Source organism: Citrobacter sp. CK195 (genome assembly GCF_030333365.1).
In the GTDB taxonomy this organism is placed as follows: Bacteria; Pseudomonadota; Gammaproteobacteria; order Enterobacterales; family Enterobacteriaceae; genus Citrobacter_B; species Citrobacter_B koseri.
In genome coordinates this window covers 346,029-402,942 of sequence record NZ_JAOWGB010000025.1, presented here as the reverse complement: position 1 = coordinate 402,942, position 56,914 = coordinate 346,029, and the positions used below count along the sequence as shown (strand labels likewise).

At 53.4% G+C, this 56,914-nt stretch carries 57 protein-coding genes, 1 tRNA gene and 1 other RNA gene (2 of these 59 only partly in view); 21 read left to right on the top strand and 38 right to left on the bottom strand.

Going from position 1 to position 56,914, the window contains the following annotated elements:
- Positions 1–1,079, bottom strand: the 5' portion of a protein-coding gene (locus OGX93_RS16145; RefSeq protein WP_060815925.1) for an acetyl-CoA C-acetyltransferase. Its footprint begins 100 nt before the window's first position; 1,079 of the gene's 1,179 nt are visible here — the first part of the coding sequence; its start codon is at positions 1,077–1,079; its stop codon lies off the left edge, out of view.
- Between the two features lie 107 nt (positions 1,080–1,186).
- Positions 1,187–2,065, bottom strand: coding sequence for a LysR family transcriptional regulator (locus tag OGX93_RS16140; protein ID WP_047461486.1), 879 nt, complete (start codon positions 2,063–2,065; stop codon positions 1,187–1,189).
- A gap of 104 nt (positions 2,066–2,169) precedes the next feature.
- On the opposite strand from OGX93_RS16140, the gene OGX93_RS16135 reads away from it, so the two are divergent.
- Complete coding sequence (locus tag OGX93_RS16135) at positions 2,170–2,625, top strand: multidrug/biocide efflux PACE transporter (RefSeq protein WP_024130912.1); 456 nt, start codon at positions 2,170–2,172, stop codon at positions 2,623–2,625.
- A 141-nt stretch (positions 2,626–2,766) separates the two neighbouring features.
- A complete protein-coding gene (locus tag OGX93_RS16130; protein WP_047461483.1) occupies positions 2,767–3,996 on the top strand; it encodes an amino acid permease in 1,230 nt (409 codons plus the stop codon).
- Positions 3,997–4,057: 61 nt separating this feature from the next.
- Here the strand turns inward: OGX93_RS16130 and OGX93_RS16125 are convergent, their stop codons facing one another.
- A complete protein-coding gene (locus OGX93_RS16125) occupies positions 4,058–4,519 on the bottom strand; it encodes a YqeJ family protein (protein WP_071257892.1) in 462 nt (153 codons plus the stop codon).
- A complete protein-coding gene (locus tag OGX93_RS16120; protein ID WP_071257891.1) occupies positions 4,506–5,207 on the bottom strand; it encodes a winged helix-turn-helix domain-containing protein in 702 nt (233 codons plus the stop codon). The genes OGX93_RS16125 and OGX93_RS16120 overlap by 14 nt, the downstream gene beginning before the upstream one ends.
- Positions 5,208–5,896: 689 nt before the next feature.
- Between OGX93_RS16120 and OGX93_RS16115 the strand changes: the two genes are divergently transcribed.
- Positions 5,897–6,598: a helix-turn-helix transcriptional regulator gene (locus OGX93_RS16115; protein WP_024130913.1), complete on the top strand. Its 702-nt coding sequence runs from the start codon at positions 5,897–5,899 to the stop codon at positions 6,596–6,598.
- A 32-nt stretch (positions 6,599–6,630) separates the two neighbouring features.
- On the opposite strand, the gene rcnR is transcribed toward OGX93_RS16115, so the two are convergent.
- Positions 6,631–6,903, bottom strand: coding sequence for a Ni(II)/Co(II)-binding transcriptional repressor RcnR (rcnR, locus tag OGX93_RS16110; protein ID WP_012134972.1), 273 nt, complete (start codon positions 6,901–6,903; stop codon positions 6,631–6,633).
- Between the two features lie 120 nt (positions 6,904–7,023).
- Here rcnR and OGX93_RS16105 point away from each other — a divergent pair, with 120 nt between their 5' ends.
- The 6 genes from OGX93_RS16105 (at position 7,024) to OGX93_RS16080 (ending at position 14,839) form a co-directional block, all read left to right on the top strand.
- Positions 7,024–7,884 (top strand): nickel/cobalt efflux protein RcnA, encoded by an 861-nt coding sequence (locus OGX93_RS16105; RefSeq protein WP_200028791.1) that lies wholly within the window; start codon positions 7,024–7,026, stop codon positions 7,882–7,884.
- A gap of 982 nt (positions 7,885–8,866) precedes the next feature.
- A complete protein-coding gene (locus OGX93_RS16100; RefSeq protein ID WP_115608890.1) occupies positions 8,867–9,400 on the top strand; it encodes a fimbrial protein in 534 nt (177 codons plus the stop codon).
- 52 nt (positions 9,401–9,452) lie between these two features.
- A complete protein-coding gene (locus tag OGX93_RS16095) occupies positions 9,453–10,202 on the top strand; it encodes a fimbria/pilus periplasmic chaperone (protein WP_286449004.1) in 750 nt (249 codons plus the stop codon).
- Positions 10,183–12,750, top strand: a complete 2,568-nt coding sequence (locus tag OGX93_RS16090) for a fimbrial outer membrane usher protein (protein ID WP_286449006.1) — start codon at positions 10,183–10,185, stop codon at positions 12,748–12,750. Before OGX93_RS16095 ends, OGX93_RS16090 begins: the two co-directional genes overlap by 20 nt.
- A 3-nt stretch (positions 12,751–12,753) precedes the next feature.
- On the top strand, positions 12,754–14,091 hold the full coding sequence (gene stbD, locus OGX93_RS16085) for a fimbrial usher protein StbD (protein ID WP_286449008.1): 1,338 nt from the start codon (positions 12,754–12,756) through the stop codon (positions 14,089–14,091).
- Positions 14,057–14,839, top strand: a complete 783-nt coding sequence (locus OGX93_RS16080) for a fimbria/pilus periplasmic chaperone (protein WP_286449010.1) — start codon at positions 14,057–14,059, stop codon at positions 14,837–14,839. The genes stbD and OGX93_RS16080 overlap by 35 nt, the downstream gene beginning before the upstream one ends.
- A 13-nt stretch (positions 14,840–14,852) precedes the next feature.
- On the opposite strand, the gene OGX93_RS16075 is transcribed toward OGX93_RS16080, so the two are convergent.
- The 3 genes from OGX93_RS16075 to OGX93_RS16065 all read right to left on the bottom strand — a co-directional run bounded on the left by OGX93_RS16075 (position 14,853) and on the right by OGX93_RS16065 (position 17,042).
- Positions 14,853–15,125 (bottom strand): GNAT family N-acetyltransferase, encoded by a 273-nt coding sequence (locus OGX93_RS16075; protein WP_047463941.1) that lies wholly within the window; start codon positions 15,123–15,125, stop codon positions 14,853–14,855.
- An 11-nt stretch (positions 15,126–15,136) separates the two neighbouring features.
- The gene (gene yjdI / locus OGX93_RS16070) at positions 15,137–15,367 is read right to left on the bottom strand and encodes a 4Fe-4S mono-cluster protein YjdI (protein ID WP_071257888.1); all 231 of its coding nucleotides are present in this window, start codon (positions 15,365–15,367) and stop codon (positions 15,137–15,139) included.
- A 121-nt stretch (positions 15,368–15,488) separates the two neighbouring features.
- Complete coding sequence (locus tag OGX93_RS16065) at positions 15,489–17,042, bottom strand: L-lactate permease (RefSeq protein WP_024130918.1); 1,554 nt, start codon at positions 17,040–17,042, stop codon at positions 15,489–15,491.
- 492 nt (positions 17,043–17,534) lie between these two features.
- Here OGX93_RS16065 and OGX93_RS16060 point away from each other — a divergent pair, with 492 nt between their 5' ends.
- Genes OGX93_RS16060 through OGX93_RS16050 form a run of 3 tightly spaced genes read left to right on the top strand, consistent with a single transcriptional unit; the run spans position 17,535 to position 20,380 of the window.
- Positions 17,535–18,254: a (Fe-S)-binding protein gene (locus OGX93_RS16060; RefSeq protein WP_024130919.1), complete on the top strand. Its 720-nt coding sequence runs from the start codon at positions 17,535–17,537 to the stop codon at positions 18,252–18,254.
- Between the two features lie 10 nt (positions 18,255–18,264).
- Entirely contained in the window at positions 18,265–19,692 is a 1,428-nt protein-coding gene (locus OGX93_RS16055; RefSeq protein ID WP_012134989.1) for a LutB/LldF family L-lactate oxidation iron-sulfur protein, read from the top strand.
- Positions 19,685–20,380, top strand: a complete 696-nt coding sequence (locus OGX93_RS16050) for a LutC/YkgG family protein (RefSeq protein WP_047461449.1) — start codon at positions 19,685–19,687, stop codon at positions 20,378–20,380. Before OGX93_RS16055 ends, OGX93_RS16050 begins: the two co-directional genes overlap by 8 nt.
- 174 nt (positions 20,381–20,554) lie before the next feature.
- On the opposite strand, the gene OGX93_RS16045 is transcribed toward OGX93_RS16050, so the two are convergent.
- The 5 genes from OGX93_RS16045 to actS form a co-directional block, all read right to left on the bottom strand.
- Positions 20,555–21,040, bottom strand: coding sequence for an Hcp family type VI secretion system effector (locus OGX93_RS16045; protein ID WP_064910234.1), 486 nt, complete (start codon positions 21,038–21,040; stop codon positions 20,555–20,557).
- Position 21,041: 1 nt separating this feature from the next.
- Positions 21,042–21,560, bottom strand: coding sequence for a hypothetical protein (locus OGX93_RS16040; protein ID WP_115608885.1), 519 nt, complete (start codon positions 21,558–21,560; stop codon positions 21,042–21,044).
- On the bottom strand, positions 21,541–22,056 hold the full coding sequence (locus OGX93_RS16035) for a DUF2778 domain-containing protein (protein ID WP_110493853.1): 516 nt from the start codon (positions 22,054–22,056) through the stop codon (positions 21,541–21,543). The genes OGX93_RS16040 and OGX93_RS16035 overlap by 20 nt, the downstream gene beginning before the upstream one ends.
- A 441-nt stretch (positions 22,057–22,497) precedes the next feature.
- Positions 22,498–22,571, bottom strand: a tRNA-Gly gene (locus tag OGX93_RS16030).
- Positions 22,572–22,650: 79 nt separating this feature from the next.
- Complete coding sequence (gene actS / locus OGX93_RS16025) at positions 22,651–23,397, bottom strand: amidase activator ActS (protein WP_058668057.1); 747 nt, start codon at positions 23,395–23,397, stop codon at positions 22,651–22,653.
- Between the two features lie 200 nt (positions 23,398–23,597).
- Here actS and idi point away from each other — a divergent pair, with 200 nt between their 5' ends.
- On the top strand, positions 23,598–24,143 hold the full coding sequence (gene idi, locus OGX93_RS16020; RefSeq protein ID WP_012134992.1) for an isopentenyl-diphosphate Delta-isomerase: 546 nt from the start codon (positions 23,598–23,600) through the stop codon (positions 24,141–24,143).
- A gap of 259 nt (positions 24,144–24,402) precedes the next feature.
- Here idi and lysS read toward each other — a convergent pair whose 3' ends face one another.
- The 5 genes from lysS to xerD all read right to left on the bottom strand — a co-directional run bounded on the left by lysS (position 24,403) and on the right by xerD (position 30,494).
- On the bottom strand, positions 24,403–25,920 hold the full coding sequence (lysS, locus tag OGX93_RS16015) for a lysine--tRNA ligase (RefSeq protein ID WP_012134993.1): 1,518 nt from the start codon (positions 25,918–25,920) through the stop codon (positions 24,403–24,405).
- A gap of 9 nt (positions 25,921–25,929) precedes the next feature.
- Positions 25,930–27,028, bottom strand: a protein-coding gene (gene prfB, locus OGX93_RS16010) for a peptide chain release factor 2 (RefSeq protein WP_096753903.1) whose coding sequence is annotated in 2 segments (ribosomal slippage) — positions 25,930–26,952 and positions 26,954–27,028 — 1,098 coding nt in all. Because the reading frame shifts where the segments join, the coding sequence is not laid out codon by codon here.
- Between the two features lie 93 nt (positions 27,029–27,121).
- Entirely contained in the window at positions 27,122–28,855 is a 1,734-nt protein-coding gene (recJ, locus tag OGX93_RS16005) for a single-stranded-DNA-specific exonuclease RecJ (RefSeq protein ID WP_286449011.1), read from the bottom strand.
- Between the two features lie 5 nt (positions 28,856–28,860).
- Positions 28,861–29,574 (bottom strand): bifunctional protein-disulfide isomerase/oxidoreductase DsbC, encoded by a 714-nt coding sequence (dsbC, locus tag OGX93_RS16000; protein ID WP_049008968.1) that lies wholly within the window; start codon positions 29,572–29,574, stop codon positions 28,861–28,863.
- A 23-nt stretch (positions 29,575–29,597) separates the two neighbouring features.
- Positions 29,598–30,494 carry a site-specific tyrosine recombinase XerD gene (xerD, locus tag OGX93_RS15995; protein ID WP_012134998.1) on the bottom strand — a complete coding sequence of 299 codons (897 nt, stop codon included), beginning with the start codon at positions 30,492–30,494 and terminating at the stop codon, positions 29,598–29,600.
- Positions 30,495–30,597: 103 nt separating this feature from the next.
- On the opposite strand from xerD, the gene fldB reads away from it, so the two are divergent.
- Entirely contained in the window at positions 30,598–31,122 is a 525-nt protein-coding gene (fldB, locus tag OGX93_RS15990; protein ID WP_012134999.1) for a flavodoxin FldB, read from the top strand.
- Positions 31,123–31,219: 97 nt separating this feature from the next.
- On the opposite strand, the gene OGX93_RS15985 is transcribed toward fldB, so the two are convergent.
- Positions 31,220–31,627, bottom strand: coding sequence for a protein YgfX (locus tag OGX93_RS15985; protein WP_024130921.1), 408 nt, complete (start codon positions 31,625–31,627; stop codon positions 31,220–31,222).
- Positions 31,608–31,874: an FAD assembly factor SdhE gene (gene sdhE, locus OGX93_RS15980; RefSeq protein ID WP_024130922.1), complete on the bottom strand. Its 267-nt coding sequence runs from the start codon at positions 31,872–31,874 to the stop codon at positions 31,608–31,610. Before sdhE ends, OGX93_RS15985 begins: the two co-directional genes overlap by 20 nt.
- A 256-nt stretch (positions 31,875–32,130) precedes the next feature.
- On the opposite strand from sdhE, the gene ygfZ reads away from it, so the two are divergent.
- Positions 32,131–33,111 carry a tRNA-modifying protein YgfZ gene (ygfZ, locus tag OGX93_RS15975; protein ID WP_286449013.1) on the top strand — a complete coding sequence of 327 codons (981 nt, stop codon included), beginning with the start codon at positions 32,131–32,133 and terminating at the stop codon, positions 33,109–33,111.
- Positions 33,112–33,265: 154 nt separating this feature from the next.
- On the opposite strand, the gene trhA is transcribed toward ygfZ, so the two are convergent.
- Positions 33,266–33,925: a PAQR family membrane homeostasis protein TrhA gene (gene trhA, locus OGX93_RS15970; RefSeq protein WP_012135004.1), complete on the bottom strand. Its 660-nt coding sequence runs from the start codon at positions 33,923–33,925 to the stop codon at positions 33,266–33,268.
- A gap of 161 nt (positions 33,926–34,086) precedes the next feature.
- The gene (gene yqfB, locus OGX93_RS15965; RefSeq protein ID WP_286449015.1) at positions 34,087–34,398 is read right to left on the bottom strand and encodes a N(4)-acetylcytidine aminohydrolase; all 312 of its coding nucleotides are present in this window, start codon (positions 34,396–34,398) and stop codon (positions 34,087–34,089) included.
- Positions 34,399–34,450: 52 nt separating this feature from the next.
- Between yqfB and OGX93_RS15960 the strand changes: the two genes are divergently transcribed.
- Together OGX93_RS15960 and bglA are read left to right on the top strand one after the other, a co-directional pair.
- Positions 34,451–35,179, top strand: coding sequence for a MurR/RpiR family transcriptional regulator (locus OGX93_RS15960; RefSeq protein WP_012135006.1), 729 nt, complete (start codon positions 34,451–34,453; stop codon positions 35,177–35,179).
- Between the two features lie 120 nt (positions 35,180–35,299).
- Positions 35,300–36,733: a 6-phospho-beta-glucosidase BglA gene (gene bglA, locus OGX93_RS15955; protein ID WP_115625884.1), complete on the top strand. Its 1,434-nt coding sequence runs from the start codon at positions 35,300–35,302 to the stop codon at positions 36,731–36,733.
- A 110-nt stretch (positions 36,734–36,843) separates the two neighbouring features.
- On the opposite strand, the gene gcvP is transcribed toward bglA, so the two are convergent.
- From gcvP to ygfB, 7 genes are all read right to left on the bottom strand, one after another.
- On the bottom strand, positions 36,844–39,717 hold the full coding sequence (gcvP, locus tag OGX93_RS15950) for an aminomethyl-transferring glycine dehydrogenase (protein ID WP_286449017.1): 2,874 nt from the start codon (positions 39,715–39,717) through the stop codon (positions 36,844–36,846).
- 221 nt (positions 39,718–39,938) lie between these two features.
- A complete protein-coding gene (gene gcvH / locus OGX93_RS15945; protein WP_104868219.1) occupies positions 39,939–40,328 on the bottom strand; it encodes a glycine cleavage system protein GcvH in 390 nt (129 codons plus the stop codon).
- A 25-nt stretch (positions 40,329–40,353) separates the two neighbouring features.
- Positions 40,354–41,448 (bottom strand): glycine cleavage system aminomethyltransferase GcvT, encoded by a 1,095-nt coding sequence (gcvT, locus tag OGX93_RS15940; protein ID WP_012135011.1) that lies wholly within the window; start codon positions 41,446–41,448, stop codon positions 40,354–40,356.
- A 451-nt stretch (positions 41,449–41,899) separates the two neighbouring features.
- Positions 41,900–43,102, bottom strand: coding sequence for an FAD-dependent 2-octaprenylphenol hydroxylase (gene ubiI / locus OGX93_RS15935; RefSeq protein ID WP_047461414.1), 1,203 nt, complete (start codon positions 43,100–43,102; stop codon positions 41,900–41,902).
- A 142-nt stretch (positions 43,103–43,244) separates the two neighbouring features.
- Positions 43,245–44,423: a 2-octaprenyl-6-methoxyphenyl hydroxylase gene (ubiH, locus tag OGX93_RS15930; protein ID WP_049008276.1), complete on the bottom strand. Its 1,179-nt coding sequence runs from the start codon at positions 44,421–44,423 to the stop codon at positions 43,245–43,247.
- Positions 44,420–45,745, bottom strand: coding sequence for a Xaa-Pro aminopeptidase (gene pepP / locus OGX93_RS15925; protein ID WP_286449019.1), 1,326 nt, complete (start codon positions 45,743–45,745; stop codon positions 44,420–44,422). Before pepP ends, ubiH begins: the two co-directional genes overlap by 4 nt.
- A 25-nt stretch (positions 45,746–45,770) precedes the next feature.
- On the bottom strand, positions 45,771–46,349 hold the full coding sequence (ygfB, locus tag OGX93_RS15920) for a UPF0149 family protein YgfB (RefSeq protein ID WP_123907426.1): 579 nt from the start codon (positions 46,347–46,349) through the stop codon (positions 45,771–45,773).
- Between the two features lie 166 nt (positions 46,350–46,515).
- Here ygfB and zapA point away from each other — a divergent pair, with 166 nt between their 5' ends.
- The 3 genes from zapA (at position 46,516) to OGX93_RS15905 (ending at position 47,693) form a co-directional block, all read left to right on the top strand.
- Positions 46,516–46,845: a cell division protein ZapA gene (gene zapA / locus OGX93_RS15915; RefSeq protein ID WP_006686880.1), complete on the top strand. Its 330-nt coding sequence runs from the start codon at positions 46,516–46,518 to the stop codon at positions 46,843–46,845.
- Between the two features lie 41 nt (positions 46,846–46,886).
- A non-coding RNA gene (ssrS, locus tag OGX93_RS15910) (6S RNA) lies at positions 46,887–47,070 on the top strand.
- A gap of 20 nt (positions 47,071–47,090) precedes the next feature.
- On the top strand, positions 47,091–47,693 hold the full coding sequence (locus tag OGX93_RS15905) for a 5-formyltetrahydrofolate cyclo-ligase (RefSeq protein WP_047461402.1): 603 nt from the start codon (positions 47,091–47,093) through the stop codon (positions 47,691–47,693).
- Between the two features lie 87 nt (positions 47,694–47,780).
- On the opposite strand, the gene serA is transcribed toward OGX93_RS15905, so the two are convergent.
- Positions 47,781–49,013, bottom strand: coding sequence for a phosphoglycerate dehydrogenase (serA, locus tag OGX93_RS15900; protein ID WP_286487815.1), 1,233 nt, complete (start codon positions 49,011–49,013; stop codon positions 47,781–47,783).
- A gap of 268 nt (positions 49,014–49,281) precedes the next feature.
- Entirely contained in the window at positions 49,282–49,941 is a 660-nt protein-coding gene (gene rpiA / locus OGX93_RS15895) for a ribose-5-phosphate isomerase RpiA (protein WP_024130929.1), read from the bottom strand.
- Positions 49,942–50,099: 158 nt separating this feature from the next.
- Between rpiA and argP the strand changes: the two genes are divergently transcribed.
- Positions 50,100–50,993: a DNA-binding transcriptional regulator ArgP gene (gene argP, locus OGX93_RS15890; RefSeq protein ID WP_012135021.1), complete on the top strand. Its 894-nt coding sequence runs from the start codon at positions 50,100–50,102 to the stop codon at positions 50,991–50,993.
- 154 nt (positions 50,994–51,147) lie between these two features.
- Here argP and OGX93_RS15885 read toward each other — a convergent pair whose 3' ends face one another.
- The 7 genes from OGX93_RS15885 to OGX93_RS15855 form a co-directional block, all read right to left on the bottom strand.
- A complete protein-coding gene (locus tag OGX93_RS15885; RefSeq protein WP_012135022.1) occupies positions 51,148–51,876 on the bottom strand; it encodes an oxidative stress defense protein in 729 nt (242 codons plus the stop codon).
- 93 nt (positions 51,877–51,969) lie between these two features.
- Positions 51,970–52,605 carry an arginine exporter ArgO gene (gene argO / locus OGX93_RS15880; RefSeq protein ID WP_283317547.1) on the bottom strand — a complete coding sequence of 212 codons (636 nt, stop codon included), beginning with the start codon at positions 52,603–52,605 and terminating at the stop codon, positions 51,970–51,972.
- A gap of 196 nt (positions 52,606–52,801) precedes the next feature.
- Positions 52,802–53,659 (bottom strand): small-conductance mechanosensitive channel MscS, encoded by an 858-nt coding sequence (locus OGX93_RS15875; RefSeq protein WP_012135025.1) that lies wholly within the window; start codon positions 53,657–53,659, stop codon positions 52,802–52,804.
- A 129-nt stretch (positions 53,660–53,788) separates the two neighbouring features.
- Positions 53,789–54,721, bottom strand: coding sequence for an HTH-type transcriptional activator AllS (allS, locus tag OGX93_RS15870; RefSeq protein WP_058668063.1), 933 nt, complete (start codon positions 54,719–54,721; stop codon positions 53,789–53,791).
- The gene (locus OGX93_RS15865) at positions 54,639–55,511 is read right to left on the bottom strand and encodes an oxamate carbamoyltransferase subunit AllH family protein (protein ID WP_286449021.1); all 873 of its coding nucleotides are present in this window, start codon (positions 55,509–55,511) and stop codon (positions 54,639–54,641) included. Before OGX93_RS15865 ends, allS begins: the two co-directional genes overlap by 83 nt.
- A gap of 94 nt (positions 55,512–55,605) precedes the next feature.
- Positions 55,606–56,868 carry a YlbE family protein gene (locus tag OGX93_RS15860; protein WP_283317544.1) on the bottom strand — a complete coding sequence of 421 codons (1,263 nt, stop codon included), beginning with the start codon at positions 56,866–56,868 and terminating at the stop codon, positions 55,606–55,608.
- Positions 56,869–56,884: 16 nt separating this feature from the next.
- Positions 56,885–56,914, bottom strand: partial view of an acyl-CoA synthetase FdrA gene (locus OGX93_RS15855; protein WP_286449023.1) — the 3' end only. The gene runs 1,632 nt beyond the window's last position; the window shows 30 of its 1,662 coding nt (coding positions 1,633–1,662); the start codon falls outside the window, past its right edge; its stop codon occupies positions 56,885–56,887.

Genomic DNA, 56,914 nt, shown 5'->3' with positions numbered 1-56,914 from the left:
GACACCAGAATCCGGCAGCCGGATGCGCCAATGGGATGACCGAGCGCAATCGCTCCGCCGTTAACGTTCACCCGGCGTTCGTCCCACTCCAGCATTTTGCCAACGGATAACGCCTGCGCAGCAAAAGCCTCGTTAGCCTCGATAAGATCCACGTCCGCCAGCTGCCAGCCTACCCGTTCAAGACAACGTCGGGTGGCGTAAACGGGCGCAATGCCCATCAGTGCGGGATCGACGCCGACGCTGGCAAAAGCGCGAATACGCGCCAGTATGGGTAAATCCAGTTCCTGCGCTTTGGCTTCGCTCATCATCATGACGGCAGCCGCGCCATCGTTAATTGACGAGGCATTGCCCGCCGTGACCGAGCCGAGGAGATCAAATGCCGGGTTCAACTGGGCCAATCCTTCCGCGCTGGCATCGGTTCTTGGCTGCTCATCAGTATCGACAACGACAGGCTGGCCGTTACGCTGGGTGACAACCGGGACAATCTCAGCTTTAAAACGCCCGGCATCAATGGCCGCCCGCGCTTTTTGCTGGGAGCTGAGGGCATAGGCGTCCTGCAATTCGCGGCTGATGCCGTATTCCCGCGCCAGATTTTCAGCGGTAACGCCCATGTGGTAATCGTTAAACGCATCCCACAAGCCGTCGTGAACCAGGCTGTCCACCAGTTGGCTGTTACCGAGCTGCGCCCCTGTGCGGCTGTCGGTAAGAACGTGCGGCGCCCGGCTCATGTTCTCCTGCCCGCCGGCAATGACAATATCCGCCTCGCCGCACTGAATTGCCTGCGTAGCCAGGTGCAGCGCTTTCAGGCCGGAGCCGCAGACATCGTTGATGGTGATAGCGGAAACGGTGTTGGGCAGCCCACCTTTGATGGCTGACTGCCGCGCCGGGTTTTGTCCTGCGCCCGCCGTGAGCACCTGACCGAGGATAACTTCATCGATAGCATGTACATCAACGCCGGTACGCTCCATCAACGCTTTTACCACCATGCTGCCCAGTTCAACGGCAGAATGGCGGGACAGCGTTCCCTGGAAGCATCCGATCGGCGTACGTAAAGCCCCAACTATCACAACCTCTTTCATCACCACCTCAGCGCAAAATAACACCGCAATAGTAGAGGATTGTTAAAGATAATTATCCTGCTTGTTTAAAAATGGTGAGTTTTATCACAAAGGAAATTGCAGCTATTTTAATCAGCCGGTATACGCCCCTGCTGTAAATGATCGCGGAGCCAGCTTCCCGCCGCGCCCGGCGGCGACTTCTTGTTCCAGAGAAGATCAATCGAGATCGCCTTCGGCCAGCCGGGCACATCCAGTTGCACCAGCGGTTTTTCAGCCGCGAACTCTTCCACCAGCGCGCAAGGCAATGCGCACCAGCCAAATCCCTGTACCGCCATACTCAGTAATAACAAATAGTTAGGTGCAGACCAGGCCGGGCCGCGCGCCACGCTGGCGCCACTTTCCAGATAGGTATTCAGCCGCAGTTCACGCCAGGTATGCAGCTGATCCCATTGCAGGGTTTTCTGCGCGGCCAGAGGATGCGAGGCCGCCACGTAGAGTCCCATCCAGGTCTGCATGGGCAGACGCGTCACCCCCATCTCGGTAGGGTAATGATTGCGCGCTTCAATCAGCCCGACCTGCGCGCGTCCCTTTTGCAGGAGATCGATGACATCTTCATCTTCGCCGATCAGACATTCAAATTCTGTATGGGGAAACTGGCGGTCGAACTGCACCATTAATTCTTCCAGAACGTCTGGATGCAGGGTGTCGGATAGCACGAATGTCAGACGGGTTTCCGTTTCGCCAGACAGGGATAACGCCACCTCATCCAGACGATCGCTTGCTGACAGAATAGCCTGCACATAGCTGAGCACCCGCTTGCCCTCTTCCGTCAGCACTGGCTGTCGTGAAGAGCGATCAAACAGTGAAAACCCCAGATCGGCTTCCAGGTGGGCAATCGCCGTACTGACGGTGGACTGACTTTTCCGTAACCGGCGCGCCGCAGCGGAAAACGAGCCGCAGGAGACCGTCTCAACAAATGCGATCAATGCTTCGGGAGAGTAGCGCATAAACTATCTACTTTATCGATGGATTCTATCTTTTAGATATCATATTAAACGATAAAATGCCTGACATTCCGTTTTCCCGGAGATGAAAAAAAAGGTTTGATCCTATGCAACATGATTTAGTCCAACGCCGTTCGCTACTCGAACGCATTTTCCATGCGGTCTGCTTCGAAGGCATTGCCACCGCCATTCTGGCCCCGACTACCGCCTGGCTGATGCAGCGCTCAGTGCTGGAAATGGGAGGCTTAACCATTCTGCTGGCAACCACGGCGATGATCTGGAATATCATCTATAACGCGCTGTTTGACCGCTTCTGGCCGTCACACGTAGTGACGCGCACCGCTAAAGTTCGCGCACTGCACGCGCTGGGATTTGAAAGCGGCTTTATCGTCATTGGTGTGAGTATTGTCGCCTGGGCGCTGAACGTCAGCCTGTTGCAGGCCTTCACGCTGGAAATCGGTTTCTTCCTTTTCTTCCTGCCATACACCATGTTCTACAACTGGGCCTATGACACGTTGCGTCTTCGCGTAGTAAGACGCCGCCAGCAGCGCGTTACTGCCTGATAATGCTCTGTTTAGCCGGAACATTCCCCGTTCCGGCGCTTCCTGCCTGCCCTCGCACACCGCTTTAGTTTCCCCAGCCCCATGCCATTTATGGTAAATTGCGCTTCTTTTTGTTTATTTTATAGTTGATACGTTCAAATAATGTCGAAAATTTGGTCAAAAGAAGAAACTCTCTGGAGTTTTGCACTATATGGGACTGCGGTCGGCGCAGGCACCCTTTTCCTCCCCATTCAGTTGGGTTCCGCGGGGGCCATCGTGCTGTTTATTACCGCACTGGTTGCCTGGCCTCTGACTTACTGGCCTCATAAAGCGCTGTGCCAGTTTATCCTCTCTTCGAAAACCTCCGCTGGCGAAGGGATCACCGGTGCGGTAACGCATTACTACGGCAAGAAGATCGGCAGTCTCATCACCTCGCTATACTTTATTGCGTTTTTCGTGGTGGTCCTGATTTACGCCGTGGCGATAACCAACTCCCTGACGGAACAGCTGGCAAAGCAGATGACGGTAGACCTGCGGGTGCGTGTTCTGGTCAGCCTGGGCGTCGTATTGATTCTGAATCTGATTTTCCTGATGGGACGACATGCGACTATCCGCGTGATGGGCTTTTTAGTGTTTCCGCTTATCGCCTATTTCTTATTTCTGTCGCTTTATTTGACCGGAAGCTGGCAGCCCGCGTTATTGACCAGCCAGATGTCTTTCGATCGGCACACACTTCATCAGGTATGGATATCCATTCCGGTGATGGTTTTCGCTTTTAGCCATACGCCCATTATCTCCACGTTTGCTATCGACAGACGTGAAAGATACGGCGAGCAGGCCATGGGTAAATGCAAAAAAATCATGAAGGTGGCTTATCTGATCATTTGCCTGAGCGTGCTGTTTTTCGTTTTCAGCTGTCTGCTCTCCATTCCGCCATCCTATATTGAAGCCGCGAAACATGAAGGCGTGACCATCCTGTCAGCGCTGTCTATGATGCCAGCCGCACCGGCATGGCTCTCCATTTCAGGGATTATTGTCGCCGTTGTCGCGATGTCAAAATCGTTTCTGGGCACCTATTTTGGAGTGATTGAAGGGGCAACAGAGATAGTACGAACGGCGTTACTTCAGACTGGCGTGAAGAAAAGCCGGGCATTTAATCGCGCCCTGTCTATCATGCTGGTCTCGCTGATTACCTTTGTCGTTTGCTGCATTAATCCCAACGCCATTTCGATGATTTATGCGATCAGCGGCCCGCTTATCGCCATGATTTTGTTTATCATGCCGACGCTGTCGACCTATCTGATCCCCGCGCTCAAACCATACCGCTCTCTGGGAAATCTGCTTACCCTGATTGTGGGTCTGCTTTGCGTGTCCGTGATGTTTTTTGGCTAATCTCAATACAAAACGGCTCATCCACCTGAAGAGGGGCGAGCCGTTTTACTCAGTCTTTAATCTATCGGCATAATAGTGAGGGCGACCCGACTGTCGTAAACGTCCAGCCTTCCCGCCAGGGTTGTATCAAAAACGAGAACGTCGCGTCCTTTGATAAATAAATAAGCGGCATGGCCTTGCGTTCATGGCTGCCCTGCAATTCGTCAGACGGATATCGGACCAGATTATGCGTCGTAATAATATAGTTTTGCTGCAACTTCTGGTACGTAAAATAAATAATCCGGCTAATTTTATAAGAATGAGCGTCAGGCGTATTCAACACGCCGGTTAATGTCACGATCCCCTGATGATTATGCATCTGGTAGGTAATATCACCAGCAAAAAGTTCATGATCAATATCCCAGACGGCATAACCACTGCAATCAATTTTCGGATTAATGCTGTGCGCATACCAGAATCCTCCGCCACCCACAATGAAGATCGTGATAATAATAGCCGCTGCCAGTATTTTAATTTTCATCATTTATCGAATAGTAGGTTATACACTTTACGGACGGATTTTCTCTGGCATCCTCCGGGCATATAATCGCCGTGATATTTTTTGCGCTGCTCATTCCTGAGAGAAACACATAGTTATTGTTATCGCAAATCTCGCGATGTTTGTGCATAAAGCGAATATAATTTAGCTCCAGCACATCATTCCCTTTTTGCAGGACGGTACAGGATGAAAAAGTCTCGGAGTCCAGAACCTCATAAGACGACAGCAGCGACTCTGGAGACATATAAAACAGGCTGGCGGCAATGCTTATCATCACCACCAGAAGCGCCAGTCCGCAAAGCGCCGCAGGCAACGAGAGATGGCGCTTTTTTATTGGCGTGTCTCCCTTCGGCTCCATTTGGGGTGCAACAATCTGCGCCGGCGCTTCGGTCGCTGATGCTTTTGCGGTTATCTCATCCGTCTGAATATTCGCTGAAATCATCATACCGCGACGGGCAATGGTTTTTATAAGATCGCGCGGTAACCCAATATAACTTAACGCATTTCTTAGAATGAGAATCGTCTGATAAAAAGTATTCGCCGAGGTAACATGATTCTTCTCTCCCCAACCCGCTGTAATCAGCTGGTTTTGAGAAACCACCGTGTTGTTATGCTGAATAAGATATAAAAGGATAAGGCTTGCAGGACTCTGTAACGTTACGGTCTTCTGCATTGCGCTATTCGATAACGCCCGGTTTCCAGGGTGAAAGTCAACCAGGTTATTAATTGTGTAACATCTGGTGTGTTTTAACAAATCCGACACAGTATTCCTTCTGGCATTCACATGATGAATGCCATGCTACAAAATTCTTATATCGAGATCACTATAAATATTTGATTATGCGATTACTGTCAAACGCCAGCGGTAAAATTACTTATAAATCAAAAACCTTAAGTCAAAAAAGATCATTTGTTCTTAATTAAGACTATTTTTAAAGCATTTTCATGCTCTCCTGATATTATTACGATAAGCTTAAAAAGCACACAAATACATAATTTATTAATTATGAAAAACAATAGCGATTTTACAATTAAGATACAGTAATTAACATTGATGCAACTTTTGTCCATAAATGCCATTTAACAAAATATCTTAAACATTTTTGCAATATAACTATTCCTGGATTTTGCTATAAAAGTCCTGGATGCTAAATTGTTTCTGTCTCTGACGAGACGTCGCTCCAGGAAAATAAGCAGCATGTAAATAGCCACTATTATAAATACATCGCAAGGCTTTAAGAAAAATAGCAATAAGTGATATACATCGATTTTTTACGCACGCTAATCGCCGTCTGGCAAAGTATTGACATATTTAAAAACGGATGAAATTATGAAATTATCTACGGATAGGGAGGTTCCTGTATGGAGCTGGATGTTAAATTAAAAAACCTTACGTGCAGTAGTTGTTCTTTACATTGTAAAATAATGCCAGAAAAATCACCTCGTTTACAATATTGTGCTAACGCATGTTTTTGTATGTGGCCGGAAGAAAGTATCTACTTTAACAGAGGTGTTATTGAGGGCATTTTAAATAATAATCATAATGCCCGATTAAATGGTTATATTTTTGTCGATTTTTCTATCAGCTTTTTGCGGCTGTTTCTCGACAAACAGTGGATTGATTATCTCGCCAGCACACGTATGGGTATTGTACTGGTGAGCGATCGGAACATGCAGTCGTTAGCCAACTACTGGCGTAAACATCATCCGGCGGTTTCTGTCGTCATTTATCACGATGATGGACTGGCGGTTGCAAATGAAAAAATCAGACAAGTATTTATTGGGCGACATCTGTCTTTTACAAAAGGGAATACCCTGACCCAGACGGAGTTCATCATTATGGGTAACATGGTTGCAGGGAAAAATCCGCATCAAATCGCCGAGTTACTGAGTATGGATATCCGCAGCGTCTATGCTTATAAACAGAGGATCGAGAAAAGAATGGGCGGGAAGATAAACACGCTGTTTATTCATTCGCATCCACTCTCCAATGAAAAAGCCGCATTCCCAATGATCACAAAGGAATGCAAAGGCTCGCTTATTCATCTGCAAAGACGGCGTTAGCATTGAAGACAACAGTCGGGCACCGGTCCCGGCTATTTTATATAGGAATCCAGCACCTTCAGGATCACCTCCAGATCGTCTTCGCGCTTCACTTCATCGCTCTGATGAACAATGTGTTCGGTCAGATGCCCTTTGATCACCTCACGCATTAATCCGTTCACCGCGCCACGTATCGCCGCGATTTGCTGCAATACCGCGGCACATTCGTGAGGCTCATCCAGCATTTTTTTCAGTGCGACAACCTGCCCCTGGATTTTACTGGCGCGAGCTTTAAGTTTTTGTTTATCCCGGATCGTATGTGACATAACAACGCCTTATTAACATAAATCATTATGGATTATAGCATTGTGACGCTACTGGGGGGTAGTATTTGGTACTGGGGGGGAGTAGAATGCGGGGAAATAAGACAACTAAGAATCATTCTCATGGGCGAATTTTCAACATTACTTCAGCAAGGAAACGCCTGGTTCTTCATTCCCAGCGCCATTCTGTTGGGCGTATTACATGGGCTGGAACCCGGGCACTCCAAAACGATGATGGCGGCGTTTATCATCGCCATCAAAGGGACGATTAAGCAGGCTGTGATGCTGGGGCTGGCAGCCACGCTTTCACATACCGCCGTTGTGTGGCTTATCGCCCTGGGCGGCATGTACATCAGCAGAGCGTTTACCGCAGAATCCGTGGAACCCTGGCTACAGCTGGTCTCCGCCATCATTATTCTGAGCACGGCGTTCTGGATGTTCTGGCGTACCTGGAAAGGGGAGCGGGACGGGTTGGCTAACAGGCCTCCTGCCCACACTCACCACCATCACGACCATGAGCACCACCATCACGACCACGACCATCACCACGACCACCAGCATGTTCATATTTCCCTGAAGGGGCTAACGGACGGATCGCACGCCTGGCAGGATGCCCATGAACGGGCACATGCAACCGATATTCAGCGCCGCTTTCACGACCGGGAAGTGACAAACGGACAGATTTTACTGTTTGGCCTGACGGGCGGCCTGATCCCTTGCCCGGCAGCCATCACCGTATTGCTGATCTGCATCCAGCTTAAAGCCTTCACGCTGGGAGCCACGATGGTACTGTGCTTCAGCATTGGTCTGGCGTTAACGCTGGTAGCCGTTGGCGTAGGCGCAGCCATCAGCGTGCAACAGGCCGCAAAACGCTGGAGCGGATTTAATACCCTGGCGAGAAAAGCCCCCTATTTCTCCAGCATACTGATCGGTCTGGTGGGGCTTTATATGGGAATGCATGGTTATCTGGGCATTATCCACTAATTGTTCCCCGCCTTTTTCCACAAACGTGCAGCGACCCAAGTGCTGCACGTCCGTTCATATCAATTTTTCGCAAGCCATGAGCAGACCGTAGACGGGCGGTAAGCCGCTCTGATGAGTGAAGCGCATTAACGAATCTTTCCAGAAAGTCGCCTGGCCGTATAATTCGATGCTATTACCCAACGCGTATTGCAGTTCCGCGCTTTTGCGACAAGCGCGCAGGCATTGCGGATTTATTGCGGAAAAATTGTTCTCTCCCACGCTCAACATCAGCATAACTCCGCACAGAAAACACGCTTCATGCGAACAAAACGCACTATATCAACTGGCAACTTAAATACGATTGCATCAATTGTTGATCTTAATCAAATAGGGTTTATTGGAAACTAAGCCTTTTAAGCTCCAAAAGATCCAACAAAATAAAATAAAATTCCTAAAGTAAAGAGTACGCACCTAATAGTCAGCAACAGAAACAGTATAGCGATGCTGATGATTATTATAAAACCGGTATCTATTTACATCACACATTCAATTAATTAACACACCGACATGGAACGACTTTACGGCTAAATCATTAATACCAATAAAGCGAATATCTAATTATCTTAATATCGACGCAACCGATCTATTTCCAGTTTTTAATAGCCACCACCTATTACAAAAGATTTATTCGGATGTTTTAAACGATTTTCATATTTAAGATTACTGTCGTTAAAATTCCGGCATAAGAAAAAAGATATATTTTCAGATGGGCTATTTGTCGCCTGGGACGCATTGTTGAATAAAAACGGAGAAGGCGCGTGCAGCAGCACATTTTTCTATTTCAACGCCTCAACACCAGGATTAATACCAATATTTTCGCCAACACTGACTTAATACAGCAACATTCCAGCACAGTGCCATTTTTATGAATGTCCCTGAGCATTGGGAACACCCTGAATTCTCAGGGTAAATCAACACGACTGAATGAAAATGGAGTTTAGTTATGAAACTGAATCGTGCCCTAATTCCGGCGCTGGTGATCTCCGCGATCTATTCTGCGGGCGCGCTGGCTTCTGATAATACCATTACATTTATGGGAGAAGTTTCTGATGAAACCTGTTCCGTATCGGTAAATGGTTCTGAGGCCTCACCTGTCGTCTTACTGCCTACCGTCACGGTAAACACCTTGAACACCAATCAGGTTGCAGGACAAACGACCTTCGACATCGGCGTTAGCGGATGCACCGGCTCAGCCTCCGGGATCAATATTTCGACCGTCTTCGTCGGAAATAACATCAGCGCCACGACCGGAAACCTGGCCAGCAATGGCTCGGCGAACGATGTTGAAATTCAGATCCTCGACACCAGCGATACAGAGATCGATTTTCGCAACGCGTTTAATGGCGGCGGAGATTTAGCGCTGGCGGCAAATGAGACATCAGCCACGGCAACCTACAAGGCCCAATATTACTCAGGGGGCGCAGCAACCACCGGTACGGTGCAGGCCTCCATGCAATACGCGGTTTCTTACCAGTAATTTAACCCAGGCGGGAATTTCGTCCCGCCCTCTTTCGACCAGGGAGTAATAAATGAACCCCATTCGCGACGCCCTGTATTCTCTCGCGGGGTTTCTGTTTATCTTTTTTACACTCTGGAGTGAACACGTCGCCGCCAGTATTACCATGACCGGGACGCGAATTATTTATAATGGTTCAGCCAACTCTGTCGATGTTCATTTAAAGAATAAAGATTCCTTCCCTTACGTGGTCTCAACCTGGTTCGATAATGGCAATATGGCAGACGGGCCGGAGAAATCAGCTCAACTTCCCTTTATCGCCACGCCGCCGGTATTTCGTATTCAACCCGGCGAAGGGCAAATTATTCGGATTGTTTTTACGGCGGCTCAGTCCCTGCCACAAGACAGGGAATCTCTGTTCTATTTTAATTTTATGCAGGTTCCACCCGCGAATGTGGGCCAACGTAGCCCGGTTCAGGGCAATCAAAACAGCCTGCTGATCATGCTACGCAACCGGGTGAAGTTATTTTATCGTCCGGCTGAATTAAACGGTAATCCACAAAAAATGCTGGCGAACCTTCAGGTCACGCGGACGGGTCAAACCGGCATCACCATTAAAAATAATCAGCCTTATTACATCACCATCGCCGGGCTACAGTTGATCAATGCCTCAGAAACCCGCGCCCAAAAAGCAGGCATGATTGCCCCTTTCAGCAGTGAACGTTATGTCTTTACCGACGCCCGATCGACTGCAAATCAGCGTGTTCGCATCACGTTGATTAACGATCAGGGAGCCAGAATCAGTGAAGATTTTCCTCTTTAATCGCCCGGCGGGTTTCGGCCTGATGGTATGCGTTACGGCATTTTCCGCTGCGGCCAGGGCTGATTACTATTTTGATCCCGCGCTGCTCCAGGGGTCCGCATACGGTCATGGTCTGGATCTCCAGCGCTTTAATCATACCCAAGACAGCGTGCCTGCTGGTGAATACGTGCTGGATGTTTATCTTAATAACCAGTTGATTCGCCAGCAGGAAAAGATCGAACTTATCGCATCCGCCACGCCGGATAGCGCCGTCGAACCCTGTCTGCCGTTTGAGATGGTTCGCGCCAGCGCGATTCGCACGCGCTCCTCTGCGGCGTCTTCAACGCCGCACTGTCTGCGCATCAGCGAGACCGGGCAAAAAATCAGTTGGCAAGTGGATATGGCGAAGCTGCGCCTGAATATGACGATTCCTCAGGCCGGGCTTTACCACGCTCCCCGGGGGTATATTCCCGTTTCCGAATGGGACGCCGGAGAGACCGCGCTGTTTTTGCGCCACAATACCAATTTTTATCATACGGAAAATACAGACTCACACCTGCGCTACGACTACCTGTGGAGCAATATCAATGGCGGTTTCAACATCGGGCTGTGGCAATTTCGCCATCAGGGGAACCTCCGCTATGCCGATGACAACCAGACGGGTAGCCACTACAAATACAATGCGGTAGCGACTGCGATTCAGCGCCCTCTACCTCAGTTTGAGAGCGTGATAGCGTTTGGGGACAATTACACCAACAGCAGCCTGTTCGGCAGCCTCTCATTCAACGGCATAAAACTGAACACCGATCAACGGATGTGGCCGCAGGGCAAACGCGGTTATGCGCCGGAAGTGCGCGGCGTGGCGACCACAACCGCCCGCGTGGTGGTACGCCAGCAGGGTAAAGTGATTTACGAAACCACCGTCGCGCCCGGCGCTTTTGTTATTAACGATCTCTACAATACCCGTGGCCAGGGCGATCTGGCCGTCGATGTCATCGAAGCGAACGGGCAAATCTCAAGTTTTACCGTTCCCTACTCGGCGGTTCCTGATTCCGTTCGACCGGGAAACTGGAACTATGAGCTGGCAATGGGCTACGTTCGCCACTACTACAGCGTGGAGAATAAATTTGTCGAAGGCGTTTTGCAGCGCGGGATGAGCAACACGCTAACCGCCAATTTGGGTTCACGGCTGGCCGATGATTATCAGGCGTTTCTGCTGGGCGGGGTGATGGCAACATCCGTCGGAGCATTCGGCCTCAATACCGTTTACTCAAACGCCAGAGTCGAAAACGACGATAACGAGCAGGGCTGGCGCATTGAGGCCAGCTACAGCAAAACGTTTACCACCGGCACAAATCTGGTGCTGGCGGCCTACCGTTACTCCACCAGCGGTTATCGTGATTTGCAGGATGTGCTGGGCGTGCGCCGTCAGCAGAAAAACAGCGTGGCGTATTATTCGGATACGCTGCACCAGCGTAATAACTTTTCCGCCACGCTCAGCCAGCCGATGGGCGACTGGGGCATGGTTAGCTTCACCGGCAGTACGTCAGATTACTACAGCGACGCGTCGCGCATCACCCAACTCCAGTTTGGCTACAGCAACAGCTGGCGCAACATCACCTTTAATCTTAGCGCCGCCAGACAGCGCAGCAGTTATGCCAGCCGCTACGACACCAGCGTAAACGACCAGGATTTTGACCGCGAAAACCAGCGTAAATACACCGAAAACACGCTTTCACTGGGGATCTCCATCCCCTTCGATGTTGGCGCCAGCCGCACGCAGCTAAATCTGGATATGAATCGCAGCCGCGACGTTCGCACCGCCACGGTGGGGATAAGCGGCGCCACGGGCGAGAACAGCGCCACATCCTGGGCCGTTTATAGCGGCCTGGAGCGAGATAAGCACGACGGCAGCAGCGCAACCTGGGGCGGCAACGTGGAGCAACGAACCGCCGTCGGCGCGTTTCGCGGCTTTGCCTCCCGCGGCAGCGATTACCAGCAATATGGTCTGGGGATGTCCGGCACGCTGGTTGCGCACCGCGGCGGGATCACCGCTGGCCCCTACACCAGCGATACGTTCGCGCTTATCGAAGCGCCAGGCGCACGCGGCGCGGCGGTACGTAACGGGCAAGGCGCAACGGTCGATTATTTCGGCTATGCCCTGCTCCCTTCCATGACCCCCTATCGCTATAACACCGTAAGCCTGGACAGCGGAAACATGAATGCCGAAGTTGAGCTACAGAGCGGCAGCAAGCGCATCGTGCCCTACGCCGGCGCGATTTCCCGCGTTAAATTCACGACCACCAGCGGTAAAGCGGCGCTCATCAACACAACGCTTCCCGATGGCGACCAGCCGCCGATGGGTGCTGACGTGACGGACGGCCACGGCGAATCCGTGGGAATGGTCGGCCAGGGCGGGCAAATTTACGCCCGACTGGCGGAACAATCCGGCGTGCTGTTCGTACAGTGGGGGCAAAAATCCACGCAGCGGTGCCAGGTCTGGTATCAACTACCGGCTAAAACGCATGCGCCGCTGTATCAGCTCACACTACCTTGTCGTCAGGAATAACATATGAAAATCAGACAGCTCTTTTACGGCCTGTTATTCAGCGGCATGGTTGCGCATCCTGCCTTGTCCGCCTGCATCAAGGTCACGTCAGCCAGCCCCCTTTCTCAGGCGGCGAAAGACGCAGGCTATGTGGGCGCCAGTTGGGGCGGCGTGGGGGACGGCGATGTAAAAGGGAAACTGGGCTTGCCCGGCGTCATTACCTTAAGCAACGGGGCGGGATTTCAGAGCGAAGGCACGTTGCTGGGCAGCGCCGCTGCCAGTTTCGTCCCCAATGGACGAACGCAGGGCGTCACGGCCAATCAGATTATGTTTCGCTGTACCGTTTCCGAAATCGGCCAGGTATATGAATACTACGCCACCAACGGCGACGATTACTGGGGAGGCATGGTCGACGTACCGGGAATCGACGGCGCTTACTACACCTACGTTAAAAACGTGGCGGTCAGGCTGACCAATCTAAAAACCGGAGAATATTACTCCCGTTACTGGAAAGCGCGCGCAATCCCGGAAAGTGAAATGTTCAATGACGGCACCTATATCTACATTCCTGCCAGCGCCTTTAGCGACGTATTTGTTGAACTGTTTCGGGTTGATGACAGCGCCAGAGGCGTTGATGGTTCCAACCGTTATACCTATCCCTACGCGGGACCGGCAGGCTATATCGCTTTCCACGGCGGCGGCATGAGTTCAGGGCTTTTCGAGGGCGCTGACAGCCGAACCAACTATAGCGGCTGGGGCGCGGCGCAGTGGCCCGGCGGCTGGACGTTAACCAGCCAGACCGTGTTCGTGCGCGGCGCCGCCTGCCGGGTCAACGACTACCCCGCCATTGTCAGGTTACCGCCTACCAGCGTTGGCGAACTCATCAGCGGCGGCAGCAGTCAGGCTCCTTTTAGCATTAGCGTCGAATGCGAAACCGGGGCGTTGTCCGGCACGACGGCGTCCACCAGCTTAAGAGCATATGTAGCGATGGGATTCCTGGTCAGCAATCCCACCGCAGCCAATGCGGCCTCTCAGTTGGGCCTCAAGACCGGTTCCGGCGCCTATACATGGCTACTCGACAATCATTATGGCGTAAACGGCGTTGCATCAGGCGTCGGCATTCGCCTCTACAGCGACAAGCAAAATGGCAATGCGCTGAATCTTCTGCCCAACCAAATAGCCACAGCCACGGGCAACGCGGGCGGCTGGTACGGCTATCAGGATCTGACCACGCAAACCGCCAGCGGCTCAACCAGCCTCTACAGCGGCGACTTTACCGCCTCTCTGGAAGCGATTCCGGGGGAAAACGTAACAGCAGGAACGGTCTATGCACAGCTCCAGGTGGTGGTCAGTTTTCAGTAACTGGCCCACATACACGCTTCTTATCGTCTGGACAGGATGGACGGCGCCCCCCGCACGGGCCGTGGTCAATACGGAAGTGACTCGCGTTATTTTTAACGCCGGAGAGAGCCATTATTCGCTGGCGCTGGCAAATTCAGCGCAGCACCCTGCCCTGGTTCAAATCTGGACGGATGAAGGCGATCCGCTGAGTCAGCCTGCTGAGACCATCACGCCCATCGTCGCGATACCGCCCGTATTCAAAATGCAGCCGACGGAAATTCGGACGGTAAAGTTACAGCTCGCAGAGAAACCTGGGTTAGCGCGCGAGCGGGAGTCGCTTTACTGGCTGAATATCTACCAGATCCCGCCGATGACCGATCAGGATGCGAAAACGCGGCAAAAACTCGTTATGCCGCTGCGCATCCGCATGAAAGTGTTTATTCGTCCACAGGGCGTTGGGCCATTGAGAGAGCAGGATGGCGAACGGCTGACCTTCACATTCCAGCCGCAGGAGGCGCAGCTTTATGTCAATAACCCGACGCCGTGGTACATCACGCTGGCAGCGCTGGCGTGCGACAACACCAGCGCAACGCCGCTGATGATCGCTCCGCTGTCTTCACAACCGCTAGCATTATCCGGGAAGGCAGGACATTGTCGTACCGTCAGATACGAGCTTATCAACGACCACGGTAATCGCTGGGTTTATGAGAAACCGATAATAAACAGCGAAACGCCGGAAAATACCGTGGGCAGAAACCCACGGCGATGACCGGTAAAACGCATCAGGCGCGGATATCGTCATACTCGCGCGTTTTATCAAACTCATGTTTGGCGAAAGGACAAAGTGGAATAACCTTGCGGTTCTCCTGGCGCATCTTTTCAACCACCTTCGCGACAAGCTGTTTACCGACGCCCTGCCCCTTCAGGCTGGGATCGACATCCGTATGCTCAATAATGCTCAGATGTTCGCCCGTCGGTACAAATACGATTTCGGCGACCTGATTACCCGCAGCATCATTCACATAAAATTTGTTGTGGCCTTCGAGTATCTCCATCATTTCCTCACTTATTTCTGGCGGTATTTCAGCGCGCCGCTCGGACAGGTATCAATAACATGCACAACCGTTGCCACATCCACTTCATCCGGGATGATCCACGGCTTACGTTTCAGATTAAAGAGCTTCGCACTACCGCGCACGCAATTACCCGAGTGCTGACAAATGGCCGTATTGAAATAGACATCGATTTTCTCGCCGGTATAGGCCCGGTAACCCGCATCCAGTAGTTCCTGATCCATGACATTGCCTCTGTAATTGTTATGTTTTCGCTAGTAAGCATAGCCCCGTCAAAGTGGCGTGGCTACAGGAAAACAGAGGCATTTGCCAGTTGATGAGCAGTCGTCGTTGCGCAAAATAACGTTAAGTCATAAACCAGTAATAAAAGAGACCAACTTTTAATCCAAGGATTACAATATAGGCACAGCAGTACTTCATAGTGCCGGACATTATCTGATTCGCCTGTCCTTCCATTTTGGTTGCCGAAACCGCAATGGCGATACTTTGCGGTGAAATCATTTTCCCGCCTGTTGCGCCGGAGGTATTTGCCGCAGCCAGCCAGTTTGGATCAATATTTAATTTACTGGCGGCAATGGTTTGTAGTTTGCCAAACAGAATATTCGAGTTGGTGTCGCTGCCGGTAACAAACGTTCCCAGCGCGCCAATCACCGGAGCGAGAAAAACGTACGAGCTTCCGGTCAGATCGACAATCGACTGGGCCAGCGTGGAGATAATACCACTAAGATCCATTACCGTTGCCAGGGCGACGATCGCCATAATCGCGACAATGGAATTTTTAAGCTGGAACACGGTTTTGATAAACACTTCCAGCATACCGCGTGCTGATGCCCCCTGAATAAAACCGCCAATAATGGTCGCAAAGATAATCAACATTCCGGGCGTGGTGACCCATTCAACTTTCAGCGCCAGCGTTTTGCCATCGGCCAGCGTAAAATGCAGCACCGAAGCCAACTGAGAAGCCGCCGCTTTTATCGTTGGAAATAACGGCGAGCACAGCAGAATAAAGACAAAAATAAACAGATAGATAGAACCGACCCGGAACAGCACTTTCGCCGAGCGCGGCGTCGTTTCACGGGTGTGGCTGACTTCAATGCGCCACTCGGGATCTGTTTTCCCTTTGCGCAGGCGGCTGGCAATTGCGACGGCAAAAAGACTGACCAGGCTGCCGGCAAAAGCGGGTAATTCTGCCCCGAGATGTATGGCGACAAAATACTGCGGAACAAGCGTTGTGATACCGCAAAGCAGCGTAATAAGGAACACGCCGCGAATGGCTTTCAGGCCACCGCCAATAATGCAAATTATGACAAACGGCAGCAGGATATTAAAAAGGGCTAATTGCAGAATAATCGTTCCGCCTAAGGTGTAAACCGGCAGATTAACCTGTTCAGCCAGGATAGAGACCGGAATACCAACCGCCCCGAACGCCGTGGGTACGGTGTTGGCCACAAGTGAAGCAATTGCTGCCTTCAGTGGGTTGAATCCCAGCGCGATGAGAATACCGATAGGTATCGCGACCGCCGTACCGTACCCGGCAGCCGCTTCAAGGAATCCACCGAAACACCACGAAATCAGCAGTACCTGAATACGCTTATCTTCGCTAATACTGGCGAGAATATCGCGGAGAATATCCAGCGCTTTGGTCGCCTGCATGACGTTATAACTGAATATAGCGCCGAGGATCACAATCACGATCGGCCATAATCCTTTCAGTGCGCCATAACCCATCGAGGCTTTAAGATTTTGTACTGGCATGTCCCAGAATATTGCAGACAGCGCGGCAGTGAATGCCAGCGAAATCAAAACTGAATAATGGATGGGCATTTTCAATTTCAGAATTAAAAATACCATAAGCAGCAAAGGAGAAAGTGCCAGGGCAAACATAAAATATTCGTTCATTACTATTCCTGATTGGTTCATTAAACCTGATTTATATTTATGGTGGGGAGGCTACATTGCCGGTCAAATGAAATATGTAAACTGAATCGCTTCAGTGAATAAAGTAATTATGATTTGTAGTTTTGTAACTATTGTAATCTTTTAATTAAAATTCAATGCCAGGCAAATATACTTAAGAGCAAGGCAGATACCTATAAATAGTTATTTAACAACCTGTTTAATAATGATATTGACGAAATTAGTAATCACTTGAAACTATTTTTCGGACGTTCACATCGCTGTAGTTTTCATTATAAAAATGTGAGCGATGCCGAAATAAATAAACCCGGGTATTGCATATGGGTATTGATTGGTGGATTATTCTATTTTGTCATACAAATGAACATAGAGTAGGATAAACCGAAAAACAATGGTCGTTTTTATTATTGATTTATGACCCGGTGGCCGGTTGCCATCGGGGCTAAATAGAAGTGAAGCAATGGAGCATTGATTGTGAATGTAAATTTCTTTGTTACCTGTATTGGTGACGCGCTGAAATCACGGATGGCCCGAGACTCCGTATTGCTGCTGGAAAAACTGGGCTGCCGCGTTAATTTCCCTGAGAAGCAAGGGTGTTGCGGCCAGCCAGCCATCAACAGCGGCTACATCAAAGAAGCGATCCCGGGGATGAAAAACCTGATCGCAGCGCTGGAAGACAACGACGACCCGATTATCTCTCCTGCTGGCTCCTGTACCTACGCGGTAAAAAGCTACCCAACATATCTGGTCGATGAGCCTGAATGGGCGTTACGTGCGGAAAAGGTCGCCGCGCGCATGCAGGATCTCACCTCCTTTATCGTTAATAAACTGGGTGTGGTGGATGTGGGAGCCAGCCTTCAGGGCAGAGCTGTCTATCACCCATCCTGTAGCCTGACCCGCAAGCTGGGAGTGAAGGAAGAACCGCTCACGCTACTGAAAAATGTGCGCGGGCTGGAGCTGTTGACGTTTGCCGATCAGGATACCTGCTGCGGATTTGGCGGGACGTTCTCGGTCAAAATGGCCGAAATATCCGGCGAGATGGTGAAAGAGAAAGTCTTACACCTGATGGATGCCCGGCCTGAATATTTGATTGGCGCAGACGTCAGCTGCCTGCTGAACATTGGCGGTCGACTGCAACGGGAAGGCCAGCCGGTCAAAGTGATGCATATTGCTGAAGTGCTGATGAGCCGCTGAGGGGAAAGAGATGTCGATAAAAACCAGCGATGTAGAATTTAAACTGCGCATTCGTCAGCAAATTGAAGATCCGATCATGCGCAAAGCCGTGGCCAATGCGCAGGAGCGTATCGGCGCGAATCGGCAAAAAATGGTCGATGAATTAGGGCACTGGGACGAATGGCGTGACCGTGCCAGCCAGATCCGCGACCATGTTCTGAGTAATCTCGACGCTTACCTGTATCAACTCACCGAGAAAGTGACGGAAAACGGCGGACACGTCTATTTCGCCAAAACCAAAGAAGAAGCCACCCGCTACATTTTACAGGTCGCCCAAAGTAAAAACGCGCGCAAGGTAGTGAAGTCCAAGTCGATGGTGACCGAAGAGATTGGCGTCAATCATGTATTGCAGGATGCCGGAATTCAGGTGATCGAAACCGATCTGGGCGAATATATTCTCCAGTTGGATCAGGACCCGCCTTCACACGTTGTGGTTCCGGCAATCCATAAGGATCGCTATCAGATCCGCCGCGTGCTGCATGAACGTCTGGGCTATGACGGCCCGGAAACGCCAGAAGCGATGACCTTATTCATCCGCCAGAAGATCCGCGAGGATTTCCTCAGCGCTGAAATCGGTATTACCGGCTGTAATTTCGCCGTGGCGGAAACCGGATCGGTGTGCCTGGTGACCAACGAAGGCAATGCGCGGATGTGTACCACGCTGCCGAAAACGCACATTGCGGTGATGGGGATGGAGCGTATCGCCCCCACCTTTGCCGACGTGGATGTACTGATCACCATGCTGGCGCGCAGCGCCGTTGGCGCACGTTTGACGGGTTATAACACCTGGCTGACCGGCCCGCGCGAGGCTGGCCACGTTGACGGGCCGGAAGAGTTCCATCTGGTTATCGTGGATAACGGGCGCTCCCAGGTACTCGGTTCTGAATTTCGCGACGTGCTGCGCTGCATTCGCTGCGGAGCCTGTATGAACACCTGCCCGGCATACCGCCACATTGGTGGACACGGCTATGGCTCTATCTATCCCGGCCCTATCGGCGCGGTGATTTCCCCGCTGCTCGGCGGTTATAAGGATTTTAAAGATCTGCCGTATGCCTGTTCATTATGCACGGCCTGCGACAGCGTCTGCCCGGTGCGCATTCCGCTGTCAAAACTGATCCTGCGCCATCGCCGAGTGATGGCCGAAGAGGGCATTACCCCGAAAGCCGAGCGACGGGCGATCAAAATGTTCGCTTATGCCAATAGCCATCCTGGGCTGTGGAAAGTCGGGATGATGGCGGGCGCCCATGCGGCAAGCTGGTTTATTAATGGCGGTAAAACGCCGCTTAAAGTCGGCGCTATTGGTGACTGGATGGAGGCGCGAGATCTCCCTGATGCTGACGGAGAGAGTTTCCGTAGCTGGTTTAAGAAACATCAGGCAGAGGAGAAAAAGAATGGATAACCGTAGCGCGTTTTTAAACACCATCGCCCAGGCGCTGGGCCGCCCGCTGCGATTCGAACCGCAGGCAGATACGCTGCCGGTTAACAACTATGCGAACGAGCGACTGACCGAACTTAGCCAGCAGCAGCGCTGCGACGCGTTTATCCAGTTTGCGAGCGATGTCATGCTGGTACGCTGCGAACTGACCAGCGAAGCGCAGGCGCCGGAAGCGGCGTTACGCCTGTGTGAAGAACTGGGGCATAAATCGGTGGTGCTCAGCGGCGATAGCCGACTGGTTGAACTGGGGATCACCGAACGCTTGCAGCAGGAATGCAACGCCGTGGTCTGGGCCCCGGCCCGGGGAGCAGAGAATGTTACCCAGGCCGAACAAGCGAAAGTCGGTGTAGTGTATGCCGAATACGGCTTAACGGAATCGGGCGGCGTGGTGCTGTTTTCCGCGCCGGAGCGCGGGCGTTCATTAAGCCTGCTGCCGGAGTCCTCGATTTTCGTGCTACGCAAGAGCACCATTCTGCCGCGCGTGGCACAACTGGCGGAAAAACTGCATCAGAAAGCGCAGGCCGGTGAACGCATGCCATCGTGTATTAACATCATCAGTGGACCCAGCTCAACGGCGGATATCGAACTGATCAAGGTGGTCGGCGTGCATGGCCCGGTTAAGGCGGTATATCTGATTATTGAAGATTGTTGACACGGCTGTTAATGACCGCACTACTGGCACGGACGCCATAATAGCGGGCAGTTAATCCTGTTGGGAGTTGAATGCGGAGTTCAGGAAACTTGAAGCTGGAGCGGGCGAAGGGAAATCACCCCCGTTCCAAAGATCTCGTAATCCCATGGATTTATTAACAAAACTTGGTGCATGTTACGCTCTTACGTTCCAATCGTCCGTATACTGGACATTACCATCAACATAACGCCAGGTGATTTTGTCATACATCAGGGAAACAGATTCCATGTGGTTGATCTGCGAGTTCCCTGCCATTTTAGCGTTTGGCATCCCTGGATTAATGCCCGTCACTTTCACGCCCTCAATGGTCATGACGAAGTAACACTCTTCTTGTCCTGCATGGTTAATTCGATACCAGCGAATCTCCGCACTTTTCAACGTTTGACCAGTGGCAACGGCTTTGTATAGATACGGGCTGGAGCTATCAAACTCCTTTTCAATCATCATCGGAGAATGTGAACGCTTGCCAGTGATCTTACCGTTGGCACTGTCTACTGGAATGTTCAGACCATGACTAAAGCCAACAATTTCTATACTCCCCTCACGATCCTGAACGTCTACAGATCCTTTAATGTCTGCGCCGCCATCGTCTTTAAGCCACATGTAAGCCGGAATAGGCATTTTACAAACTCCTTTTAGTTGTGATTTTCTTCGTGATGAACCAGTAGCAAACAATCGTTAAGAGCAACTGAAAGCCCACAATCGCAGCCATTGTGAAATTTGAATACGTTTGATCTGGGAATAAAGACTGATAAGGCAGCAAGCGAAACAACGCCCAAAACAGGAAGGTAAACCCGAAGATTTTAGCTAACCGCCGCAACGTAGAACTGCCCCACTCTCTGGGGATACCTGCTGGACTAACTTTGTGTGTCACGCCACTGTACGCCGTGATAATGGCACTCATGACAGGTACGCTGATTAATGTGTTAATTAAGATGCTAAAATAGTCGCCTAACGATTCCCAAACTTCTAAATCAGGTTCACCCAAAATGAAGCGGGTAAACTTGTCGGCACTCTGGAAATCGAAAAGCCCCGTAATAGAATTAACTAATCCCTCATACGGAACCATTTTAGCAACGATCAGCATAACAACAGCGAACAGCACTATCTTGATGAACAAACTAAGGGCATGTTTTGCCATTGGCGATCACCTCAATCGTGCCGTATGCCTGTAGCTTCCTCATGCAAGGAACATCTATTTTTCGGGTTCTCAACAGAGCATTACGCAACATGGCAAAATCAGAATCATGTGGGAGAGTGATACAACCTTCTGATAGTACGCCTGGATGCAAACGGAAATTGCCACGCTTAACGTTCTCAATCCATGTGTAATCGTCGTTCCCCCAATCATCACGCCATAATGCGAACCATTCGGAATGTTTGAATGTTGCGCCACTGGCGAAGTGATTATAAATGTCTCTCACCCCTGCGTTTAGCTGTGACTTGAGTCCACCTTGAGGGCGGTCAACAATCCAGTATTTACCCGCTGGTACTGGCCCCTCTTTGGGGATCATTCCACATGCCCCACGGTTACGGTAAGCACCATTACCAGAGAAAGCTAAAAACGTGCCTACACCAGGAAACGATAAAGGGGAGTAGTACGCATCATTAATTACGAACTTTCCATGTAGAGCCACAGATAACCCTTTTATCTATAATGATTTGTTGGCTTATCGTACTCCTAAGCAATTGGACATAGGAAGGTTTTCTTCCGAGAAGCCTCTGATTTTCAGACAATAGCAGCCATAAAGCCCCGTTAGTGATACAGCAACAAGCGTAGCGACTTCATCAGACTGTTAGAGGGATCACACCTTATCAGAATAACCGTGTACCCTTGCGGGAGCGTGGCTGAAACGCTGATAGAGCCTACATGTCGTTTGTAGGTACTAAACCTGTTTACGTGGCTCATAAGGCCGCACATCGGGCTTGAATGCGTGTGATCAGTCTGGTGTAAGAGACAATATACCTCTTGTTGGTACTTCGTCGTTCAATGGTAGAACGATCACGACAGCTTATGTTAAGTAAGTTGTTGAAAGCAAAACGAGTTTTATAGAAGTTTTGCCACAAGGGGAGAGATCTGGAGCGGGCGAAGGGAATCGAACCCTCGTATAGAGCTTGGGAAGCTCTCGTTCTACCATTGAACTACGCCCGCTTCGAGATGCGTAAGGCATTATAAACCTTACGCTCTTATTGACAAGGTACTTGCTCACTGACTGGCGATTAATTCACCGTCAGCATTTTGGTTTGCTCCCCTGCGGCGGTAAATAACGCAGAGGATCAATCGCTGTTGCGCGGTAGCGAATCTGGAAGTGCAAGCGAACGGAATCCGCATCAGTGCTCCCCATTGTGGCGATTTTCTGCCCGGCTTTCACGCTCTGCCCGTTGTTAACTAACAGCGTGTCGTTGTGGGCATAAGCGGTGATGTAATCCTCATTATGTTTAATCATGATGAGGTTCCCGTAACCGCGTAACTGGTTGCCGACATAGACCACCTTCCCTGCCCCTGCCGCATAAATCGGCGTGCCGCGCGCGGCGGATATATCAATGCCTTTGTTGCCGCCTTCCGCCGTTGAATAAGGCAAAATGACTTTGCCGCTGGCAGGCCAGCGCCAGCAACGCTGCCCTACCGGAGGCCAGGAAGATTGCGGCACAGAAGAGGACGGTCTGACTGCCGCCGTTTTCGTAGAGGATTTCGCCGTGGTCGCACGCGATGAACCGGAACGCTTTGCCCCGCCGCCCAGTTTCAGTTTTTGCCCTACCTCAATGGTGTAAGGCGGGGAAATACCGTTCAGGCGGGCAAGTTCTTTCACGCTGGTTCCCGTCGTGCGCGAAATGCGGTAGAGCGTATCTCCCCGCTTAACGGTATAGACGGAACCCGAATCAGAAGATTGATTGCTGGAGCAGCCCGCTAAAAGCAAGCCTGCACAAAGCAGCATCACAATACTCAGGCTCTTGTTGTTCAGGCGTCCTGCACTCAAAACTATTCCTCGCAACATTTCAAACGCCTTATCATAGCAGCCAAAAGCCAGATGCCCAATGTATTGCCATCGGTGTCACGATATATCCTTCTTGCCACCGCTACTTTTGGTAATGCCTTTCCACCCTATATAGACTACGCTAGTTGCCAGAGTATATGGCTTGCAGCAGTATGCGGCTATTTTCATATTCAGGAGTTTTTATGACCGGGGAACATGTCATATTGCTGGATGAGCAGGGTAATCCTGACGGCATACTGGAGAAATATGCGGCTCATACCTCTGATACCCTTTTACATCTCGCCTTCTCATGCTGGTTGTTTAACGCGCAGGGGCAATTGCTGGTCACTCGCCGCTCACTCAGTAAAAAAGCGTGGCCGGGAGTCTGGACCAACTCAGTATGCGGACACCCACAGCAGGGAGAAAGCACTGAAGCGGCAATTATCCGACGCAGCCGTTTTGAGCTTGGCGTCGAAATTACCAACCTGACGCCCGTCTATCCAGATTTTCGCTATCGGGCAACTGACCCGAATGGCATCGTGGAAAATGAGGTCTGTCCGGTATACGCCGCGCAGGTGACCAGTGCGCTACAGGTAAACCCGGATGAAGTGATGGATTACCAGTGGAGCGGCCTGGAAACCGTACTGCAAGCATTGAGCGCAGCGCCGTGGGCGTTCAGTCCGTGGATGGTGTTGCAGGCGTCTGACGACAAGGCGCGTGAGTTGTTGCGGGAGTATAACCAGGGGTAATTTACTGGCTTTGTGCCCGGTGGCGCTGTGCTTACCGGGCCTACAGAGGAGCAAAACGTAGGCCGGATAAGGCAAAGCCGCCATCCGGCTTTGTGCCCGGTGGCGCTGCGCTTACCGGGCCTACAGAGGTGCAAATCGTAGGCCGGATAAGGTGAAGCCGCCATCCGGCTTTGTGCCCGGTGGCACTGCGCTTACCGGGCCTACAGAAGTGCAAAACGTAGGCCGGATAAGGCGAAGCCGCCATCCGGCATCCCACGTCTTATTTTACCGGACGCATCGCCGGGAACAGAATCACGTCGCGGATGGTGTGGCTGTTGGTGAACAGCATTACCATACGGTCGATACCAATTCCCAGACCCGCTGTCGGCGGCAGGCCGTGCTCCAGAGCGGTAACGTAGTCTTCGTCGTAGAACATCGCTTCGTCGTCACCAGCTTCTTTCGCGTTAACCTGATCCTGGAAACGCTGCGCCTGATCTTCTGCATCGTTCAGCTCGCTAAAGCCGTTACCGATTTCACGGCCGCCGATGAAGAATTCAAAGCGGTCGGTGATTTCCGGGTTCACGTCGTTACGGCGCGCCAGCGGAGAAACCTCTGCCGGATATTCGGTAATGAAGGTCGGCTGAATCAGGTGCGCTTCCGCCACTTCTTCGAAGATCTCAGTTACGATGCGGCCCAGGCCCCAGCTTTTCTCAACCTTGATGCCGATAGATTCAGCGATCGCTTTGGCGGAGTCGAAATTATCCAGATCGGCCATATCCGTTTCAGGACGGTATTTCTTGATAGCCTCGCGCATGGTCAGTTTTTCGAACGGCTTGCCGAAGTCGAACACTTCATCGCCGTAAGGCACTTCAGTTTTGCCCAGGATATCCTGCGCCAGCGTACGGAACAGCGATTCGGTCAGTTCGATCAGGTCTTTATAGTCCGCATACGCCATATAGAGTTCCATCATGGTGAACTCTGGGTTATGACGAACGGAGATCCCTTCGTTACGGAAGTTACGGTTGATTTCGAACACACGCTCGAAGCCGCCAACCACCAGACGCTTCAGGTACAGTTCCGGCGCGATACGCAGGTACATGTCCAGATCCAGCGCGTTGTGATGGGTGATAAACGGACGTGCTGCCGCACCGCCAGGAATCACCTGCATCATCGGGGTTTCTACTTCCATAAAGCCGCGGCCCACCATGAACTGACGAATACCCGCCATAATCTGTGAACGGACTTTAAAGGTGTTACGGGATTCATCGTTAGAGATGAGATCCAGGTAACGCTGGCGATAGCGCGCTTCCTGATCCTGCAAGCCGTGGAATTTATCCGGCAGCGGACGTAGCGCTTTGGTCAGCAGACGCAGTTCGGTGCAGTGGATGGACAGCTCACCGGTTTTGGTCTTGAACAGCTTCCCTTTCGCGCCGAGGATATCGCCCAGATCCCATTTTTTGAACTGCTCGTTGTAAACGCCTTCCGGCAGATCGTCACGGGCAACGTACAGCTGAATACGGCCGCCGACATCCTGCAACGTAACGAAAGACGCTTTACCCATAATACGACGGGTCATCATACGGCCCGCAACGGACACTTCGATGTTCAGCGCTTCCAGTTCTTCGTTCTCTTTCGCGTCGAAGTCAGCGTGCAGTTGGTCTGAGGTGTGATCGCGACGGAAATCATTCGGGAACGGGATACCCTGCTCGCGCAGGCTAGCCAGCTTCTCGCGGCGCGTTTTCAGTTCATTGTTAAGATCGGTTACCGCGTCAGCGCCCTGTGCGTGTTGTTCAGACATGTTGGTTCCTCATAACCCTGCTTTCAAACTTGCTTCGATAAATTGATCCAGGCTGCCATCCAGCACCGCCTGCGTGTTGCGGGTCTCAACCCCGGTACGCAAGTCTTTAATGCGGGAGTCATCAAGGACATAAGAACGAATCTGGCTGCCCCAGCCAATGTCGGATTTGTTATCTTCCATCGCCTGTTTCTCGGCATTTTTCTTCTGCATCTCCAGTTCATAAAGCTTCGCTTTCATCTGCTTCATGGCCTGGTCTTTGTTTTTGTGCTGGGAACGGTCGTTCTGGCACTGCGTCACAATCCCGGTCGGGATGTGCGTAATACGTACCGCAGATTCTGTACGGTTAACGTGCTGACCGCCCGCGCCGGATGCGCGATAAACGTCGATACGCAGGTCTGCCGGGTTGATCTCGATATCAATATCATCGTCAACTTCCGGGTAGACGAACGCGGAGCTGAACGAGGTATGACGACGGCCGCCGGAATCGAACGGGCTCTTACGCACCAGGCGATGAACGCCGGTTTCGGTACGCAGCCAGCCATAGGCGTATTCGCCGGAAATCTTGATGGTGACGGATTTGATCCCCGCGACTTCACCTTCAGACTCTTCAATAATTTCGGTTTTAAAGCCGCGCGCTTCTGCCCAGCGCAGATACATACGCTCCAGCATGCTTGCCCAGTCCTGCGCTTCAGTACCGCCGGAACCTGCCTGAATATCGAGGTAGCAATCCGCGCTGTCATACTCACCGGAGAACATACGACGGAATTCCAGCTGCGCCAGCTTTTCTTCCAGCGTATCGAGTTCAGCTACGGCTTCGTTAAAGGTTTCTTCGTCGTCGGCTTCTACAGCCAGCTCCAGCAGCCCGGAAACATCTTCCAGACCCTGAGTCATTTGGTCGAGGGTGTCGACAATCGCTTCAAGGGAGGAACGCTCTTTGCCCAGCGCCTGCGCGCGTTCGGGTTCGTTCCAGACATCCGGCTGTTCCAGCTCGGCGTTTACTTCTTCCAGACGCTCTTTCTTGGCATCGTAGTCAAAGATACCCCCTAAGAACGTCAGAGCGTTCCGTGAGGTCCTGAATGCGGTTATTTACCGGGTTAATTTCAAACATGGTCTGATTTCTTTTATTGGACTAGTCAAAATGCAGTGATAAGAGCGGAATTCTACCGGATTCGCGCTCTCATTAATATACAATATACTGTTGTCAATTTGGCCAGAGGTGATCAATGATCAGCTGTAGGCTACGGTTGCCGCGAAACTCGTTGATATCCAGCTTATAGGCAAGCTGAACTTCGCGTACGCCGTTATCCGGCCAGCAGGCGGTATCAACGTTAAACGCAATGCCGTCCAGCAGCGGGCCGCCGCCAACCGGTTCGACCATCACTTTCAGGTGGCGTTCGCCGACCAACCGCTGCTGCAACAGGCGAAAACGTCCGTCAAACAGCGGTTCCGGGAACATCTGCCCCCACGGCCCTGCGTCACGCAGCAGTTGCGCCACTTCCATCGTCATCTCAGCCACGCTCAGCGGGCCGTCAGAAACCACTTCGCCCTGTAGCAGCGATGGGTCGAGCCACTCGGTCACCAGCTCGCCAAAACGCTGCTGGAAATGTTCAAACTGCGCCTCTTCCAGTGACAATCCTGCCGCCATCGCATGGCCGCCGAATTTGAGCATCATCCCCGGATACAGCGTATCCAGACGCTCCAGCGCATCGCGCATATGCAGCCCCTGAATGGAACGACCGGAACCTTTCAGCGTACCGTCACCGGCGGGCGCAAAGGCAATCACCGGGCGATGGAAGCGCTCTTTAATGCGCGAAGCCAGAATGCCGACCACGCCCTGATGCCATTCTGGATGATACATCACCAGGCCGCCAGGCAGCGTTTCACGGCTGCGTTCCAGTTTCTCGCACAGGGTCAGCGCTTCCGCCTGCATCCCCTGTTCGATCTCTTTACGCGTCTGGTTCAGCGCATCCAGTTCATTCGCCAACACCCGCGCTTCGCCGATGTTATCGCACAGCAGCAACGCCACGCCGACGGACATATCATCCAGCCGCCCTGCGGCATTCAGACGCGGCCCCAGCGCAAAGCCTAAATCGCTGGCCGCCAGCTTCTGCGGATCGCGGTTCGACACCTCAAGCAGCGCCTTAATGCCTGGGCGACATTTCCCGGCGCGGATACGGCTCAACCCCTGCCACGTCAGGATGCGGTTATTGGCGTCCAGCGGCACCACGTCCGCCACCGTGCCTAACGCGACCAGGTCGAGCAGTTCCGCCAGATTCGGCGGCGTAATGCCACGCTCATCAAACCAGCCTTTATCACGCAGGAAAGTGCGCAGCGCCAGCATCAGATAGAACGCCACGCCAACGCCTGCCAGCGACTTCGACGGGAAATCGCAATCTCGCAGATTCGGGTTAATGATGGCTTCTGCGTCAGGTAGCGTATCGCCCGGCAGGTGGTGATCGGTCACCACCACCGGAATCCCCAACGCTCTGGCATGTTCCACACCGGCATGAGAAGAGATACCGTTATCCACCGTCACAATCAGCTGCGCGCCGCGAGCATGCGCCTGATCGACCACTTCCGGGCTTAATCCGTAGCCGTCTTCAAAACGGTTTGGCACCAGGTAGCTGATATTGTTACAGCCCAGCGAACGCATACCGAGGACGCTAAGCGCCGTACTGGTGGCGCCATCCGCGTCAAAATCACCCACGACGACGATGCGAGTCCCCTCGCGAAACGCGTTATAGAGGATCTCAACCGCCTTTTCGACGCCGCTAAGCTGCTGCCACGGCAGCATCCCTTTTACGCTGCGCTCCAGCTCCTGCGCGCTGCGTACGCCCCGGCTGGCGTATAAACGGCGCAGCAACGGCGGCAGGTCAGCAGGCAGCTCAGCTGTCTCGTCGGCCTCACGCCGACGAAGTTGTATCTGTTGTTTCACGCGAATTATTTACCGCTGGTCTGTTTCTGGTGCGCGTCAAGGAACGCCTTCATCTCTTTCGGCCCCTGATAGCCAGGCACCACATAGCCGTTACTCAGCACAATCGCTGGCGTGCCGCTCACGCCGAACTGCACACCCAGCGCATAATGATTGGCGATATCGATATCGCAGGTGGCGGCTTTCACGCCTTTGCCCGCCATCGCGTCATCAAAGGCTTTGTTTCGGTCTTTCGCGCACCAGATGGACTTCATATCCTGCTCGGCCTGGCTTTCCAGCCCCTGGCGCGGGAAGGCCAGATAACGCACGGTAATCCCCAGCGCGTTATAGTCTTTCATCTCTTCATGCAGCTTGTGACAGTAGCCGCAGGTGATGTCGGTAAAGATGGTGATGACGTGTTTTTCCTGCGGCGCTTTGTAAACAATCATCTCTTTTTCCAGCGCATTCAGGTGTTTCATCAGCAACTGATTGGTGACATTTACCGGCGACGCGCCGCTGACGTCATACATCGGCCCCTGAATAATATGCTTACCATCGTCGGTGACGTACAGCACGCCGCTGTTGGTCAGCACGGTTTTCATGCCTGCAACCGGCGCGGGCTGAATTTCCGTGCTCTGCACGCCCAGCTTAGTCAGCGACTGGCGAATGGCTGCATCGTCCGCATGAACCATTCCCGAAAATGCCGCCGCCAGCAGGGTGAACATCATAAAACGTTTTTTCATAACCTATCCTTTCCTGTCAGCACTCACGCTCGCGGGTGATGCTGTTGATGAAGTTGACGCAAGCGCTCCGTTGCGACATGAGTATAAATTTGTGTGGTCGAGAGATCGCTATGCCCAAGCAGCATCTGTACAACGCGTAAGTCAGCGCCATGATTCAGCAAATGGGTGGCGAAAGCGTGACGCAAAACGTGCGGCGACAGCTTTTCGCTGTCGATTCCCGCCAGCACGGCATAGTGTTTAATGCGGTGCCAGAAGGTCTGACGCGTCATTTGTTGCGCCCGCTGGCTGGGAAATAAAACGTCAATCGACACGCCGTTCAACAGCCACGGGCGCCCGTGCTCCAGATACGTCTCCAGCCAGTACACCGCTTCTTCGCCCAACGGCACCAGACGTTCTTTATTGCCTTTACCGATAACCCGCACGACGCCCTGGCGCAGGCTGATATCGCTCATGGTCAGCCCGACCAGCTCAGAAACGCGCAGGCCCGTCGCATACAGCACTTCCAGCATTGCTTTGTCGCGTAATTCCAGCGGTTGGTCAACAACTGGCGACTGTAATAATCTCTCAACTTGTGCTTCGCTGAGATCTTTTGGCAAACGCTGCGGAAGTTTGGGCGACGCGAGCTGCGCGCTCGGATCGTCCTCACGAAATTTTTCACGGTACAGATGCTGAAAGAAGCGCCGCGTGGCGCTCAACAATCGTGCGGAACTGGTGGCTTTATACCCGCCATCCATACGTTCCGCCAGCAGCGTTTGTAAATCATCGCTCTGCACCGTCGCCAGCGTTTTTCCACGATGATGCAACCATTCGACCACCATCGACAAGTCGCGCCGATACGCGCTCAGCGTATTTTCCGCCAGATTACGCTCCAGCCACAGGGCATCGAGAAACTGCTCGATACGCGCCAGATCCTTATCCATCTCGGGCCCCTCTGCGTGTTAAATCAACGCCATTATGCCTGAAGCCGACGCCTTTCTGGTACACTAGCCGCATCGTCATCGCAAGAATCGAGAGCAGTACGTCATGAATATCGGCCTTTTTTATGGTTCCAGCACCTGCTATACCGAAATGGCAGCGGAAAAAATTCGCGACATTATTGGCCCGGAACTGGTCACATTACACAACCTCAAGGATGACTCTCCGACCTTAATGGAGCAGTACGATGTGCTCATTTTAGGCATTCCGACCTGGGATTTTGGTGAAATACAGGAAGACTGGGAAGCCGTCTGGAATCAACTGGACGATCTCAAGCTGGAAGGCAAAATTGTCGCGCTCTACGGCATGGGCGACCAGTTGGGCTACGGCGAGTGGTTCCTGGATGCGCTGGGTATGCTGCATGACAAACTTGTCACCAAAGGCGTTAAATTTGTCGGCTACTGGCCTACCGAAGGCTATGAGTTCACCAGCCCGAAACCGGTCATTGCCGATGGGCAACTTTTTGTCGGCCTGGCGCTGGATGAAACCAACCAGTACGATCTCAGCGATGAGCGCATCCAGGCCTGGTGCGAGCAAATTCTCGGTGAGATGGCAGAGCACTATTCCTGCTGACCGTTTTGCCGGATAGCGGCGTGAACGCCCTGTCCGGCCTGCATGGCGCACCGAACCGTAGGCCTTAAAGCTGCGCGCCATCAGGCCTTCGTTGGCGTTACCCCTGCGTCGCCTGTTGCAACATTAACCGCCGTAAATCCCGCCACTCGGCGTCATCCATGCTGTCTGCCGCCAGCCACAAGTGCTGACGCTTCCCGCTGTCGGCGCGCAAACGCAGCATCATGCCAGTTTTAAGCATCCAGGGCGGGCCCTGAATCGTCCAGTCTTGCCCTTGCCAACGTAAACGCCCATCCATCAGCAGTTTAATTTCGCCCTGCCGGGTATTAATCCGCCGCTGACTGCGCACACAGTCGAACACCACCAGCGAAAGCAATATCAGCCAGAGCGGCGTGTAGCTCAATGGCCAGGGCATCAATAAAACCAATGCGGCGACAAGCCCATGAATGAGCAAAGAGAGCCATTGTGCGCGCCAGGAGACGCGTAAATCAGATTGCCACAGGACCACGTTCCCGATTCCGTGTCTGGATGAGTTTCACCATTTGTTCCAGCTCTGCATCACCCGGTTTACCGTGGTTCATCAACCAGTTAAATAAATCAGGATCGTCGCATTCCAGCAAACGAACAAAGATGCATTTTTCTTCATCGCTTAAGTTATCGTACTCATGTTCGAAAAACGGCATGATAGAAATGTCGAGCTCACGCATACCGCGACGGCATGCCCAATGAATACGTGCTTTGTTATTAATATCCATGTTCTTCTTCCTGTCTCGCGAAAATGAAGTACCCGGCTATTGTAACGTGTTTTTCATGTTCTTTTACGGGAATCTCCATAAACGGAAGCATGATCGGCAAATAAAACCACATTAAGTCAAAGGGTTCATCGATTTTGCATCGCGCCTCGCAAAGCGGGCGATAAGGCACAAATGGGATGTTTAAACCGCTTGCAATGGGCTATAGCTCTTTTACCATTAGTCACTATTACTGCGTTAAGCAAATCAGGACATTATTATGGCTTTTACACCTTTTCCTCCTCGTCAACCGTCCGCGTCAGCCCGTTTGCCTCTGACGCTGATCACTCTCGATGACTGGGCGCTGGCCTCGATCACCGGCGCCGACAGCGAGAAGTATATGCAAGGTCAGGTCACCGCGGACGTCAACCAGCTTACCGAACAGCAACACTTACTGGTCGCCCATTGCGATGCAAAAGGGAAGATGTGGAGCAACCTGCGTCTGTTCCGCGACGGCGACGGTTTTGCCTGGATCGAACGCCGTACTCTGCGCGAGGCCCAACTGACCGAGCTGAAAAAATACGCCGTGTTCTCTAAAGTCGCGATCGCGCCTGACGATGAGCGTGTTCTGCTCGGTATCGCTGGTTTTCAGGCTCGCGCAGCGCTGGCGAATATCTTTAGCGAGTTACCAAACAGCGAAAAACAGGTCGTGAGCGAAGGGGCGTCCACCCTGCTTTGGTTTGAACATCCGGCGGAACGTTTTCTGCTGATTACGGATGTCGCCACGGCTGAATCCCTGACTGAAAAACTGCGTGGCGAAGCGGCGCTGAACAACAGCCAGCAGTGGCTGGCGCTGGATATTGAAGCGGGCATTCCGGTCATTGACTCCGCGAACAGCGGGCAATTTATACCGCAGGCAACCAACCTACAGGCGCTGGGCGGTATCAGCTTTAAGAAAGGCTGCTACAGCGGGCAGGAGATGGTCGCCCGGGCAAAATTCCGCGGTGCGAACAAACGCGCGCTCTGGTCTCTGGCAGGTAAAGCCAGCCGCGTACCGGAAGCCGGAGAAGATCTGGAGTTGCAGATGGGTGAGAACTGGCGTCGTACCGGCACCATTCTTGCGGCAGTGCAACTGGATGACGGCCAGGTTCTGGTGCAGGTGGTCATGAACAACGATATGGAAGCTGACAGCGTATTTCGCGTACGCGATGATGCGAATACCCTGCACATCGTACCGCTGCCCTATTCGCTGGAAGAGTGAAAAGAATAACGCCTGATGGCGCTGCGCTTATCAGGCCTACGGTTCAGTGCGCCATGTAGGCCGGATAAGGTATTAGCCGCCATCCGACAGTTGGGTTTCAGGCCCCATCCCTCGTAGGCCGGATAAGGCGTAGCCGCCATCCGGCAACAGTGTGTCAGACCTGCCCTACATACAGATAGATCGCCAGAAAGTGGCACACACTGCCGCCCAGCACGAACCCGTGCCAGATTGCATGGTTATAGGGAATGCGTTTGCAGACGTAGAAAATCACGCCTAGCGAATAGACCACGCCGCCGACCGCCAGCAGCGTCACGCCTCCCGCCGCCAGTTTGATCGCCAGTTGATAAACCACAATCAGCGACAGCCACCCCATCGTTAAATACGTTACCAGCGAGAGAACCTTAAACCGGTGGGCGATAGTCAGCTTGAATAAAATACCGAGCAGCGCCAGGCTCCAGATGACAATCATCAGCCCACGCGCCAGCGGCGAATCCAGCCCTACCAGCAAAAACGGCGTATAGGTTCCGGCAATCAGCAGATAGATAGCGCAGTGGTCGAATTTTTTCAGCCAGATCTTCGCCCGCTGATGCGGAATCGCGTGGTAGAGGGTTGAAGCAAGAAACAGCAGGATCATGCTGCCGCCGTACAGGCTGTAGCTGGTAATGGCCGTTGCACTGGCATTCGCGTCTACCGCCTGAACCAGTAACAGCACCAGACCGACAATACCAAACACCAACCCAATACCGTGGCTGATGCTATTGGCAATTTCCTCTGCCAGCGAATATCCCTGTGCGATTAATGGTTTCTGCACCATAGCTTACTCCAAAGAACGTTCACAATCGTGATAGCGTTCCTAGCGTAACTGAGAATGGTTCCAGTGAACACCTGTTAGCTAAAATAAATATCAACTTAAGATTAATCCTTGTAAATCATGATGTTGAAACTTATTTTTCAACTAACAGTTGTTCATTAAAATCAAAGGCATTTAAAATCAATCACATAAAATTGCGTCTGATCCGGGTAAATCCCAGCAATCACATGTTTAAGTTCTTCAAGCGTCATGTTTTCCTGCCGGGCATGTTTTTCCGTCAGCGTCTCCAGCGTGACGGTTGAGGTGCCAACAATCTCAATTGTGCAGAAGTAACCCTCATCTTCGAAGCGTCCAACCCGTAGAATGTCCCCGGCTTTGAAGTGTGATTCGGACTCGTCACGAATGGTGATAGTTTTGCGTCCGGCCAGAATGTCATCCTGGAAACGCTGAAAAAAAGTGATGTCATTTGGCTGCATGTTATTATTCCCTGTAGATGAAGTCTGATGAGTGAGTTTTGCCATTGTGAGTATGTTCTCCCACGCTGCCATCGCCAGTCTCAACAATCTTGAGATGCTGGTCTACAACTATGTCATCAAAAACCGTGACAAAGTCATGTACATGACCATTCGCGAACTGGCTGATGCCGTGGGCGTTTCCACCACCACCGTACTGCGCTTTTGTCGCAAACTTCACTGTGACGGCTACTCTGAATTCCGCGTGCGCTTTAAATTATATTTAGAGCAGGATGAGCCGCAACAGGCTAATTTTGGCGCCAGCGAAATTATCAGTTTCTTTAAAAGCGTCAATAACGATGAGTTTGATAAATTACTCGATCAGGCTGTCGATATCATTTTATCTTCCGAACGTATTATATTTGTCGGCGCAGGAACTTCCGGCGCGCTGGCAAAATATGGCGCACGTTTTTTCTCTAACGTCGGGAAATTCAGTAATCATATTGATGATCCTTATTTTCCGGTCACCAACGACATGGCAAAAAACGCGCTGGCGATTGTGCTTTCAGTATCGGGAGAGACTGCGGAGATCCTGCGCTTTGCCAGCCAGTTCAGCCTGCACAACTGCAAAGTGCTGTCGATTACCAGCCATGAACACTCGGCGCTGGCAAAGCTGGCTGATTTTAATCTCTCCTGGCATGTACCACAAACCCGTATTGCTGGCGTTTATGATATTACAACGCAGATCCCAGTTATCTATATTCTTGAATCATTAGGCCGTAAGCTGGCGAAAAAATTAGCGTAAAAAAACAATTTGTTTTTTGGGTGTAACAAATTACACCGGCGCTATTTTGTTATATCGTGACTTTTTGCCTTCCTTTGTTAGACTCAAAATCAGATTGTATTAATTTGAGATTGAGCAACAATGAAAAAACTCACCTTACCAAAAGATTTCTTATGGGGCGGCGCAGTTGCCGCTCATCAGGTTGAAGGCGGCTGGAACAAAGGCGGCAAAGGGCCGAGCATCTGTGATGTGCTGACCGGAGGAGCACATGGCGTACCGCGTGAAATCACCCGACAAGTTGTAGCGGGTAAATATTATCCAAACCATGAAGCGGTCGATTTTTACGGTCACTATAAAGAAGACATTAAGCTGTTCGCCGAGATGGGTTTTAAATGCTTTCGCACCTCCATCGCCTGGACCCGCATTTTCCCGCAGGGTGACGAGACGCAACCGAACGAAGAAGGGCTGAAATTCTACGATGATATGTTCGATGAGTTGCTCAGATACAACATCGAACCGGTCATCACCCTCTCCCACTTTGAAATGCCGCTGCATCTGGTACAGCAATACGGCGGCTGGACCAACCGTAAAGTGGTGGATTTCTTCGTCCGCTTCGCGGAGGTGGTATTTGAGCGCTACAAGCACAAAGTCAAATACTGGATGACCTTCAACGAGATCAACAACCAGCGCAACTGGCGCGCGCCGCTGTTTGGCTACTGCTGTTCCGGCGTGGTGTATACCGAGCATGAAAACCCGGAAGAAACCATGTATCAGGTGCTGCATCACCAGTTCGTCGCCAGCGCGCTGGCGGTGAAGGCGGCACGCCGCATCAACCCGGAGATGAAGGTCGGCTGTATGCTGGCGATGGTCGCGCTCTATCCGTTTTCCTGTAAGCCGGAAGATGTCATGTTCGCGCAGGAATCCATGCGTGAGCGCTATGTGTTTACCGACGTTCAGCTACGCGGCTACTACCCGTCTTACGTACTGAACGAATGGGAACGTCGCGGCTTTAACATCAACATGGACGCTGGCGACGCGGAGATTCTGCGCGAAGGCACCTGCGATTACCTTGGCTTCAGCTATTACATGACTAACGCAGTAAAAGCGGAAGGCGGTAGCGGCGATGCCATTTCCGGCTTCGAGGGCAGCGTGCCGAATCCGCACGTCAAAGCCTCCGACTGGGGCTGGCAGATTGACCCGGTCGGCCTGCGTTATTCCCTGTGCGAGCTGTATGAACGCTATCAGAAGCCGCTGTTTATTGTGGAAAATGGGTTTGGCGCCTACGACAAAGTGGAAGAAGACGGTAGCATCAACGACGATTACCGCATCGACTATCTGCGTGCTCACGTAGAAGAGATGATGAAAGCGGTGACGTATGATGGCGTGGATCTGATGGGCTATACGCCGTGGGGCTGCATCGACTGCGTGTCATTCACGACCGGACAATACAGCAAACGTTACGGTTTTATTTACGTGAACAAGCATGACGACGGCAGCGGCGATATGGCGCGCTCGCGGAAGAAAAGTTTTACCTGGTATAAAGAGGTTATCGCCAGCAACGGCGAGAAGCTGTAATTTTTTGCCGGATGGCGGCTAATACCTTATCCGGCCTACAAGTTCTGTCTCCGAATAAAAAAAAGCCGGGTAGCGCTTGCGCTTACCCGGCCTACAGTATGGCAGAGAGATTACTGATATTCGCTCATCGGTACGCAGGAGCAGAACAGGTTACGGTCGCCGTAAACGTCATCAAGGCGTTTCACGGTCGGCCAGTACTTGTTCGTTACCCCCGCCGGGAACACCGCGACTTCACGGCTGTATCCGTGGTTCCACTCCGCGACCAGCTCATTCTGCGTGTGCGGCGCGTTAACCAGCGGGTTATCCTCCAGCGGCCACTCACCAGCTTTCACGCGATCGATTTCCGCACGAATCGCCAGCATCGCATTGATAAAGCGATCCAGCTCCATCTTGCTTTCAGATTCCGTCGGTTCAACCATCAACGTTCCCGCCACCGGGAACGACATGGTCGGCGCGTGGAAGCCGTAGTCGATCAAACGCTTGGCAATATCCAGTTCGCTGATGCCGGTTTCTTCTTTCAGCGGGCGGATGTCGAGAATACACTCGTGCGCCACGCGGCCATCGCGACCGGTATACAGCACCGGATACGCGTCTTTCAGGCGGCTGGCGATATAGTTGGCGTTCAGAATCGCCACCTGGCTCGCCTGCTTCAGCCCTTCCGCGCCCATCATGCGGATGTACATCCAGCTGATCGGCAGAATGGATGCGCTGCCGAACGGTGCGGCGGACACCGCGCCCTGACGGGTCAGCATCCCTTCGATCTGCACCACGCTGTGACCCGGAACAAACGGCGCCAGATGTGATTTCACGCCAATCGGCCCCATACCCGGGCCGCCGCCGCCGTGCGGAATGCAGAAGGTTTTATGCAGGTTGAGGTGTGAAACATCCGCGCCGATGAAGCCCGGAGAGGTAATGCCAACCTGCGCGTTCATGTTTGCGCCATCGAGGTATACCTGGCCGCCGAACTGATGCACGATCTCGCACACTTCACGAATGGTTTCTTCGTACACGCCGTGGGTGGATGGGTAAGTCACCATGATGCAGGAGAGATTGTCACCCGCCTGCTCGGCTTTAGCGCGCAGATCCGCCAGATCGATGTTGCCGTTCTTATCGCATGCGACCACCACCACCTGCATACCCGCCATCTGTGCGGAAGCCGGGTTGGTGCCGTGAGCGGAGGCCGGGATCAGACAGATATCGCGATGACCGTCGTTGCGGCTTTCGTGATAATGACGAATCGCCAGCAGGCCCGCGTATTCGCCCTGCGCGCCGGAGTTCGGCTGCATACACACGGCATCATAGCCCGTCAGTTTCACCAGCCAGTCAGAAAGCTGGTTGATCATCTGATGATACCCTTCCGCCTGATCTGCCGGGCAGAACGGATGCAGTTCCGCAAATTCCGGCCAGGTGATGGGGATCATCTCCGCCGCCGCGTTCAGCTTCATGGTACAGGAACCCAGCGGGATCATTGCCTGGTTCAGCGCCAGATCTTTACGCTCCAGCGAGTGCATGTAGCGCATCATCTCCGTTTCGCTGTGGTAACGGTTGAACACCGGGTGCGTCAGGATCGCGTCATCACGCAGCATACTCTCCTGGATAGAGCGGCTATCGTGCGCCACGTCTTTATCCAGCGTATCAATGTTCAGACCGTGGTCGTCGCCCAGCAGTACAGAGAACAGTTGCAGCACGTTTTCGCGGGTTGTCGTTTCATCCAGCGTGATGCCAACAGCGTTGTGGATGTCGCTGCGCAGGTTGATCTCTGCGGCTTCCGCGCGCGCCAGGACGGCGGCTTTATCGGCCACCTCTACGCACAGGGTGTCGAAGTAATGCGCATGGCGCAGTTTCAGCCCTTTTTGTTGCAGGCCCGCCGCCAGAATGTCGGTCAGGCGGTGAATGCGATTAGCAATGCGCTTCAGCCCAACCGGGCCGTGATAAACGGCATACAGGCTGGCGATGTTGGCCAGCAGCACCTGCGAAGTACAAATATTGGAGTTCGCTTTCTCGCGACGGATATGCTGTTCGCGAGTCTGCATCGCCATGCGCAGTGCGGTATTGCCCGCCGCATCTTTCGATACGCCGATAATACGGCCCGGCATGGAGCGTTTGAATTCATCTTTGGCGGCAAAGAACGCCGCGTGTGGGCCGCCGTAGCCCATCGGTACGCCGAAGCGTTGCGCAGAGCCGAACACAATGTCCGCGCCCTGTTTACCCGGTGCCGTCAGCAGCACCAGCGCCATAAAATCGGCGGCTACGCTGACGACAACTTTACGTGACTTCAGTTCGCTAATCAGCGCGCTGTAGTCGTGGACTTCACCGGTGGTGCCAACCTGCTGCAACAGCACGCCGAACACATCCTGGTGATCCAGCACTTTTTCCGCGTCATCGACGATCACATCAAAACCGAAGGTCTCCGCGCGGGTGCGCACGACGTCCAGCGTTTGCGGGTGAACGTCAGAGGCGACAAAGAAACGGTTGGCGTTTTTCAGTTTGCTGATGCGTTTTGCCATCGCCATCGCTTCTGCGGCAGCGGTTGCTTCATCCAGCAACGAAGCGGAGGCCATATCCAGCCCGGTCAGATCCAGCGTCACCTGCTGGAAATTCAGCAGCGCTTCCAGACGCCCCTGCGAAACTTCCGGCTGATAAGGCGTATACGCAGTGTACCAGCCCGGATTTTCCAGCATATTGCGCAGGATAACCGGCGGCAGCTGCACCGCGGTATAACCCATGCCAATGTAAGACGTGAAGCGCTTGTTGCGACCGGCAATCGCTTTTAATTCGGCCAGCGCGGCGTATTCCGTCGCCGCTTCACCTACCTGCGGCGGCATGGCAAGCTGAATGTCTTTCGGCACAATCTGGCCGATCAGCGCGTTTAACGACTCGGCGCCAACGGTATTCAGCATCTCTTGCTGCTGTGCGGCGTCCGGTCCAATGTGGCGTTCAATGAAAGCGCCGCTGTTTTCAAGCTGGCTTAGCGTCTGTGTCATGGGCGATGGTTCCTGAAACGTGCAGTGAATCGTGATTGTCTCTGGCTCAATTGCCCGGTGGCGCTAACGCTTACCGGGCCTACGCGTGCGAAAACGAATACGCAAAATCATTCACGTTGCAGGACGGCGGCGACGCAGAGAACCCCCAGGAGCTTACATAAGTAAGTGACTGGAGTGAGCGAGGAAGCCAACACACCTGCTGCGTGAAGGATGAAGCGTATTTATTCGTCTTCTAACAATGCTTCGTATGCGGTTGCATCCAGTAGCGAGTCGATTTCGCTTTCGTCGCTGGCTTTGATTTTGAAGATCCAGCCACCCGCATACGGCTCGCTGTTGACCAGTTCAGGGGAGTCGCTGAGCGCGTCGTTTACCGCCACAATCTCACCGCTCACCGGCGCATAAATGTCAGAAGCGGCTTTTACCGATTCTGCTACCGCGCAGTCATCGCCCACCGCAACGGTGGCGCCGACGTCTGGCAGATCGACAAAAACCATATCGCCCAGCAATTCCTGAGCGTGTTCCGTGATGCCAACCGTGTAAGTACCGTCTGCTTCTTTGCGCAGCCATTCGTGTTCTTTGCTGTATTTCAGTTCTACAGGTACGTTGCTCATCAATAAATCTCCAAAAAAGGATGAATCACGCGACGGCTTTGCCGTTACGCACAAAAACAGGTTTAGTGACTTTTACTGGCATTTCGCGGTTGCGGATCTGCACGATCGCCGTCTCGCCAATACCCGCCGGAACGCGCGCCAGCGCAATGCTGTAGCCCAGCGTCGGAGAGAAAGTGCCGCTGGTGATAACGCCTTCCAGCTGATTCCCCTGGGCATCGGTAAAGCGTACCGGCAGTTCATTACGCAGTACGCCTTTCTCGGTCATAACCAGACCCACCAGTTGTTCGGTACCTTTTTCACGCTGGACTTCCAGCGCCTCGCGACCAATAAAATCGCGATCGGCCGGTTCCCAGGCGATGGTCCAGCCCATGTTCGCCGCCAGCGGAGAGACGCCTTCATCCATCTCCTGACCATACAGGTTCATACCCGCTTCCAGACGCAGCGTATCACGCGCGCCCAAGCCACACGGCTTCACGCCGGATTCCACCAGCGCACGCCAGAAATCCGCCGCCTTTTCGTTTGGCATCGCAATTTCATAGCCTGCTTCGCCGGTATAACCGGTTGTTGCAATAAACAGATCGCCCGCCTGCACGCCAAAGAACGGTTTCATGCCTTCCACCGCCTTGCGCTGTTCTTCAGTAAACAGCGTGGCCGCTTTCGCCTGCGCATTCGGCCCCTGTACCGCAATCAGCGACAGGTCGTCACGAACGGTGATGTCGATGGCGTAAGGTTCGGCGTGTTGGGTAATCCAGGAGAGGTCTTTTTCGCGGGTGGCGGAGTTTACAACGAGGCGGAAGAAATCTTCAGTGAAGTAATAGACAATCAGGTCATCTATCACGCCGCCCGAGGCATTGAGCATACCAGAGTAGAGGGCTTTACCGGTCTTTGTGAGTTTCGCCACGTCATTCGCCAGCAGATAACGCAAAAACTCCCGGGTGCGGCTGCCGCGTAGATCGACGATGGTCATATGCGACACATCAAACATACCGGCATCAGTGCGAACTGCATGGTGCTCATCAAGTTGAGAACCATAGTGCAGCGGCATCATCCAGCCATGGAAATCCACCATGCGCGCGCCACAAAGCGTGTGTTGTTCGTATAAAGGAGTCTGTTGAGCCATCTTGTCCTCATTGAATAAGCGGGGCTTACAACCATTTCATGGTGAAATCTTCGCCACGAAACCCGGCGTCGCAGCCACTCCAGGGCTTCGACGCAAACGTTCTCTTTTACCTGAACTTACCACCGAAGCAGACGCTAAACCATAAGGCAAAATTAACCATCACATTAGCTTATGACCAAAAAACGCCAAACCCGTCTCAGCATAAAAAACCACAAAATAAACAAACCACCTCCATAAACGATAATAAAATACGCAACCACCCCGCACGCATCAATATTAAATGTGGAAAAAATGTCAAAAATGATGATAGTTGAAAATCGTAATATTAAAAAAACTAATGCGAAAAGAGAGGTGAAATTAGATTATTTCAAATGAGGAAAGCGTCCCGGCGCGAAGGCCGGGAGAGGAAAATGTGACGGGTTTCAAACTCTCAGAAGCAGGAGGGAAATGCTTAGCGGAGCCACTCAGGCAGATCGTTCAATCCCATCGCCTGACGAATCAGTTGCGGTTTTACGCCCGGGAGAGTATCGGCCAGTTTCAGACCAATATCGCGCAGCAATTTCTTCGCCGGGTTCTCTCCGGCAAACAGTTCGCGAAAACCTTGCATACCTGCCAGCATCATCGCGGCGCTGTGCTTACGGCTGCGCTCGTAACGACGCAAATAGAGGTATTGACCAATGTCTTTGCCCTGGCGTTGCAGACGTTTGAGTTCATCGATCAACTCTGCGGCGTCCATAAAGCCGAGGTTCACCCCCTGCCCCGCCAGCGGATGGATGGTATGTGCGGCGTCGCCCACCAGCGCCAGCCGGTGTGCGGCAAACTGACGCGCATAGCGTCCCGTCAGCGGGAACACCTGGCGTTCGCTCTCAACGCGGCATAAACCGAGGCGGTTATCAAACGCGACGTTCAGCGCCCGGTTGAACGCATCCTCACTCGCCTGCTGCATATGCTCAGCGTCCTGCGGAGACAGCGACCAGACAATGGAACACAGATGCGGATCGCTTAATGGCAGGAACGCCAGGATGCCTTCGCCATGAAACGCCTGACGCGCAACGGCGCCGTGCGCTTCTTCGGTGCGGATGGTCGCCACCAGCGCATGATGACGGTAATCCCAGAAGGTCAGCGGAATATCCGCTTTGTTGCGCAGCCAGGAGTTCGCGCCGTCTGCGCCAATCACCAGCCTTGCCGTCAGCATCGCGCCATCTTTCAGGGTCAGGAAGGTTTCATTTTCTCCCCAGGCGACCTGCTGCAATTCAGCCGGCGCCATCAGGGTAATATCCGCTGACTGCTGCGCCTTTTGCCATAGCGCGTAGTGGATCACCGAATTTTCAATGATGTGCCCCAGGTGGCTGTATCCCATGCTTTTGTCATCAAACTCGATGCGGCCAAAGCTGTCTTTATCCCAGACTTCCATACCGTGGTAGCAGCTTGCGCGGCGAGCAAGAATGTCTGACCAGACCCCAAGACGCGTAAGCAGTTTTTCACTGGCGGCATTGATAGCCGACACGCGTAATGCCGGGGGAGCGTCGCTCGCCAGCGGCTGTGGAACGCGCTGTTCCAGAACGGCAACGCGTAAACCGCTGCCCTGCAAACCGCAGGCGACAGCCAGGCCTACCATGCCTCCGCCAACAATGGCTACATCAACACTTTGCACTGTGTACTCCTGAAAATAGGACAATCAAAAACCGTAGGCCGGATAAGGCAAAGCCACCATCCGGCATTACATTACTTCCGCGGCATTGCCTGATGGCGCTGCGCTAATCAGGCCTACTTCTTTATTCCGACCTACCGGTGAATTATCGTGCGACCCAGCCCAACGTCCGTTTTGCCAACGTGTCGCGAAGGGGAGGCAATAACTCCATCGCCATTAAGCCGACGTTGCGCCCGGCAACCAGCGGCGCCCAGCGGTTAGCAAACAGATGCACCAGACTATCCGTTATGCCAACCGTCGCCTCTCTGTCAGCCTGACGGCGCGACTGGTACTCAGAAAGCACGCCGTACTCGCCAACGTCCGCCCCAGACTCATGCGCCTGCACCAGCGTTTCGGCAAGGCTCATCACATCGCGCAGCCCCAGGTTAAACCCTTGCCCGGCGATAGGATGCAGCGTCTGCGCCGCATTGCCGACCAGCACGGTGCGATGGGTTATCGCTTTGGCCGCCGTGGTGAGCGCTAACGGATAAGCGCTGCGCTTACCCGCATGGGTGATTCGTCCCAGCCGCCAGCCAAACGCCGACTGTAGCTCATGGCAAAAGCGTTCATCCGACCAGCGCATGATCTCATCGCGCTGTTCAAGCGGATGGCACCACACCAGCGAACAGCGACCTTCAGACATCGGCAACATCGCCAGCGGGCCGTGTTGGGTAAAGCGTTCAAACGCACGTCCGTCATGCGCGATAGCGGTCGCAACGTTGGCGATCACCGCCAGTTGTTCATAAGGCTGCTGCTGCCAGTCCACGCCGCAGGCGGTCGCCAGAGCGGAGTGCGTACCGTCGGCCGCCACCACGACATGACCAGAAATCACGTCGCCATTTTCCAGAGTGACATTCACCTTTTCTTGCGTCCGCGCCACGCTGGCAACGCGATCCGGGCAATGCAGCGTCACGCCCGGCGCTTTGCGCAACAGCGCAAACAGTCGCTGACCGACATCATGCAGCTCCACAACCTGCCCCAACGCAGCGATGCTGTAATCCTGCGCGTCCAGAGTGACAAAACCGGCATGGCCGCGATCGCTGACATGTACCGTGTTGATCGCCGTTGCGCAATCAGCAATCGCCTGCCAGACGCCAATCCGCGCCAGTTGCTGACAGGTGCCTGCCGCCAGCGCGATCGCCCGGGCGTCGAACCCGGGATGCGCGGCGGCTTCAGGCGCGCTCGCTTCAATCAGGTGCACGGCCAGTTTGCCGTGGCTAAGCTGAGAAAGGGCCAGCGCCAGCGTCGCGCCCACCATACCGCCGCCAACAATAATCACGCTCATAGCTGACGCGCCGCCGCCATTAAGGCTTCAATATCGTCCGCTTTTTTCACCACGCTGGCGGTCAGGTTTTCGTTGCCCGTTTCCGTAATGACGATGTCATCTTCAATACGGATGCCGATGCCGCGATACGCTTCCGGCACGTCGGCGTCCGGCGCGATGTACAGACCCGGCTCAACGGTGAGCACCATGCCCGGCTCCAGTACGCGGGAGCGCTCCTGCCCGTAAACGCCGACATCGTGTACGTCCAGCCCCAGCCAGTGGCTAAGACCATGCATAAAGAATGGACGATGGGCGTTTTCCGCGATCAACTGCTCCACGTCGCCCTGCAAAATGCCCAGATTCACCAGCCCCGCGATCATGATGCGCACCACTTCTCCCGTGACCTCCTGGATAGACGTTCCCGGACGAAACAGGCGTAAGCTGGTTTCCAGCGACGCCAGCACGATATCGTAGATTTCGCGCTGGGCAGGCGTAAATTTGCCGTTCACCGGGAAAGTACGCGTAATGTCGCCAGCATAACCTTTGTATTCGCATCCGGCGTCGATCAACACCAGATCGCCGTCGCGCATTTCGCTTTCATTTTCGGTGTAGTGGAGGATGCAGCCGTTCTCACCGCTGCCAACAATGGTGTTATAAGACGGATAGCGCGCGCCGTGACGGTTAAATTCGTGGTGAATTTCACCTTCCAGTTGATATTCGAACATCCCCGGACGGCATTTTTTCATTGCGCGGGTATGCGCCAGCGCGCTGATCTCGCCCGCGCGACGCATGACGGCAATCTCTTCCGGCGATTTAAACAGGCGCATCTCGTGCACCATTGGCCGCCAGTCGGTCATCGTCGCCGGTGCAGTCAGGTTCTGTCGGGAACCTTTACGCAGTTTATCCAGCGCGGCGAAAACAATCTCGTCGGCATACGCATATTCGCCCTGCGCGTGGTAAACCACGTCAAGGCCATTGAGTAACTGATAAAGCTGCTGGTTGATTTCGCTGAACGCCAGCGCGCGATCCACGCCCAGTTTTTCCGGCACGGCGTCCTGCCCCAGGCGGCGGCCAAACCAGATCTCCGCCGTCAGATCGCGAACGCGGTTAAACAAAACGCTGTGGTTATGAGTGTCATCGCTTTTAATCAGCACCAGCACCGCTTCCGGTTCGTTAAAACCGGTGAAATACCAGAAATCACTGCTCTGGCGATACGGATATTCACTGTCCGCGCTGCGCGTGGCTTCCTGAGCTGCAAAAATCAACGCGGCGCTGCCCGGCTGCATTTGCGCCAGTAATGTCTGGCGGCGACGCTGATACTCCTGCTGAGATATATCGCTCATAACACTCTCCATTGCGTTTACGTTCTTAGTGCAGAGTCGGTTTCTGGACTTCCGGCGCCGTTGGCTGCTGACGCGTAAAGGTGTCGTGGCACAGCAGCGCCGCAACCCGCACATATTCGATGATCTCTTCGAGCGACATCTCCAGCTCTTCCTGATCTTCGTCTTCGTCATAACCGAGCTGGGCGATGTTGCGCAGATCGTCAATGGCTTCACCGGTTTCGCCGGTCACTTTATCCAGCTTAGGCTGCGTGACGCCAAGCCCCAGTAAAAAGTGGTTAACCCAGCCGGCCAGCGCATCAGCGCGATCGAATACGCTCACGTCGTCGCCTTCAGGCAGAAAAAGCTGAAAAAGGAAGCCGTCGTCTTCCAGCGCGTCGCTGGTTGCCGCGTGCATTTTACGCAGCGCCTGCGCCAGTTCGTGACCAAATGCCAGCCCCTCGTTCGTCAGGTCGTGCAACAGCGGCTGCCATGAGCTGTCGTTGTTGCCGCCGCAAATCATCCCACTGATCAAACCGTGCATTTCGGCCGGGGTTAACCCCGTCCCCTGTTGGTTCAAAAACTGGTTCATTTCGTTGTAACCAGGCATTTCGTTCTGTATAGACATAAGCATTCGTCATCAAAGGGAGGATATTCATGATATGCTACCACTTTGGACCCTGGTGAACCAGAAAAGGGCTTGTATCTTCACACCGGGGTAGCTATAGTGTCGCCCCTTCGCCGACCCAGGGTCTGGAGGCGAAGGCAGCGCAGTCAATCAGCAGGAAGGTGGCATGTCTGCACAACCCGTCGATATCCAAATTTTTGGCCGTTCACTCCGCGTGAATTGCCCGCCTGAACAAAGGGATGCGTTGAATCAGGCTGCGGACGATCTGAATCAGCGGTTGCAAGATCTAAAAGTTCGCACTAGAGTCACAAATACTGAGCAGCTGGTTTTCATTGCCGCATTGAACATCAGCTATGAATTAACTCAGGAAAAAGCGAAGACCCGCGACTACGCGGCGAGCATGGAACAACGAATTCGGATGCTTCAACAGACCATTGAACAGGCGTTGCTTGATCAGGGTCGCATAACCGAAAAAACGGGCCAAAACTTTGAATAACACTTTTCGGTTTACTATGGTAGAGTGACCGTGAAGACAAAATTTCTCTGAGATGTTTGCAAGCGGGCCAGTCCCCTGAGCCGATATTTCATACCACAAGAATGTGGCGCTCCATGGTTGGTGAGCATGCTCGGCTAGTCCGAGAAGCCTTAAAACCGTGACGACGCATTCACCTTGAACCAAGGGTTCAAGGGTTACAGCCTGCGGCGGCATCTCGGAGATTCCCCTTCTACCTGGCGACAGCCATGACGCAACTTCCTGAACTTCTTTTATCCCGACAAGAAATCCGCCAGATGATTCGGCAACGTCGCCGTACGCTGACGTCTCAACAGCAAACTGCGTTCGGTCAACAGGCCGCCACCAGAATGCTTGCTTATCCTCCCGTGGTTCTTGCCCACACCGTCGCGGTGTTTCTTTCATTTGATGGCGAGCTGGACACGCAACCCTTGATTGAGCAGCTCTGGCGCGCGGGAAAACGCGTGTATTTACCGGTTCTCCATCCGTTCAGCCCCGGCAATTTGCTGTTTCTGCATTATCATCCGCAAAGCTCTCTGGTGATGAATCGTCTGAAAATTCAGGAACCGAAGCTGGACGTGCGCGACGTGCTGCCGCTCTCTCAGTTAGATGTGCTGGTTACACCGTTAGTCGCTTTCGACGAAGACGGCCAGCGTCTGGGAATGGGCGGCGGGTTCTACGACAGAACGTTGCAGAACTGGCGACAGCATAAGATCCAACCGGTGGGTTATGCGCACGATTGTCAGTTAGTGGAAAAGTTGCCTGTCGAAGAGTGGGATATCCCGCTGCCTGCGGTGGTGACGCCGTCAAAAGTGTGGGAGTGGCCGCAGTGAATTGCCTGATGGCGCTCGCTTACCCGGCCTACGAACCGATCTCACAGGCCGGGTGAGGCATAGCCGCCACCCGGCACAGTATACAAATTAGTACAGCAGACGAGCGCGAATCGTACCCGGTAGCGCTTTCATCGCCAGCAGGGCTTTCTCCGCCACATCTTCATCCGCTTCGATATCAATCACCACGTAACCGACCTGGGCAGACGTTTGCAGATACTGCGCGGCGATGTTAACGCCCTGCTCGGCAAAAATCTGGTTAAGCGCGGTCAGCACGCCCGGACGATTTTCATGGATATGCATCAGACGACGACCGCCGTGCAGCGGCAGGGAGACTTCCGGGAAGTTCACCGCAGACAGCGTAGAGCCGTTATCAGAATACTTCGTCAGTTTGCCCGCCACTTCAAGGCCGATGTTCTCCTGCGCTTCCTGGGTAGAACCGCCGATATGCGGCGTCAGAAGCACATTGTCGAATTCACATAGCGGAGAAGTAAACGGATCGCTGTTGGTCGCAGGTTCCGTCGGGAACACGTCGATAGCTGCGCCCGCCAGGTGTTTGCTCGCCAGCGCATCGCACAGCGCCGGGATGTCCACCACCGTACCGCGAGACGCGTTGATCAGCAGCGCGCCCGGTTTCATCAGTGCGATTTCCATCGCGCCCATCATATTTTTGGTGGAGGCGTTTTCCGGCACATGCAGGCTCACAACGTCGCTCATGTTCAGCAGATCGGAAAGATGCTGTACCTGGGTCGCGTTGCCCAGCGGCAGTTTGTTTTCAATATCGTAGAAGAAGACGTGCATGCCCAGCGATTCCGCCAGAATGCCCAACTGTGTGCCAATGTGGCCGTAACCAATGATCCCCAGCTTTTTGCCGCGCGCTTCAAACGAACCGGCCGCCAGTTTGTTCCACACGCCACGGTGCGCTTTCGCGTTCGCTTCCGGCACGCCGCGAAGCAGTAGCAGCAGCTCGCCAATCACCAGCTCCGCAACAGAACGCGTGTTGGAGAACGGCGCGTTAAACACGGGGATTCCGCGTTTTGCCGCTGCGTTCAGATCAACCTGGTTGGTGCCGATGCAGAAACATCCAATCGCCACCAGTTTCTCTGCGGCGTCAATCACATCTTCGGTCAGATGGGTTCGGGATCGCAGGCCAATGAAATGGGCATCACGGATGGACTCTTTCAACTGCTCAGTATCCAGAGCGCCTTTGTGAAATTCGATGTTGGTATAACCTGCCGCGCGAAGGTTTTCGAGTGCCTTTTGGTGCACACCTTCAACCAGCAGAAATTTAATCTTGTCTTTCTCCAGTGATACCTTTGCCATTTCCCCGACCCTGTCTTTTTATCGAAACTGATGTGTTGTATGTGGATTTGTATCCGCCTTTCAACATATCAAAAAAAACTATTGCGGCAATATGAACGTTTGCGTCGCCACTCTGAAGAAATATCATTCAGCGTGAAATGGCAGAGGAAAATGCTGGGGATAAGATTTTCTTTGGAGAGATCGGCAGGGCAACATCCAAAACGTGACACAAGTCACCAAATTTGCCCTGCCAAATTTTTTTAACGCGGGATGAATCACCCTCGCCAGATCATTTTACGATAGTTTTTACGCCGTCTGCCGTACCAATCAGCGCCACATCCGCGCCACGGTTGGCGAACAGGCCGACGGTCACGACGCCCGGAATGGCGTTAATCGCGTTTTCCATCGCGATCGGATCAAGAATTTCCATGCCGTATACGTCGAGGATCACATTGCCGTTATCAGTGACTACGCCCTGACGGTACTCAGGACGACCGCCCAGCTTCACTAACTGGCGTGCGACAGCGCTGCGCGCCATCGGGATCACTTCCACCGGAAGCGGGAATTTACCCAGAATATCGACCTCTTTGGAGGCATCCGCGATGCAGATAAATTTCTTCGCCACCGAAGCAATGATTTTCTCACGCGTCAGCGCCGCGCCGCCGCCTTTAATCATCTGCATGTGGCCGTTGATCTCATCCGCGCCATCAACATAGACGCCCAGGCTGTCCACTTCATTCAGATCGAAAACGGTAATGCCGAGGCTCTTGAGTTTTTCAGTAGATGCATCCGAGCTGGACACCGCCCCTTCAATCTGACCTTTCATTGTGCCCAGCGCATCAATAAAGTGCGCGGCTGTTGAACCGGTACCTACGCCCACAATGGTGCCGGGCTGTACATACTGAAGTGCCGCCCATCCTACTGCTTTTTTCAGTTCATCCTGCGTCATGATCGTTTCGCCTGTGGTGTGAAAATTCAGGCGCATTATAGATCATTGTGCGAAAAAATCCCTCCGACCCCGCTCGCAAGCGGCGGATTTCGTCTGTACCTGAGTGAAATTTATGTCATAGTGCGGGATAAGAAAAATTTCAGGAGTACCTCAGAGCAATGAAACGTCCAGACTACAGAACACTACAAGCGCTGGATGCGGTGATTCGTGAACGGGGATTTGAACGCGCCGCACAGAAGTTGTGCATCACACAATCCGCTGTCTCACAACGCATAAAACAGCTTGAGAATATGTTTGGGCAACCGCTGCTGGTACGAACCGTTCCGCCGCGTCCTACCGAACAAGGGCAAAAATTGCTGGCGCTGCTGCGTCAGGTAGAGCTACTGGAAGATGAGTGGCTTGGCGATGAGCAAACCGGCTCCACGCCGCTGCTGCTGTCACTGGCGGTCAACGCCGACAGTCTGGCGACCTGGCTGCTTCCGGCGCTGGCGCCGGTTCTGGCCGACTCGCCTATTCGCCTCAATTTGCAGGTGGAAGATGAAACCCGCACCCAGGAGCGTCTGCGTCGCGGCGAAGTGGTTGGCGCGGTGAGTATTCAGCACCAGGCGCTGCCAAGCTGCCTGGTAGACAAACTTGGCGCGCTCGACTATCTGTTCGTGGGATCAAAACCCTTCGCCGAGCGCTACTTCCCCAACGGCGTCACCCGTTCCGCGCTGCTGAAAGCGCCCGCAGTGGCGTTTGACCATCTGGACGACATGCACCAGGCCTTTTTACAGCAGAACTTCGATTTACCGCCGGGCAGCGTGCCGTGCCATATCGTTAACTCTTCCGAAGCCTTCGTACAGCTCGCGCGTCAGGGCACCACCTGCTGTATGATCCCGCATTTGCAGATCGAGAAAGAGCTGGAGAGCGGTGAGCTGATCGATTTAACGCCTGGCCTGTTCCAGCGTCGGATGCTCTACTGGCACCGTTTTGCGCCGGAAAGCCGTATGATGCGCAACGTGACTGACGCGCTGCTGGAGTATGGGCATAAGGTTTTAAGGCAGGATTAACGCGCCGTGCCTGATGACGCTACGCTTATCAGGCCTACAGGTTATTTTGTAGGCCGGATCAGGCGTTTACGCCGCCATCCGGCAATTTGCCCGGGGCGCTGCGCTTGCCGGGCCTACAAACCATCGCAGGCCGGATAAGACGTTTCAACAACGCTTACTGCGCTTTCGTCTCTGCTGCTGGTTCTAACTGGAACACCACATCGACCTGATCAGCAAACTGAATTGTCGGCTGCTCATAGGTTTCCTGGGCCGACACCGCAGGCGCCGCGTCCGCTTTCATCATTCGCACCACCGGGCTCGGCTGATAATTAGAAACGTGGTAACGCACGCTATAAACCGGCCCCAGCTTGCTGTTAAAGCCCGCTGCCAGTTGCTCAGCCTGGTGAACCGCGTCGTCAATCGCCGCTTTACGCGCTTTATCTTTATAGGCATCCGGTTGCGCAACGCCTAATGACACCGACCGGATCTCATTCAGACCCGCTTTCAGCGCGCCATCCAGCAGAGAGTTGAGTTTGTCCAGCTGGCGCAGCGTAACTTCAACGGTTCGCACCGCGCGGTAGCCTTTCAGCACACTTTTACCATTCTGGTAGTCATAGTCCGGCTGAGTGCGCAGGTTTGCAGAGCTGATGTCTTTCTTGGCAATCTGATTTTGTTCAAGAAAAGAAAGGTATTGCGCAACACGCTCATCGGCCTGTTTCTTGGCGGAAGCGGCATCCTTTGCCGACACGTTGACTTCAATCGCCAGGGTGGCGATGTCGGGCGTCGCATCCACGCTTGCCGTCCCGGAAGTCACGATGTGCGGTCCATTCGGCAACTCATTTGCCTGTACCGGGATTGCGCTAAATCCGACTAATGCCGCAAGGGCCATCACTTTGAACTTCACTGTCGCTCCTCCATGTTACGTTAATCGCCCTGAAACTCAGGGCGCATGCAGGCAAGCTTAGCGGGTATCTGCGCGTTGTCCATCAGACAACGCTTAGTTGAATAATGCGTGAACGTGTGCAACCCCTTCTTTTGCCAGTTGAAAAGCGATAAACCACATCACCAGCCCTACCAGAGTATTGATGATACGCTGGGCTTTGGCGGTACGCAGTCGCGGCGCCAGCCAGGCGGCCAGCAGCGCCAGACCGAAGAACCACAGGAAAGAAGCGCTGACGGTTCCCAAAGCGAACCAACGCTTCGGCTCCATATCCAGTTGCCCGCCCAGGCTACCCAGCACCACGAAAGTGTCCAGATAAACGTGCGGATTCAGCCACGTCACCGCCAGCATCGTGGCGATGATTTTCCAGCGCCCCTGCTTCATCACCTCGGCGCTGGCCAGTTCCAGGTTGCTGCTCATTGCCGTTTTTAACGCGCCAAAGCCGTACCACAATAAAAACGCCACACCGCCCCAGGTCACTAACGCCATCAGCCAGGGGGACTGCATGAGCAATGCGCTGCCGCCAAAGATGCCTGCGCAGATAAGCACTAAATCGCTGATCGCGCAAAGCAGCGCAATCATGATGTGATACTGCCGACGAATCCCCTGATTCATCACAAACGCATTCTGCGGGCCGAGTGGCAGGATCATGGCTGCACCAAGCACAAGACCTTGAAAATAATAAGATATCACGATAATTATTCCGAACTATTTCTCTTAAGCGCAGACTATAGCGCGAGAGAATCATTAGCGGAAATTGATAATTTTAATCGCAGATTAGGGGAATTAATAAAGGGGGAAGGAAATGCCGGATGGCGGCTAACGCCTTATCCGGCCTACAAAACAACCTGTAGGCCCGGTAAGCGACAACGCCACCGGGCAAAACGGCTTATTCCGCGTTCTCTTTCACTCGTTTGAAATTCACGTCCATCTGCGGATACGGGAAGCTGATGCCTGCGGCATCGAACTCACGTTTAATACGTTCCAGCACATCCCAGTAAACATTTTGCAGATCGCCGCTTTTACTCCATGCACGCACCACGAAATTAATGGAGGAGGCGCCCAGCTCATTCAGGCGCACCGTCATTTCACGGTCTTTCAGAATACGCTCGTCGGACTGGATAATATCGGTCAGGATTTTTTTCACCTGGTCGATATCAGAGTCATACGCCACGCCAATGATAAATTCGTTACGACGCACCGGTTCGCGGGAAAAGTTAATGATATTTCCGGCAATAATCTTGCCATTCGGGATCACCACAATTTTGCCGTCCACGGTACGCATGGTGGTCGAAAAAATTTGTACGTTCAGTACCGTACCCGCGACGCCGCCGAGATCGACATATTCTCCCGCGCGGAAAGGACGGAACATCACTAGCAGTACGCCTGCCGCGAGGTTAGACAAAGAACCTTGTAAGGCCAGACCGACCGCTAAACCGGCGGCACCCAACACAGCGATAACGGAAGCCGTTTGTACGCCAACGCGCCCCAGAGCGGCAATCAGCGTGAAGGCAATAATGCCGTAACGCACCAGCGCAGACAGGAAGTCAGCCACGGTCGCATCAATATGGCGCGCCAGCATCAGGCGATTAACGGTATTGGAAACAATACGCGCCACGATCATCCCGATGATGATGATAGCGATAGCCGCAACGATGTTAACCGCATAACTCAGCAGCAGCTCCTGGTTGCGCACCAGCCAGGTGCCCGCACCATTTATGCTGTCGACAACATTCAAATCTTCCATTCAATATTCCTTGGTCATATCAAAAAAACGCAAATGAGATCATTCTCACGAAAACGACCTTTTAAAGGTAAACAAAAACAGTCGAATATGCCATTTTTCAACATGATCCCATCAAGGAAACGCGCAGCGTTAATACTCCGCAGGTCGATCGACCATTCTGAGAAATCCGCTCACTAATGCACTCTTCTGCTTAAAGACGTCGGCGATTTCACTCACCACTTTTCCGCTGCCCGCATTCTTCCAGGCGATAGAAAGCGGCGAAGGCTGGCGTGGATTGACCACTGAGCGGGCAACCAGCGCCCCGGACTCGACATACGGACGGCACAATCGCTCCGGTAAAAAACCGACACCGAGGCCGCTTAAATGGCAGGCCAGCTTGGTGCTAAGATCTGGAACCTTGATCTCTTTTTGTCCGCTCAGCAACCAGGCAACACGGCGCGTCAGCGTTCGCGAAGTATCTTCAATATTAATGGCGGGGTAACGGCGCAGCATATCGTCAGACAATACCGGCGCAGGATGGCTCGCCAAAGGATGACTTTGCGCCACCACAAACTGCCAGCTGATATCCCCCAGCGGCAGCAGAGAGATGTTATTGGAGAGCGACTCCGAGCCCGTCACGCCAATCGCTAACTGGAAGTCGTCATACAAAAGCGAATCCCACACGCCCATGTAGACCTGACGGGAAATTTGAAAACGGGTAAACGGAAACTGTTGATGTAACCACGTCAGTAAGTCCGCCGTGGTCTGCGGCTGATACAGCAGGTTATTGATAACGATATTCACCTGCCGCTCAACGCCTGCGTTGATCTGCTGAAGCTCGTCCGGCATTGCATCCAGCCAGTTAAGCCACTGGCGGCAATGCTCAAGCAGGTGCTGCCCGGCAAGAGTCAGGCTGACCGATCGGGTCGTACGTAAAAAGAGCTGCGTTCCCACCTGCTCCTCCAGCGTTTTTATGCGATAGCTGATCGCCGCTGGCGTTTTATGTAGCGAGCTGGCCGCGCGGGAAAAGCTCTCCGTCTCCGCAACCCGAATAAATGTGCGTATTGTTTCCTGATCGAGCATGCCTTCCCCTTGAGTCGACCATCTGTAACCACCGTTGCGCTATTGCTATCCCCAGTAATGTATCGGCGCCTGAAGTGTGTCCAACCGCGAGCAAACGCTGAATCGCGGGCTGCGGGTCGCGCTCTGACTGTAAACGACGCATCACCTTCAGCACCGGTATTGAAAACTCCCCCATTCTGGCGCTGTTCAGATAACTGCAACTTACCGATGTTGTAAGTTGCGCAAGCTGATCCGCCGGAGGTAAGAAATGCCCCAGCCGCGCAGAAAACCCGGCGGCATACAGCACGGCAAGCATACCCGTCAGCATATCATCGCCGCTGGGCGTCAGCCCTGGCCCGCACCCGATAAGCCAGCGCCAGTCTGGCATCATGCCATGATGCCAGCATGCAAGCTGCTTAATTATTTCAGGATAGTGCGGCATAGCCGTCAGCGGTTGATTTAACGCCCCGGAGAAGCCGCTGCGTTGCGTACAGAATGAGAGATCGACAGGAGCGACAGCAGCAGAACTCAGCGACACACGAAGTATGCGACGAGGGTCAAGCATTATGCCCTGCCCCCACAGGGTGTTCCCCTGTTTGATGAGTCGTTCAACATGGGCCACGCGGGAAAACTGCGTGGTGCTCAGTAACACGCCCGTCGGCCCCATTCCTTTCCCATAACGAAACAGCGTCAACAGCTCGCCACCGGAATGGCAAAAGTTAATCGCCTGCGAGAAGCGGCTGTGTAACGACCACTCACCATCGGGAAGTCGATAAAGTCCGGCACAGGCCAGAGGATTGATAATGCTCATCGGTACACTCCAGTATGCCGGATGGCGGCGTAAACGCCTTTACAGCATTGCCAGACCGTAAGCCCGGTAAGCGTAGCGCCACCGGGCAAAGCGATTACGCCGTGATGTGATGCAACTCCGCCAGCGCTTCCAGCGCTTTTTCAAAGCAAAGCAGCGGAGCGCGTACGGTTCCCGCCCCCACCTGCCCAATTCCCGCTTCACGATGGGCAATACCGGTATTAATCAGCGGCGTGATCCCCGTTTCAACAACGCGGCGAATATCCAGCCCCAGGCAGGCCCCCCTGAAATCCCAGGACGGAATCTGGAACAGCGGATTGCTGGACAGATAGATTTCAGCCATCTCTTCCGACGTTTCCAGCGCCGCCCCCATACCGCCTGCGCCGACAAAACGCGTTACGCCAGGCGCGGCAATCATTGCCGCGCCGCCGATCCCCAGCGTTTCCGTGATGGCGCTGTCGCCAATATCCGGGTTCGCATCGGCCTGACTGTAACCGGTAAAAAACAGCCCCTGCGGCGTGTTCACCGGCGCGGTAAACCAACGGTCGCCGGTGCCGCTTACGCGAATACCAAAGTCGCGACCGTTACGCGTCATGGCCGTAACGACCGATCCGGCTTTAATTTCCGCCGCCGCATCCATCACCGCTTTACTGTAGGCCATCGCCAGGTTGAGGAAGAACTGGTCGGTGACACTGAGGAATTGCAGCACATCAATGATTTCAGCCTTCGGACGATCCAGTCCGGCGATCACCGGCGACAACGTGCGCAGCAGCAAAGAAGAGGCGGCAATATTACGCTGGTGGAACTCATCCCCCATAGTGATCGCCTGCGCCATCAGCGCCGTCAGATCGACGCCGTTTTCCATCCGCGAGAGCGCTTCCTGCAACACCGGCGCCAGCACATCACGCATCCAGCGCAGGCGTTTCTGGACGTCATCGCCGTAAGCGCCGAAACGCATCACTTTGCCGATCCCTTCATTAAGGTTGCAGCAGGACAAGTTGCCATGCACCACGTCACGCACCACCAGCACCGGCATACTGGCGGAGGTGATACCGCCCATCGGCCCCACCGCGCCCACATGATGACAAGGAATAAACGCCACCTCACCTTGTTCCAGCATGCGTACGGCCTCTTCCTCGCTGGCCGCCCAGCCTTCAAACAGCGACGCGCCGATACAGGCGCCGCGCATCGGGCCGGTCATCTCTTCCCAGGCGATCGGCGGGCCGGCGTGCAGTAATTTACGTCCAGACGCTAATTCGTCCACCGCGTCTTTCGCCGGGCGTACCGCAACCCAATATGGGCGCGCGGCTTTGATTCGTTCAATAATGGCTTCGTTGGCCTGTGCAATAGATGAATACATATCCGTACCTCTGAACTTAATGTAACTGTTTGAGTAGACTGGCGAG

Bases quoted from the DNA above. Each gene is read 5' to 3' on its own strand.
- dsbC (WP_049008968.1), bottom strand. From the start codon at position 29,574: ATGAAAAAACGTTTTATGATGTTCACCCTGCTGGCGGCGGCATTTTCG.
- OGX93_RS15860 (WP_283317544.1), bottom strand. From the start codon at position 56,868: ATGTATTCATCTATTGCACAGGCCAACGAAGCCATTATTGAACGAATC.
- ubiH (WP_049008276.1), bottom strand. From the start codon at position 44,423: ATGAGCGTGATTATTGTTGGCGGCGGTATGGTGGGCGCGACGCTGGCG.
- OGX93_RS15905 (WP_047461402.1), top strand. From the start codon at position 47,091: ATGACGCAACTTCCTGAACTTCTTTTATCCCGACAAGAAATCCGCCAG.
- gcvH (WP_104868219.1), bottom strand. From the start codon at position 40,328: ATGAGCAACGTACCTGTAGAACTGAAATACAGCAAAGAACACGAATGG.
- OGX93_RS15865 (WP_286449021.1), bottom strand. From the start codon at position 55,511: ATGAGCATTATCAATCCTCTGGCCTGTGCCGGACTTTATCGACTTCCC.
- OGX93_RS16045 (WP_064910234.1), bottom strand. From the start codon at position 21,040: ATGCCTATTCCGGCTTACATGTGGCTTAAAGACGATGGCGGCGCAGAC.
- fldB (WP_012134999.1), top strand. From the start codon at position 30,598: ATGAATATCGGCCTTTTTTATGGTTCCAGCACCTGCTATACCGAAATG.
- gcvP (WP_286449017.1), bottom strand. From the start codon at position 39,717: ATGACACAGACGCTAAGCCAGCTTGAAAACAGCGGCGCTTTCATTGAA.
- OGX93_RS16120 (WP_071257891.1), bottom strand. From the start codon at position 5,207: ATGCAGAAGACCGTAACGTTACAGAGTCCTGCAAGCCTTATCCTTTTA.
- OGX93_RS16135 (WP_024130912.1), top strand. From the start codon at position 2,170: ATGCAACATGATTTAGTCCAACGCCGTTCGCTACTCGAACGCATTTTC.
- argP (WP_012135021.1), top strand. From the start codon at position 50,100: ATGAAACGTCCAGACTACAGAACACTACAAGCGCTGGATGCGGTGATT.
- OGX93_RS16080 (WP_286449010.1), top strand. From the start codon at position 14,057: ATGCACAGCTCCAGGTGGTGGTCAGTTTTCAGTAACTGGCCCACATAC.
- OGX93_RS16105 (WP_200028791.1), top strand. From the start codon at position 7,024: ATGGGCGAATTTTCAACATTACTTCAGCAAGGAAACGCCTGGTTCTTC.
- rpiA (WP_024130929.1), bottom strand. From the start codon at position 49,941: ATGACGCAGGATGAACTGAAAAAAGCAGTAGGATGGGCGGCACTTCAG.
- bglA (WP_115625884.1), top strand. From the start codon at position 35,300: ATGAAAAAACTCACCTTACCAAAAGATTTCTTATGGGGCGGCGCAGTT.
- OGX93_RS16075 (WP_047463941.1), bottom strand. From the start codon at position 15,125: ATGGAGATACTCGAAGGCCACAACAAATTTTATGTGAATGATGCTGCG.
- OGX93_RS16050 (WP_047461449.1), top strand. From the start codon at position 19,685: ATGGATAACCGTAGCGCGTTTTTAAACACCATCGCCCAGGCGCTGGGC.
- OGX93_RS16095 (WP_286449004.1), top strand. From the start codon at position 9,453: ATGAACCCCATTCGCGACGCCCTGTATTCTCTCGCGGGGTTTCTGTTT.
- OGX93_RS16140 (WP_047461486.1), bottom strand. From the start codon at position 2,065: ATGCGCTACTCTCCCGAAGCATTGATCGCATTTGTTGAGACGGTCTCC.
- rcnR (WP_012134972.1), bottom strand. From the start codon at position 6,903: ATGTCACATACGATCCGGGATAAACAAAAACTTAAAGCTCGCGCCAGT.
- OGX93_RS16055 (WP_012134989.1), top strand. From the start codon at position 18,265: ATGTCGATAAAAACCAGCGATGTAGAATTTAAACTGCGCATTCGTCAG.
- OGX93_RS16100 (WP_115608890.1), top strand. From the start codon at position 8,867: ATGAAACTGAATCGTGCCCTAATTCCGGCGCTGGTGATCTCCGCGATC.
- OGX93_RS16125 (WP_071257892.1), bottom strand. From the start codon at position 4,519: ATGATGAAAATTAAAATACTGGCAGCGGCTATTATTATCACGATCTTC.
- pepP (WP_286449019.1), bottom strand. From the start codon at position 45,745: ATGAGCGATATATCTCAGCAGGAGTATCAGCGTCGCCGCCAGACATTA.
- zapA (WP_006686880.1), top strand. From the start codon at position 46,516: ATGTCTGCACAACCCGTCGATATCCAAATTTTTGGCCGTTCACTCCGC.
- OGX93_RS15960 (WP_012135006.1), top strand. From the start codon at position 34,451: ATGTTCTCCCACGCTGCCATCGCCAGTCTCAACAATCTTGAGATGCTG.
- yqfB (WP_286449015.1), bottom strand. From the start codon at position 34,398: ATGCAGCCAAATGACATCACTTTTTTTCAGCGTTTCCAGGATGACATT.
- OGX93_RS16115 (WP_024130913.1), top strand. From the start codon at position 5,897: ATGGAGCTGGATGTTAAATTAAAAAACCTTACGTGCAGTAGTTGTTCT.
- allS (WP_058668063.1), bottom strand. From the start codon at position 54,721: ATGCTCGATCAGGAAACAATACGCACATTTATTCGGGTTGCGGAGACG.
- serA (WP_286487815.1), bottom strand. From the start codon at position 49,013: ATGGCAAAGGTATCACTGGAGAAAGACAAGATTAAATTTCTGCTGGTT.
- OGX93_RS16065 (WP_024130918.1), bottom strand. From the start codon at position 17,042: ATGAACGAATATTTTATGTTTGCCCTGGCACTTTCTCCTTTGCTGCTT.
- ygfZ (WP_286449013.1), top strand. From the start codon at position 32,131: ATGGCTTTTACACCTTTTCCTCCTCGTCAACCGTCCGCGTCAGCCCGT.
- idi (WP_012134992.1), top strand. From the start codon at position 23,598: ATGACCGGGGAACATGTCATATTGCTGGATGAGCAGGGTAATCCTGAC.
- stbD (WP_286449008.1), top strand. From the start codon at position 12,754: ATGAAAATCAGACAGCTCTTTTACGGCCTGTTATTCAGCGGCATGGTT.
- sdhE (WP_024130922.1), bottom strand. From the start codon at position 31,874: ATGGATATTAATAACAAAGCACGTATTCATTGGGCATGCCGTCGCGGT.
- trhA (WP_012135004.1), bottom strand. From the start codon at position 33,925: ATGGTGCAGAAACCATTAATCGCACAGGGATATTCGCTGGCAGAGGAA.
- OGX93_RS16040 (WP_115608885.1), bottom strand. From the start codon at position 21,560: ATGGCAAAACATGCCCTTAGTTTGTTCATCAAGATAGTGCTGTTCGCT.
- ygfB (WP_123907426.1), bottom strand. From the start codon at position 46,349: ATGTCTATACAGAACGAAATGCCTGGTTACAACGAAATGAACCAGTTT.
- gcvT (WP_012135011.1), bottom strand. From the start codon at position 41,448: ATGGCTCAACAGACTCCTTTATACGAACAACACACGCTTTGTGGCGCG.
- xerD (WP_012134998.1), bottom strand. From the start codon at position 30,494: ATGGATAAGGATCTGGCGCGTATCGAGCAGTTTCTCGATGCCCTGTGG.
- yjdI (WP_071257888.1), bottom strand. From the start codon at position 15,367: ATGGATCAGGAACTACTGGATGCGGGTTACCGGGCCTATACCGGCGAG.
- OGX93_RS15875 (WP_012135025.1), bottom strand. From the start codon at position 53,659: ATGGAAGATTTGAATGTTGTCGACAGCATAAATGGTGCGGGCACCTGG.
- OGX93_RS16130 (WP_047461483.1), top strand. From the start codon at position 2,767: ATGTCGAAAATTTGGTCAAAAGAAGAAACTCTCTGGAGTTTTGCACTA.
- lysS (WP_012134993.1), bottom strand. From the start codon at position 25,920: ATGTCTGAACAACACGCACAGGGCGCTGACGCGGTAACCGATCTTAAC.